General features: G+C 68.5%; 59 protein-coding genes and 1 tRNA gene (1 of these 60 cut by a window edge). 25 read left to right on the top strand and 35 right to left on the bottom strand.

Annotated features, from left to right (window positions below):
• Positions 1-355: 355 nt before the first annotated feature.
• Genes AVJ23_RS17835 through AVJ23_RS17820 form a run of 4 tightly spaced genes read right to left on the bottom strand, consistent with a single transcriptional unit; the run spans position 356 to position 1,388 of the window.
• Positions 356-583, bottom strand: coding sequence for a hypothetical protein (locus AVJ23_RS17835; protein WP_058863574.1), 228 nt, complete (start codon positions 581-583; stop codon positions 356-358).
• 44 nt (positions 584-627) lie between these two features.
• Positions 628-855 (bottom strand): hypothetical protein, encoded by a 228-nt coding sequence (locus tag AVJ23_RS17830; RefSeq protein ID WP_058863573.1) that lies wholly within the window; start codon positions 853-855, stop codon positions 628-630.
• Between the two features lie 32 nt (positions 856-887).
• Entirely contained in the window at positions 888-1,115 is a 228-nt protein-coding gene (locus tag AVJ23_RS17825) for a hypothetical protein (RefSeq protein ID WP_058863572.1), read from the bottom strand.
• 45 nt (positions 1,116-1,160) lie between these two features.
• Entirely contained in the window at positions 1,161-1,388 is a 228-nt protein-coding gene (locus AVJ23_RS17820) for a hypothetical protein (RefSeq protein WP_058863571.1), read from the bottom strand.
• 467 nt (positions 1,389-1,855) lie between these two features.
• Here AVJ23_RS17820 and AVJ23_RS17815 point away from each other — a divergent pair.
• Positions 1,856-1,931, top strand: a tRNA-Trp gene (locus AVJ23_RS17815).
• Positions 1,932-2,399: 468 nt separating this feature from the next.
• On the opposite strand, the gene rlmN is transcribed toward AVJ23_RS17815, so the two are convergent.
• From rlmN to AVJ23_RS17795, 4 genes are all read right to left on the bottom strand, one after another.
• The gene (rlmN, locus tag AVJ23_RS17810) at positions 2,400-3,584 is read right to left on the bottom strand and encodes a dual-specificity RNA methyltransferase RlmN (protein WP_058863570.1); all 1,185 of its coding nucleotides are present in this window, start codon (positions 3,582-3,584) and stop codon (positions 2,400-2,402) included.
• A 117-nt stretch (positions 3,585-3,701) separates the two neighbouring features.
• Entirely contained in the window at positions 3,702-4,232 is a 531-nt protein-coding gene (locus AVJ23_RS17805) for an invasion associated locus B family protein (protein ID WP_058863569.1), read from the bottom strand.
• A gap of 240 nt (positions 4,233-4,472) precedes the next feature.
• Positions 4,473-5,342 (bottom strand): phosphoserine phosphatase SerB, encoded by an 870-nt coding sequence (gene serB, locus AVJ23_RS17800; protein WP_058863568.1) that lies wholly within the window; start codon positions 5,340-5,342, stop codon positions 4,473-4,475.
• 134 nt (positions 5,343-5,476) lie between these two features.
• Positions 5,477-7,138, bottom strand: coding sequence for a Y-family DNA polymerase (locus AVJ23_RS17795; protein ID WP_058863567.1), 1,662 nt, complete (start codon positions 7,136-7,138; stop codon positions 5,477-5,479).
• 133 nt (positions 7,139-7,271) lie between these two features.
• On the opposite strand from AVJ23_RS17795, the gene AVJ23_RS17790 reads away from it, so the two are divergent.
• Complete coding sequence (locus AVJ23_RS17790) at positions 7,272-7,712, top strand: c-type cytochrome (RefSeq protein ID WP_058863566.1); 441 nt, start codon at positions 7,272-7,274, stop codon at positions 7,710-7,712.
• Positions 7,713-7,766: 54 nt separating this feature from the next.
• A complete protein-coding gene (locus AVJ23_RS17785) occupies positions 7,767-8,555 on the top strand; it encodes a glutathione S-transferase family protein (protein WP_084794719.1) in 789 nt (262 codons plus the stop codon).
• A gap of 10 nt (positions 8,556-8,565) precedes the next feature.
• Here the strand turns inward: AVJ23_RS17785 and AVJ23_RS17780 are convergent, their stop codons facing one another.
• On the bottom strand, positions 8,566-9,474 hold the full coding sequence (locus AVJ23_RS17780) for a hypothetical protein (protein WP_058863565.1): 909 nt from the start codon (positions 9,472-9,474) through the stop codon (positions 8,566-8,568).
• 278 nt (positions 9,475-9,752) lie between these two features.
• On the opposite strand from AVJ23_RS17780, the gene AVJ23_RS17775 reads away from it, so the two are divergent.
• The 3 genes from AVJ23_RS17775 to AVJ23_RS17765 all read left to right on the top strand — a co-directional run bounded on the left by AVJ23_RS17775 (position 9,753) and on the right by AVJ23_RS17765 (position 12,169).
• Positions 9,753-10,865, top strand: a complete 1,113-nt coding sequence (locus AVJ23_RS17775) for an S-(hydroxymethyl)glutathione dehydrogenase/class III alcohol dehydrogenase (protein WP_058863564.1) — start codon at positions 9,753-9,755, stop codon at positions 10,863-10,865.
• A gap of 48 nt (positions 10,866-10,913) precedes the next feature.
• A complete protein-coding gene (locus tag AVJ23_RS17770; RefSeq protein WP_058863563.1) occupies positions 10,914-11,399 on the top strand; it encodes a GNAT family N-acetyltransferase in 486 nt (161 codons plus the stop codon).
• A 65-nt stretch (positions 11,400-11,464) separates the two neighbouring features.
• Complete coding sequence (locus tag AVJ23_RS17765) at positions 11,465-12,169, top strand: NYN domain-containing protein (protein ID WP_058863562.1); 705 nt, start codon at positions 11,465-11,467, stop codon at positions 12,167-12,169.
• Positions 12,170-12,176: 7 nt separating this feature from the next.
• Here AVJ23_RS17765 and AVJ23_RS17760 read toward each other — a convergent pair whose 3' ends face one another.
• The 4 genes from AVJ23_RS17760 to AVJ23_RS17745 all read right to left on the bottom strand — a co-directional run bounded on the left by AVJ23_RS17760 (position 12,177) and on the right by AVJ23_RS17745 (position 15,908).
• Positions 12,177-12,500, bottom strand: a complete 324-nt coding sequence (locus tag AVJ23_RS17760) for a DUF8846 family protein (RefSeq protein ID WP_058863561.1) — start codon at positions 12,498-12,500, stop codon at positions 12,177-12,179.
• 31 nt (positions 12,501-12,531) lie between these two features.
• Complete coding sequence (locus AVJ23_RS17755; protein ID WP_058863560.1) at positions 12,532-13,578, bottom strand: sodium:calcium antiporter; 1,047 nt, start codon at positions 13,576-13,578, stop codon at positions 12,532-12,534.
• Positions 13,579-13,703: 125 nt separating this feature from the next.
• Positions 13,704-14,531 carry a 2,3,4,5-tetrahydropyridine-2,6-dicarboxylate N-succinyltransferase gene (dapD, locus tag AVJ23_RS17750; protein WP_058863559.1) on the bottom strand — a complete coding sequence of 276 codons (828 nt, stop codon included), beginning with the start codon at positions 14,529-14,531 and terminating at the stop codon, positions 13,704-13,706.
• Positions 14,532-14,954: 423 nt separating this feature from the next.
• Entirely contained in the window at positions 14,955-15,908 is a 954-nt protein-coding gene (locus tag AVJ23_RS17745; RefSeq protein WP_058863558.1) for a threonine/serine dehydratase, read from the bottom strand.
• A gap of 72 nt (positions 15,909-15,980) precedes the next feature.
• On the opposite strand from AVJ23_RS17745, the gene AVJ23_RS17740 reads away from it, so the two are divergent.
• Positions 15,981-16,823, top strand: a complete 843-nt coding sequence (locus tag AVJ23_RS17740; RefSeq protein ID WP_058863557.1) for an LOG family protein — start codon at positions 15,981-15,983, stop codon at positions 16,821-16,823.
• A 126-nt stretch (positions 16,824-16,949) separates the two neighbouring features.
• On the opposite strand, the gene AVJ23_RS17735 is transcribed toward AVJ23_RS17740, so the two are convergent.
• Entirely contained in the window at positions 16,950-18,815 is a 1,866-nt protein-coding gene (locus AVJ23_RS17735; RefSeq protein ID WP_058863556.1) for a polysaccharide biosynthesis protein, read from the bottom strand.
• A gap of 419 nt (positions 18,816-19,234) precedes the next feature.
• Here AVJ23_RS17735 and AVJ23_RS17730 point away from each other — a divergent pair, with 419 nt between their 5' ends.
• The 3 genes from AVJ23_RS17730 (at position 19,235) to AVJ23_RS17725 (ending at position 21,382) form a co-directional block, all read left to right on the top strand.
• Positions 19,235-20,257 carry an aspartate-semialdehyde dehydrogenase gene (locus tag AVJ23_RS17730; protein WP_058863555.1) on the top strand — a complete coding sequence of 341 codons (1,023 nt, stop codon included), beginning with the start codon at positions 19,235-19,237 and terminating at the stop codon, positions 20,255-20,257.
• 218 nt (positions 20,258-20,475) lie between these two features.
• Complete coding sequence (locus tag AVJ23_RS22890) at positions 20,476-20,628, top strand: hypothetical protein (RefSeq protein ID WP_157772703.1); 153 nt, start codon at positions 20,476-20,478, stop codon at positions 20,626-20,628.
• Positions 20,629-21,094: 466 nt separating this feature from the next.
• Positions 21,095-21,382, top strand: coding sequence for a hypothetical protein (locus AVJ23_RS17725; protein WP_058863554.1), 288 nt, complete (start codon positions 21,095-21,097; stop codon positions 21,380-21,382).
• Between the two features lie 14 nt (positions 21,383-21,396).
• Here the strand turns inward: AVJ23_RS17725 and AVJ23_RS17720 are convergent, their stop codons facing one another.
• On the bottom strand, positions 21,397-22,038 hold the full coding sequence (locus tag AVJ23_RS17720; protein WP_058863553.1) for a carbonic anhydrase: 642 nt from the start codon (positions 22,036-22,038) through the stop codon (positions 21,397-21,399).
• Positions 22,039-22,182: 144 nt separating this feature from the next.
• Here AVJ23_RS17720 and AVJ23_RS17715 point away from each other — a divergent pair, with 144 nt between their 5' ends.
• The 4 genes from AVJ23_RS17715 to speB all read left to right on the top strand — a co-directional run bounded on the left by AVJ23_RS17715 (position 22,183) and on the right by speB (position 25,855).
• Positions 22,183-22,563 carry a hypothetical protein gene (locus AVJ23_RS17715; protein ID WP_240484708.1) on the top strand — a complete coding sequence of 127 codons (381 nt, stop codon included), beginning with the start codon at positions 22,183-22,185 and terminating at the stop codon, positions 22,561-22,563.
• Positions 22,564-22,624: 61 nt separating this feature from the next.
• The gene (locus tag AVJ23_RS17710; protein ID WP_058863551.1) at positions 22,625-23,998 is read left to right on the top strand and encodes a leucyl aminopeptidase family protein; all 1,374 of its coding nucleotides are present in this window, start codon (positions 22,625-22,627) and stop codon (positions 23,996-23,998) included.
• Positions 23,998-24,846, top strand: a complete 849-nt coding sequence (locus AVJ23_RS17705; RefSeq protein ID WP_058863550.1) for a C40 family peptidase — start codon at positions 23,998-24,000, stop codon at positions 24,844-24,846. The genes AVJ23_RS17710 and AVJ23_RS17705 overlap by 1 nt, the downstream gene beginning before the upstream one ends.
• 55 nt (positions 24,847-24,901) lie before the next feature.
• Positions 24,902-25,855: an agmatinase gene (gene speB / locus AVJ23_RS17700; RefSeq protein WP_058863549.1), complete on the top strand. Its 954-nt coding sequence runs from the start codon at positions 24,902-24,904 to the stop codon at positions 25,853-25,855.
• A 140-nt stretch (positions 25,856-25,995) separates the two neighbouring features.
• Here the strand turns inward: speB and AVJ23_RS17695 are convergent, their stop codons facing one another.
• Entirely contained in the window at positions 25,996-26,337 is a 342-nt protein-coding gene (locus tag AVJ23_RS17695; protein WP_058863548.1) for a DUF2794 domain-containing protein, read from the bottom strand.
• A gap of 250 nt (positions 26,338-26,587) precedes the next feature.
• On the opposite strand from AVJ23_RS17695, the gene AVJ23_RS17690 reads away from it, so the two are divergent.
• The 4 genes from AVJ23_RS17690 to AVJ23_RS17675 all read left to right on the top strand — a co-directional run bounded on the left by AVJ23_RS17690 (position 26,588) and on the right by AVJ23_RS17675 (position 31,438).
• Complete coding sequence (locus AVJ23_RS17690; RefSeq protein WP_058863547.1) at positions 26,588-27,742, top strand: phosphoserine transaminase; 1,155 nt, start codon at positions 26,588-26,590, stop codon at positions 27,740-27,742.
• A gap of 104 nt (positions 27,743-27,846) precedes the next feature.
• On the top strand, positions 27,847-29,445 hold the full coding sequence (serA, locus tag AVJ23_RS17685) for a phosphoglycerate dehydrogenase (protein WP_058863546.1): 1,599 nt from the start codon (positions 27,847-27,849) through the stop codon (positions 29,443-29,445).
• A gap of 185 nt (positions 29,446-29,630) precedes the next feature.
• On the top strand, positions 29,631-30,653 hold the full coding sequence (locus AVJ23_RS17680; RefSeq protein WP_058863545.1) for a PLAT/LH2 domain-containing protein: 1,023 nt from the start codon (positions 29,631-29,633) through the stop codon (positions 30,651-30,653).
• Between the two features lie 62 nt (positions 30,654-30,715).
• Positions 30,716-31,438 carry a metallophosphoesterase family protein gene (locus AVJ23_RS17675; protein WP_058863544.1) on the top strand — a complete coding sequence of 241 codons (723 nt, stop codon included), beginning with the start codon at positions 30,716-30,718 and terminating at the stop codon, positions 31,436-31,438.
• On the opposite strand, the gene AVJ23_RS17670 is transcribed toward AVJ23_RS17675, so the two are convergent.
• Complete coding sequence (locus AVJ23_RS17670; protein WP_058863543.1) at positions 31,433-33,184, bottom strand: SulP family inorganic anion transporter; 1,752 nt, start codon at positions 33,182-33,184, stop codon at positions 31,433-31,435. The genes AVJ23_RS17675 and AVJ23_RS17670 overlap by 6 nt on opposite strands.
• 139 nt (positions 33,185-33,323) lie before the next feature.
• Entirely contained in the window at positions 33,324-34,997 is a 1,674-nt protein-coding gene (locus tag AVJ23_RS17665; protein WP_058863542.1) for a bifunctional protein tyrosine phosphatase family protein/NAD(P)/FAD-dependent oxidoreductase, read from the bottom strand.
• Positions 34,998-35,179: 182 nt separating this feature from the next.
• On the opposite strand from AVJ23_RS17665, the gene AVJ23_RS17660 reads away from it, so the two are divergent.
• Both AVJ23_RS17660 and AVJ23_RS17655 read left to right on the top strand, forming a co-directional pair.
• Complete coding sequence (locus AVJ23_RS17660) at positions 35,180-35,998, top strand: peptidoglycan recognition protein family protein (RefSeq protein ID WP_058863541.1); 819 nt, start codon at positions 35,180-35,182, stop codon at positions 35,996-35,998.
• Between the two features lie 195 nt (positions 35,999-36,193).
• Positions 36,194-37,507 (top strand): sensor histidine kinase, encoded by a 1,314-nt coding sequence (locus tag AVJ23_RS17655; RefSeq protein WP_058863540.1) that lies wholly within the window; start codon positions 36,194-36,196, stop codon positions 37,505-37,507.
• A gap of 73 nt (positions 37,508-37,580) precedes the next feature.
• Here AVJ23_RS17655 and rpmE read toward each other — a convergent pair whose 3' ends face one another.
• The 15 genes from rpmE to ffh all read right to left on the bottom strand — a co-directional run bounded on the left by rpmE (position 37,581) and on the right by ffh (position 47,357).
• On the bottom strand, positions 37,581-37,802 hold the full coding sequence (rpmE, locus tag AVJ23_RS17650) for a 50S ribosomal protein L31 (RefSeq protein WP_058863539.1): 222 nt from the start codon (positions 37,800-37,802) through the stop codon (positions 37,581-37,583).
• The gene (gene rplS, locus AVJ23_RS17645) at positions 37,799-38,206 is read right to left on the bottom strand and encodes a 50S ribosomal protein L19 (RefSeq protein ID WP_058863538.1); all 408 of its coding nucleotides are present in this window, start codon (positions 38,204-38,206) and stop codon (positions 37,799-37,801) included. The genes rpmE and rplS overlap by 4 nt, the downstream gene beginning before the upstream one ends.
• Positions 38,207-38,428: 222 nt before the next feature.
• Positions 38,429-38,767 carry a hypothetical protein gene (locus tag AVJ23_RS17640; protein WP_058863537.1) on the bottom strand — a complete coding sequence of 113 codons (339 nt, stop codon included), beginning with the start codon at positions 38,765-38,767 and terminating at the stop codon, positions 38,429-38,431.
• Between the two features lie 54 nt (positions 38,768-38,821).
• Positions 38,822-39,625 carry a tRNA (guanosine(37)-N1)-methyltransferase TrmD gene (gene trmD / locus AVJ23_RS17635; protein WP_058863536.1) on the bottom strand — a complete coding sequence of 268 codons (804 nt, stop codon included), beginning with the start codon at positions 39,623-39,625 and terminating at the stop codon, positions 38,822-38,824.
• A 32-nt stretch (positions 39,626-39,657) separates the two neighbouring features.
• Positions 39,658-40,752, bottom strand: a complete 1,095-nt coding sequence (locus AVJ23_RS17630) for a hypothetical protein (RefSeq protein ID WP_058863535.1) — start codon at positions 40,750-40,752, stop codon at positions 39,658-39,660.
• A gap of 223 nt (positions 40,753-40,975) precedes the next feature.
• Positions 40,976-41,482, bottom strand: coding sequence for a ribosome maturation factor RimM (gene rimM, locus AVJ23_RS17625; protein WP_058863534.1), 507 nt, complete (start codon positions 41,480-41,482; stop codon positions 40,976-40,978).
• A gap of 149 nt (positions 41,483-41,631) precedes the next feature.
• On the bottom strand, positions 41,632-41,994 hold the full coding sequence (rpsP, locus tag AVJ23_RS17620) for a 30S ribosomal protein S16 (RefSeq protein WP_058863533.1): 363 nt from the start codon (positions 41,992-41,994) through the stop codon (positions 41,632-41,634).
• 201 nt (positions 41,995-42,195) lie between these two features.
• A complete protein-coding gene (locus AVJ23_RS17615) occupies positions 42,196-42,492 on the bottom strand; it encodes a chorismate mutase (RefSeq protein ID WP_058863532.1) in 297 nt (98 codons plus the stop codon).
• Positions 42,489-43,001, bottom strand: a complete 513-nt coding sequence (locus AVJ23_RS17610) for a GNAT family N-acetyltransferase (RefSeq protein WP_058863531.1) — start codon at positions 42,999-43,001, stop codon at positions 42,489-42,491. The genes AVJ23_RS17615 and AVJ23_RS17610 overlap by 4 nt, the downstream gene beginning before the upstream one ends.
• A complete protein-coding gene (locus AVJ23_RS17605; protein WP_058863530.1) occupies positions 42,994-43,596 on the bottom strand; it encodes a GNAT family N-acetyltransferase in 603 nt (200 codons plus the stop codon). The genes AVJ23_RS17610 and AVJ23_RS17605 overlap by 8 nt, the downstream gene beginning before the upstream one ends.
• Positions 43,596-44,180 carry a GNAT family N-acetyltransferase gene (locus tag AVJ23_RS17600; RefSeq protein WP_058863529.1) on the bottom strand — a complete coding sequence of 195 codons (585 nt, stop codon included), beginning with the start codon at positions 44,178-44,180 and terminating at the stop codon, positions 43,596-43,598. The genes AVJ23_RS17605 and AVJ23_RS17600 overlap by 1 nt, the downstream gene beginning before the upstream one ends.
• Complete coding sequence (locus AVJ23_RS17595; RefSeq protein WP_058863528.1) at positions 44,177-44,686, bottom strand: GNAT family N-acetyltransferase; 510 nt, start codon at positions 44,684-44,686, stop codon at positions 44,177-44,179. Before AVJ23_RS17595 ends, AVJ23_RS17600 begins: the two co-directional genes overlap by 4 nt.
• The gene (locus tag AVJ23_RS17590; RefSeq protein ID WP_240484706.1) at positions 44,683-45,252 is read right to left on the bottom strand and encodes a GNAT family N-acetyltransferase; all 570 of its coding nucleotides are present in this window, start codon (positions 45,250-45,252) and stop codon (positions 44,683-44,685) included. The genes AVJ23_RS17595 and AVJ23_RS17590 overlap by 4 nt, the downstream gene beginning before the upstream one ends.
• Positions 45,249-45,785: a GNAT family N-acetyltransferase gene (locus AVJ23_RS17585; protein ID WP_058863526.1), complete on the bottom strand. Its 537-nt coding sequence runs from the start codon at positions 45,783-45,785 to the stop codon at positions 45,249-45,251. The genes AVJ23_RS17590 and AVJ23_RS17585 overlap by 4 nt, the downstream gene beginning before the upstream one ends.
• A gap of 69 nt (positions 45,786-45,854) precedes the next feature.
• Positions 45,855-47,357, bottom strand: coding sequence for a signal recognition particle protein (gene ffh, locus AVJ23_RS17580; protein ID WP_058863525.1), 1,503 nt, complete (start codon positions 47,355-47,357; stop codon positions 45,855-45,857).
• Between the two features lie 337 nt (positions 47,358-47,694).
• On the opposite strand from ffh, the gene AVJ23_RS17575 reads away from it, so the two are divergent.
• A complete protein-coding gene (locus AVJ23_RS17575; RefSeq protein ID WP_058863524.1) occupies positions 47,695-48,882 on the top strand; it encodes a hypothetical protein in 1,188 nt (395 codons plus the stop codon).
• Positions 48,883-48,953: 71 nt separating this feature from the next.
• Here the strand turns inward: AVJ23_RS17575 and AVJ23_RS17570 are convergent, their stop codons facing one another.
• Positions 48,954-49,535 (bottom strand): FMN-dependent NADH-azoreductase, encoded by a 582-nt coding sequence (locus AVJ23_RS17570; RefSeq protein ID WP_058863523.1) that lies wholly within the window; start codon positions 49,533-49,535, stop codon positions 48,954-48,956.
• Positions 49,536-49,685: 150 nt separating this feature from the next.
• Between AVJ23_RS17570 and AVJ23_RS17565 the strand changes: the two genes are divergently transcribed.
• The gene (locus AVJ23_RS17565; protein ID WP_058863522.1) at positions 49,686-50,564 is read left to right on the top strand and encodes a LysR family transcriptional regulator; all 879 of its coding nucleotides are present in this window, start codon (positions 49,686-49,688) and stop codon (positions 50,562-50,564) included.
• Positions 50,564-51,520: a DMT family transporter gene (locus AVJ23_RS17560; protein ID WP_367576935.1), complete on the top strand. Its 957-nt coding sequence runs from the start codon at positions 50,564-50,566 to the stop codon at positions 51,518-51,520. Before AVJ23_RS17565 ends, AVJ23_RS17560 begins: the two co-directional genes overlap by 1 nt.
• On the opposite strand, the gene AVJ23_RS17555 is transcribed toward AVJ23_RS17560, so the two are convergent.
• Positions 51,456-51,794 carry an ArsR/SmtB family transcription factor gene (locus AVJ23_RS17555; protein ID WP_058863521.1) on the bottom strand — a complete coding sequence of 113 codons (339 nt, stop codon included), beginning with the start codon at positions 51,792-51,794 and terminating at the stop codon, positions 51,456-51,458. The two genes, AVJ23_RS17560 and AVJ23_RS17555, sit on opposite strands and share 65 nt — an antisense overlap.
• Positions 51,795-52,045: 251 nt before the next feature.
• Here AVJ23_RS17555 and AVJ23_RS17550 point away from each other — a divergent pair, with 251 nt between their 5' ends.
• Both AVJ23_RS17550 and AVJ23_RS17545 read left to right on the top strand, forming a co-directional pair.
• Positions 52,046-52,393, top strand: coding sequence for an AtpZ/AtpI family protein (locus AVJ23_RS17550; protein ID WP_058863520.1), 348 nt, complete (start codon positions 52,046-52,048; stop codon positions 52,391-52,393).
• Positions 52,383-52,968, top strand: partial view of a F0F1 ATP synthase subunit A gene (locus AVJ23_RS17545; RefSeq protein ID WP_058863519.1) — the 5' portion only. Its footprint extends 179 nt past the window's final position; the window shows 586 of its 765 coding nt (coding positions 1-586); it begins with the start codon at positions 52,383-52,385; its stop codon lies beyond the right edge, outside the window. Before AVJ23_RS17550 ends, AVJ23_RS17545 begins: the two co-directional genes overlap by 11 nt.

The following is a 52,968-nucleotide window of genomic DNA, read 5'->3' as shown; positions in this document are numbered from 1 at the left end:
GGGCGTCGTCTCGAAGATCATCGAGTAATCGCGACCCCCGGGCGCCCAAGCGGCGCCCGGACCACGCAAACACAGGATGGGTGCCCGCACCCATCCTTTTTTTGTGCCTTGCTGGCCGAAGGGGCTGGCGCGTGTCCCCCGACAGGTGCGAGATCGCAGAGCGCCAACGTCGCGGGCGGTATGGCTGTGCCCGGCAGTCTGTTGGGGTGGGGCAGGCCAGAGAAAACCCGCGTTTCGCCGGAGGCGAAAGGCGGGTCGTCAGGGTCGAAATCGGAAAATCAATGGCGCGGCCCTGTGCAGCCGCAAAGATGCCCACGCGCCCGGGAGACGGCGCGCGGGCATGGGGGCAACATCATCAGTTCACGATGTTACGGATCTTGGTGCGCTTCTCGCTCTCGGTGTCGCCGCCATGGATGATCGACTGCAGCGCTGCGACCTGGGCTGAGCTGAGGCCGTCGAGATCGGCGCCGGGCGCATAGGTCTGCACTTCGTGGCGGACGGCGTCGGTGGTGTTGACCATGGCCTGAGCGGTGCCGGCAAAGGCGGCGGAGGCGACGAGGGCGGCTGCGATGATGCGGTTCATGTTGGTCTCCTTTGGTGTCTGTGTGAGGGGGCTGGCGCGAGCGCTCAGTTCACGATGTTGCGGATCTTGGTGCGCTTCTCGCTCTCGGTGTCGCCGCCATGAATGATCGACTGCAGTGCTGCGACCTGGGCCGAGCTGAGGCCGTCGAGATCGGCGCCGGGCGCGTAGGTCTGCACTTCGTGGCGGACGGCGTCGGTGGTGTTGACCATGGCCTGTGCGGTGCCGACGAAGGCGGCGGAGGCGACGAGGGCGGCTGCGATGATGCGGTTCATGTTGGTCTCCTTTGGGATCTGTGTGAGGGGGCTCAGTTCACGATGTTGCGGATCTTGGTGCGCTTTTCGCTCTCGGTGTCGCCGCCATGGATGATCGACTGCAGCGCTGCGACCTGGGCCGAGCTAAGGCCGTCGAGATCGGCGCCCGGCGCATAGGTCTGCACTTCGTGGCGGACGGCGTCGGTGGTGTTGACCATGGCCTGAGCGGTGCCTGCGAAGGCGGCGGAGGCGAAGAGGGCGGCTGCGATGATGCGGTTCATGTTGGTCTCCTTTGGGATCTGTGTGAGGGGGGCTGGCGCGAGCGCTCAGTTCACGATGTTGCGGATCTTGGTGCGCTTTTCGCTCTCGGTGTCGCCGCCATGGATGATCGACTGCAGCGCTGCGACCTGGGCCGAGCTGAGGCCGTCGAGATCGGCGCCGGGCGCATAGGTCTGCACTTCGTGGCGGACGGCGTCGATGGTGTTGACCATGGCCTGAGCGGTGCCGGCGAAGGCGGCGGAGGCGACGAGGGCGGCTGCGATGATGCGGTTCATGTTGGTCTCCTTTCGATGTGGGACCCCGGCGGAATGCCGGGGCAGGGAAGTGTGCGGGACGGTGTGTCCGTCCGGTGCAAACACATTTGGGAGCCACCCCGGGAAATGGAATTCACGAAAATCTCGCACCTTGCTCACACCGATTTGTGCTTGATTTTGCTGCGTTTTCACCGGGTGTTGTGCATGGATGCACAGAGTTGGTTCGGGTCAGGTTTTGTGGGCCATAGCGCCCTGACAGCCCCTCGGGCGCGCGTGTCGGAAAGGTGCGTTCGGGCGGCATTGCAGCGTGAGACACAAGGTCGTGACCGCGAATTTTCCCCGCGCGCCGCCGCGATGTTTCATCCGGCGCGCCACCGCGTGAGCCACTGCGAGCAGGTCGTGACAGGAAATCGTCCTGACCTGTCGGCAAGTTGCCCGGAGGGTCTTGATTTCGGCTGCAGCTTGGCGTACCCCACGACACGGCCTGAAGGGGTATAGCTCAGCTGGTAGAGCGACGGTCTCCAAAACCGTAGGTCGCGGGTTCGAACCCTGCTGCCCCTGCCAATTCTCTAGACAGTGTCACGACAGGTTGTGCCCGCTCGAACTATGGCGCGGTAGGCGTGCGTGGGGGGTCGAGTGGTAGAAGCCCAGCTGGCTGTGCGGTCAGGCGCCAAGACAGATCCGGCGCGTGGCGAAGCGGATTGCGCAGGGTTTGTAGCTTGGCGTGACGCGCCCGGACCGCGCCTCTGTCCTGCGTCTCCTGTGGATCAGTCAGGGAACCGCTCAGGCTGAAGGTACATGCGTCGTGGCGCCCGAAGCCGTTCCTGCCAACTGCCTAAGTACTGCTCTGAGGGACGCGTGTGTCGCGCGCTGGGGTCCTGTCCAGCCTCAAGGACCCTGCACATGCATTGGCAAGCCTGCTGACACGCGGACGAGTCAACGCCGACAGCAAAGGCCGCCAATGCAGTCAACGCACAAGAAAGAGGGCCAGGGCGTCGCGCCGCAGCTGCGCCAACCCAATGTGACGCCCACTCAGCCCTGACCGGCCTCTGCGGCGATCTGGGCGCGGCTCTTGCGCGCGCGTTCGGTGGCGGATTTGAGCTGGCCGCAGGCGGCCATGATGTCCTCGCCGCGCGGGGTGCGGATGGGCGAGGCGTAGCCGGCCTTGTAGACGATATCGGCAAAGCGCTCGATCCGGGCCCAGTCGGAGCGCTCGTAGGGTGCGCCGGGCCATTCGTTGAACGGGATCAGGTTGATCTTGGCGGGGATGCCCGAGATCAGCTTGACCAGCCGCCGTGCATCGGCATCGCTGTCATTCACGTCCTTCAGCATCACGTATTCGAAGGTGATGCGCTCGGAATTGGACAGGCGCGGGTACTCGCGCAGCGCATCCAGCAGCGTGGCGATGTTCCAGCGCTTGTTGATCGGCACCAGCCTGTCGCGCACCTCGTCGGTGGTAGCGTGGAAGCTGACCGCCATCAGGCAGCCGATCTCCTCGGCGCAGCGCGCGATCTCGGGCACCACGCCCGAGGTCGACAGGGTGATGCGGCGGCGCGACAGGGCGATGCCCTCGCCGTCCATGGCGATCTTCATCGCGTCGCGCACGTTGTCGAAATTGTAGAGCGGCTCGCCCATGCCCATCAGAACGATGTTCGACAGAAGGCGCGGGCCCGACTCGCCCGTCCCGGTGCCGGGGGCGGGCCATTCCTCGAGATCGTCGCGCGCCAGCATGATCTGGCCCACGATCTCGCCCGCGGTCAGGTTGCGCACAAGCTTCTGCGTACCGGTATGGCAGAAGGAACAGGTCAGCGTGCAGCCCACCTGGCTCGAGATGCACAGCGTGCCGCGATCGGCCTCGGGGATGTAGACCACCTCGACCTCGTGCCCGCCGGCAATCCGCACGAGATACTTGCGCGTCCCGTCGGCCGAGACCTGGCGCGAGACCATTTCGGGCAGCGCGATGGTGAAATGCTCGGCCAGCAGCGCGCGATAGGCCTTGGACAGGTTGGTCATGGCGTCGAACTCGCGCACGCCCCAGTGGTAGATCCACTGCCAGACCTGGTTGACCCGCATCTTGACCTGCTTTTCGGGCGTGCCGGCCTGCAGCAGCGCGTCGCGCAGCTGGTCGCGCGTCAACCCGACAAGGTTGACCGGCCCCTCGGGCCGTTTCCGGGGCAGGGTCAGCACATCTTGCGTGATCGGCGCGGTCGCGGTCATGAGAGGGCATCCTTGTCGAAGAAGGCTGCTGGATACAGGATTCGCAGGCAAAATTTAAGGGCCGATCTGCATCGGCCCTCGTGGCGGTGTCGGACGGCGCAGAGGCCCCGGCGCGGCTCAGCTGCTGCAGCGACGCTCGGCATCCTCGAAGGCGGCGGTGAAGCCCAGAAGCGAGAACGTGTCCTGGGTCTTGGTGCCGCGGCTCGACATGGCAGTGACCACGGCATCGGCGCCGCGCTTCATCGCGGTGATGAGCTTGGTGTCATCCTGCGGCGTGGCGGGCCAGGCCCATTCTCCCTCGGTATAGAGCTCGAACTCGGTGCCGCCGATATTGACGTTCACGGTCGAGCCATTGGCGAACGGGTAGCCGCCGGTGAATGCGACCTGGCCCTGCACCTCGGCGCCCGGGCGGAAGAACACCATCAGCAGGATCTCGCCCCGGGTCACGGCCACGACGCGGCCATCCTTGGTGTTCACGCTTTCCTGATAGGTGGTGACGGCCCAGCATTCCTTGGGGCTGTTGCCCTCGAACACGGACCAGTCGGTCATCGAATCGACGCGGTTCTCGCTGCTTTCCTGCGCGCCGGCGATTCCGGCCGCGAGGGCCAGCATGCCCGCACCGATCCACCGCCCCAGACCTGACTTCATACCTGCAGCCTCCAGCTGTTCAGCCTCATTGCCACGCGGCGCCGGGGCCTGTCCCGATCCTTGGCGTCACGCATGGGCATTTACTCTCGACGGCGGGACAATAGCCTGAAAAATCGACCGCGTGAAAGCCCCGTTGGCAGATAATCGCCGAGAGTTGAGCGGCCTGCCCCGCCCGGCGCCACCCCGTTCAGCAGCCCGACGCCGCGCGCCTTGCCTGCGATCGCCCGCGGGACGGCCGGCCTATGGTGTCGCGAAATCCGGACGGGCGTAGCCCTGCAGGAACAGAAGCGCGGTCAGGTCGCCATGGTTGACCCGCACCGCGCACTGCGCCTGCACCGAGGGCTTGGCATGCAGCGCCACGCCAAGGCCTGCACGGCCCAGCATGCCCAGGTCATTGGCCCCGTCGCCCACGGCCAGCACGTCCCCGGGCTCCAGGCCCAGGCGGGTCGTGATCTCCTCCAGCGCCTGCACCTTGGCCGCGCGGCCAAGGATCGGCCGGGCGACGGTGCCGGTCAGCTTGCCGTCCTCGGCCTGCAGCGTGTTGGCGCGGTGCTCGTCAAAGCCCAGCCGGGCCGCGATGCGGGCGGTGAAGGCGGTGAACCCGCCCGAGACCAGTGCGCAATGGGCGCCCTGCGCGCGCATCGTGGCCAGCAGCGCGGGCCCGCCGGGCATCAGGGTGATGCGGGTGGCGATCACCTCGTCGATCACCGTCTCGGTCAGGTCCCGCAGCAGCGCCACCCGCTCGACCAGCGCGCCCTCGAAATCCAGCTCGCCATTCATCGCGCGGGCGGTGATGTCGCGCACATGCGCCCCCACCCCGGCCGCCTCGGCCAGCTCGTCGATGCATTCCTGCTGGATCATGGTGCTGTCCATGTCGGCCAGCAGCATGCGCTTGCGCCGCCCCTCGGCCGGCAGCAGGTTGAGATCGACCTGGCCCGAGACCTCGGCCCGCACCGCGTCGAAATTCGACGGCCGGGCGGGCAGCGGGAACTCGGCCGCCTCGTCCGGGGAGAGCCAGTCGACCGCACCGCCGCCGAACGCGTTGCGCAGGCTGTCGACAAGCGCCGGGTCCAGCGCCCCGGGTGCGGCGATGAGCGATGCGATGACCATGGAGCCTCTCCCGTGCAACCTTGCGCCGGCTTCTGGCACGGGGGCGCGCGCTTGGCCAGAGGGCCAAATTTCGTCGACGAAATTTGCAAGATTTTTCCTTAAAAATCTTGTTCGCCCCGTGGCCGCGGGGACGCTCAGGCAAAGGCGCCGTGGCAGAACCAGCCCGGGGAGAGCGCCGCGCCATGGGCGTAGAACAGCCACAGCCGGTCGCCCCGCGTGGTCTCCAGCCGCCAATAGTCGCGCGCGCCGGACCGCCAGGCGGGCTCGTCCAGCCACCATTCCGGCGCAATCCGCTCGGGCCCCTCGGCGCCGCTGCGTTCCCAGTCGCGGCCGCGCCAGCGGAAGCGCTCGGGCGGGTCCGGGCTGTCGGGCGCGGTGACCGGCTCCGGCGGCCAGAGCGTCAGCGGGCGCGGCGCGGCCGGCACCGGCCAGTCCCGCGCGGGCCCCGCCCAGGCCGCGGCCAGCACCTGCGCGCCCTTCTCGGGCAGGTGGCTGGACCCGGGATGGCGCCTTGTGATCGCCTCCATGCCCAGCCGCGCACCCAGCCGGCCGATCAGGTCGTCCAGCCCGGCATCGCCGCCCAGCTTCTGCCGCCCCTGCTCGGCCGCCTCGAGATGCCCGGCCACGGTGCGGGCATGCAGCGCCTCGTGGCGCACCGCCTCCAGCCGCAGCATGTCGAAACCCGGCCCCGCCTCCAGCGCCGGGATCTTCAGCCGCACCAGCGGCATCAGCCGGTGCGGATCGTCGCTGGCCACCGCGGTCAGCACCGTCTCCCATTGCATGGCGTGATCGGCGCGATGCGCCTCCAGCCGCAGCGCCCGCGCCCCGCGCCCACGCGCGCGCAGCCGTGCGCAGAGCCGCTCCAGCAGACGCGAGACCGCCTCGGCCACGTCCTCTTCCAGCCCGATCGGGTCGGGGAAGGAGATGCGGATGGCAAAGCGCTCGGGCGGGGCGGCGGGCGAGACCGGCTCGGGCGCCGCCCCCAGCGCCTGGTCCAGCCGATCGACCAGGCCCCGGCCGAAGCGCCGGGCCAGCCCGGCGCGCGGCTGGCCCAGCAGGTCGCCGACCCGCCGCAGGCCCAGCCGGGTCAGCTGCTCGACCACCGTGGGCTCGAGGCGCAGCGCGGCCACCGGCAGGGGCGAGAGCGCCCCCCATGTCTTGCCCGGTGCGGCGATGGCGCCCTCGGGCAGCGGGCCCTGCGGCCCGGTCGGGGCCGCCCCGCCGCGTTCCCAGTGCCGGCGCTTGCCGGCGCGGGCGCGGGTGGCGCGCGCCTCCTGGTCGATGGCATCGCCCGAGCGCCCGCCCGCCCCCTCGGCCGCCTGCGCGGTGAAGCGCGCCAGCGCCCAGGCCGCACCCAGCGTGTCGGCGATGCCGGCCTGCACCGTCAGGCCGAGGTCGGCGCAATCCTGCGTCACCTGCGCGCAAAGCGCCGCCTCGCCACCGAAGAGATGCGCGCAGCCCGTCAGGTCGATCACCAGCGCGTCGGGCGGCTGGGCCGAGACCCAAGGCGAGAACTTGCCCGCCCATCGGTGCAGCGCGCCGAGAAAGGCGGCCTCCTGCCGGGGATCGGCGGCGCGCGCCACCAGCGCGGCGCACATGGCATGGGCATCGCGCAGCGGCTGGCCGCGATAGAGCCCGGCCTGCGTGGCCTCGGCCGACAGCGCGGCCAGCCGCCGGGCCGGCCCGTCCTCCTGCACCGAGACCACCGGCCGCCCGGCCAGATGCGGTTCGGCCCGGATCAGCCGTTCGGCGCCGAGGCGGGGAAACCAGAGCGAGAGGATTCGACGATTGGACATTGGGGCAGCAGCGTTGTTCCTGCTTTGTTCTAGTTGCTGCATCCGCCGGAGTCGAGTCCGGGGCTGGCCTGTCGCGCAGGGACCGTCTAGCCTGCCCCCACCCCGTCCCCCCTGTTCCGAGGAGATCCCGCCCATGCCCTTGCGCCGTCTGCCCGTGCTTCTGCTCTCGATCTGTGCCGCCGGCGCGGTGCTGGCCCATGGCGGGGTGCAGAACCCGGCCGTGAAGGCGCGGATGGACCTGATGGTCGAGGTCAAGGACGCGATGGCGGTGCTGGGCAACATGGCGCGCGGCCGCACGGGGTTCGACCCGGTGGCGGCCGAGGCGGCCCGCACCGCGCTGGTCGGCCATGCCGCGGAGATCCCGGCCCGGTTCGAAGCGCCCGAGACCGATCCCAAGACCGAGGCGCTGCCCGCGATCTGGACCGACTGGCCGCGATTCGTTGCCACGGCAGAACAGATGGGCACGGCCGCCGCCGCGCTGGACACGGGCAGCCTCGACACGCTGCGCGCCGGGCTGGGGCCGCTGGGCCAGAGCTGCTCGGCCTGCCACGAACGCTTCCGCAAGGCCGATTGACGGCGGGGCCGGATCGGCGCACCGTCCTGCCATGCCCGTGCAGGAGGACCGCCCGTGACCCCCGTCATCCATCACATCCCCGTCTGCCCGTTCTCGCAACGGCTCGAGATCCTGCTGGCGCTCAAGGGCCTGTCCGATGCCGTGCGCTTCCGCGTGGTCGACATCACCCGGCCGCGCGATCCCGAGCTGCTGCGCAAGACCCGCGGCACCACGGCCCTGCCGGTGCTGGAGACCGCCGAGGGCCGCGTGCTGAAGGAAAGCCTGGTCATCCTGCGCTATCTCGACGAACAGCTGGGCGCGCCCGTCCGGCGCAGCGACCCGTTCGAGCATGCCGTCGAGAGCATGCTGATCGCGCAGGAAGGGCCCTTCACCGCCGCGGGCTACCGGATGGTGATGAACCAGGACCCTGACGCGCGTCCCGCCCACGTGGACAAGCTGAACGGGCTCTACCGGCAGCTCGACGATTTCCTGCAGCACCACGCGCCCGAGGGGCCCTTCCTGTTCGACCGCTTCGGGCTGGCCGAGGCGGTGTTCACGCCGCTCTTCATGCGCTTCCGGTTCCTCGACTATTACGAGGGCTACGCCCTGCCCGAGGAGCCGGACTATGCCCGCGTCCGGCGCTGGCGCGATGCCTGCCTGGCGCATCCTGCCGCGCAGCAGGTCAGCGAGGAGGAGATCGTCAAGCTCTACTACGACTACGCGCTCGGTGCCGGAAACGGCGCCCTGCCCGAAGGGCGCCGCGTGTCGAGCTTTGCCTTCACGCCGCATTGGCGCGACCGCCCCTGGCCGCCGCGCGACAAGTACGGGCCGCCGGCCAGCGATGCCGCACTGGGGCTGGTCTGAGGGTTACCCGTCAGGCGACCTCCAGGTCCTCCTCCGACGCGGTTTCTTCCTCGACGGTCTCGGTCTCCTCGCCGGTCTCCTCCAGGCTCAGCGCGGCCATGAGTTCCGCGCCCTCCTGCGCAGGTTCCAGCGCCCCGGCCTCGATCGCCTCGTCATAGGCGGCCAGCACCTCTTCCGAGCTCTGGAAGCCGTCCTCGGGCGCGTCGATGCTGAAGATCTCGACCGGGTAGCCGTCGGGGTGGAACTCGTAGAACTTGATCGTCTGGAGCGAGGCGACGTCGTAGCCATCCACATCGTTCTCGTAGAAGGACAGGTAGTTCTCGAAGGTCGGCTCCTGCCCCTCGGGAAGCGACAGTTCGTATCCTTCGCGCGGCTCACCGACAATGGCGACCCCGTCAATCACGCCGCCAGCCTCGTCCAGCTGCGTGCCGAAGAGGACCTTCTCGAGCAGCGGCTCCTCGGGGTCCTCCGGCTCTTCGGGATCCTCCGGTTCTTCAGGATCGTCCGAGACGGCCTTGATCGACCCTTCTTCCGTCGTGGTCGACGTGGCGCGGATCCCGAGCACGTCGATATCATCAAGCGCCACCCCTTCCAGCGAAACGGTCAGGGTGTCGCCGGCCTCGACATAGGTTTCCTTGTCGGTGCCGTCCGGCCCGAGGCCGGGATCGCTCTTTTCCACCGCCGTGCCATCCCACTGGATCTTCTCGCCGTCGAGCCGGGCCCCGTTCATGTTGAGCGGTCCGCCCAGCGAGGCACTTGGCCCGGAAAACTCGTCATCCCCGAAATAGACGGCATTCACGTCCATCGCCCCTTCGAGAACCTCGATATCGCCCATGACGACCCCGTTCTCCTCGTAGAGAGAGACCGTATATGACAGCCCCTCCACCTCGTAGGTGAAGACCTTGGAATAGTCCGGCATGTGATGTCCCCTTCGATCTGCGTGTCCTGCCCCGTCCCGCGCCGGCATCCGAGCCGTTCGCAGGGTCACCCTGGGTAAACTGCCACATCGCGGCCCGATTTCCGACATGATTGCAGCCGTTTTGCCGGAAACACTGCGTTTCGGAACGTCTGCGCGGCAAGTTGGGACACGGCCCCGTCCGCGCATGGCCCGCGACCGGAACGTCGCTCTCCGGGGCTTGCGAGCGGGTGCTGCATGCCGCAGTGTTGGGCAAACGGCTTTCGACGAAGGGACATGACATGCGGACGCGGGCGGCAGTGGCGCTGGAGGCGGGCAAGCCTCTGGAAATCATGGAAGTGAATCTCGACGGCCCCCGCGAGGGCGAGGTGCTGGTCGAGATCAAGGCGACGGGCATCTGCCACACCGACGAGTTCACCCTGTCGGGCGCCGATCCCGAGGGGCTGTTCCCGGCGATCCTGGGCCATGAGGGCGCCGGCGTGGTGGTCGAGGTGGGCCCCGGCGTGACCAGCCTGAAGCCCGGCGATCACGTGATCCCGCTCTACACGCCCGAATGCCGCGAATGCGAATACTGCCTGAACCCCAAGACCAATCTCTGCCAGGCGATCCGCACCACCCAGGGCCAGGGGCTGATGCCCGACGGCACCTCGCGCTTCTCGATGCCCGACGGCACGCCGATCCTGCATTACATGGGCTGCTCGACCTTCGCCAACCACACGGTCCTGCCCGAGATCGCGCTGGCCAAGATCCATCCCGACGCGCCCTTCGACAAGGTCTGCTATATCGGCTGCGGCGTCACCACCGGCATCGGCGCGGTGATCAACACCGCCAAGGTCGAGATCGGCAGCCGCGCCATCGTCTTCGGGCTGGGCGGCATCGGGCTCAACGTGATCCAGGGCCTGCGGCTGGCCGGCGCCGACCAGATCGTGGGCGTCGACCTGAACCCCGCCAAGCGCGAGATGGCCGAGCGGTTCGGCATGACGGATTTCGTCAATCCCGACGAGGTCGAGGGCGACCTGGTCCCCCATCTGGTCGAGCTGACCGGCGGCGGTGGCGATTACACCTTCGACGCCACCGGCAACGTGCAGGTCATGCGCGCGGCGCTGGAATCGGCGCACAAGGGCTGGGGCGAGTCGATCATCATCGGCGTGGCGCCGGCGGGGGCCGAGATCTCGACCCGGCCGTTCCAGCTGGTCACCGGGCGGGTCTGGCGCGGCACGGCCTTCGGCGGCGCGCGCGGCCGCACCGACGTGCCGAAGATCGTCGACTGGTATATGGACGGCAAGATCGAGATCGACCCGATGATCACCCACACGTTGAGCCTCGACGAGATCAACAAGGGCTTCGACCTGATGCACGCGGGCGAGTCGATCCGCGCCGTCGTGGTCTACTGATCCAGAGGGTCGGGGCGACCCCGCCCCGCCGCGTCCAGGGCTGACAGAATGCTGATCCGCGACTACGACCCCGCCGATGCCTCGGCGGTCACCGGGATGATCCTGCCCGTCTTCCGGTCGGGCGACAGCTATGCGATCGACCCCGACATCCCGGCCGAGGCCGCGCTGGCCTACTGGACCGGGCCCGAGCGAAGGGTCTTCGTGGTCGAGGATGCAGGTACCCTGCTGGGCACCTATTACATGGTGCGCAACCAGAAGGGCGGCGGCAGCCATGTGTGCAATTGCGGCTACATCACCGCCGAGGCGGCGCGCGGGCGTGGCGTGGCACGCGCCATGCTGGCCCATTCGCTGGCGGTCGCCCCGGGCTTCGGCTTTGCCGCCATGCAGTTCAACTTCGTCCTCGCCACCAACACCCGCGCCATCGACACCTGGCAGCGCGCGGGCTTCCGGACGGTGGGGCGGCTGCCGCGGGCCTTCCGCCATCCGCGCGAGGGGTTGATCGACGCGCTGGTCATGTTCCGCGAGCTGACCTGACGTGAGGCCCCTCGCATCCCGGCGGCCAAGGCGCTAGGGTGGCGCCGCTGGCAACCGGGGGTTCCATGGCCGATACCAAGCTTCTCGCCGTCCTGATCGACGCCGACAACACGTCGCCGAAATACACCAAGGCGATCTTCGACGAGATCGCCATTCTGGGCGAGGCCAGCGTGCGGCGCTGCTATGGCGACTTCTCCTCGCAGCAGATGGCGGGCTGGTCCAAGGTGCAGGCCGATTTCGGGCTGGTGCCGCTGCACTCGCCAGCCAACACGGTGGGCAAGAACGCCTCGGATATCAGCCTGGTGATCGACGCGATGGACCTGATGCTGACCGGCCGTTTCGACGGCTTCGTGCTGGTCAGCTCGGACAGCGATTTCACCCGCCTGGCCAGCCGGATCCGGGAACAGGGGCTCGATGTCTACGGCATGGGCATGGAAAAGACACCCGACGCCTTCCGCAAGGCCTGCAAGCGCTTCATCTTCCTGGAAAACCTCGACGGCGCGCCGGAAAAGGGCGCCACGGCCAAGCCCAAGAAGGATCGCGACATGACCGAGGCGCGCGACCTGATCTTCAAGGCGATGGACGCGATCGAGCAGGATGACGACTGGTACCGGCTGGGCGATATCGGCCAGGTCATCACCGCCGCCAATCCCGATTTCGACACCCGCACCTATGGCAAGCGCAAGCTCTCCGACCTCGTGGGTGAACTCAAGGTCTTCGAGACCAAGCGCGCCGCCAACAACCAGCTTCTGGTCCGCCGGGTGGATTGAGCGGCGCTCAATCGTGAAAGGGCGTCACCTGTGCCACGATCACCGCGTTCTCGGCCAGGGCGCGGTCCATCAGGGCAGCTTCCTCGGCGTCGATCTCGTGGCCCTGCGCCTCGCGCTCGGCGCGGGTGCCATAACCGGTCACGTCCAGCGGCGCCATCTCGGCCTGCTTGAGGATCGCCACCGTCTCGCGCACGGCCTCGGCCTCGTCCACACCCGAGGCGTAGCACATGAGCGCCGCGCCGGTCGCGCCGTCGGGCAGCCCGTCGCCGGACCTGCGGCCGACCTCGACCAGCAGCGTGTAGACATCCTGTTTCGATCTGGGTTTTGCCATGCCGCCCCTGTCGCCGTCCGCGTCCCCGCTGTCAAGAGCCCGTGCCGCCGCGCAGCCAGACCTCGACACAAACCGCCACCGCGTAGACCGCCATTATCAGCATGGATTCCACCCCGATCCGGGCCGGCCCCTCGCGCTGGCGCAGGATCAGCCCGGCCAGCAGGATCACCGTCATCAACATCCCCGTGGCCAGCCAGAACAGGTCGTTGGCGCTGGCCGCGTGATAGATCGAGCCGTCCCGATAGGCCACGTCCGAGAAGACAAGGAACAGCGTGTCGAAGGTGTTGCCGCCGATGATGCCGCCCACCGCCAGTTGCAGCGCGCCGCGCTTGACCGCGGTCAGCGTGGTGACCAGCTCGGGCAGCGAGGTCACGACCGCCGTACCCAGCGCGCCGACAAGGCTCGAGGACAGACCGAACCGGTCGATGAAGACGGCGCCGGCCTGGCTGATGATCCAGCCCGAGACGCCCATCACCGCCACCAGCGCGGCGAAGAGCGTCACCTGCTTGCCCACCGGCTTGCCGGCCTCGCTGGCATCCTCGGGCTCGTCGCGGCGCGTGGCCGAGGTGCGCACCGGGCGCCACATCGGGTCGTCACGCATCTTGGCGACCATCTGCACGCCGCCCACATAGGCCAGCGCCATCACGACCGAGGCCGGGTGCACCCCCCAGACCGCCACGTCGGGCCCGGCCATGGCGGCGACGGGCAGGCTCAGGAAGCCGATCAGCAGCACAGTCTGCAGCAGGTTGGCGGGCTCGGCGGCCGCGTGTTCGAGGTTGGGGCCGCGGTAGAACAGATCCGCCAGCGCCAGGAACAGCGTCTGCGCGGCAATGCCGCCCACCGCGTTCGAGACCGCGAAACTCGCATCGCCCGACGAGGCGGCAGTGACCGAGACGACGATCCCCGACAGCGAGGTCGCCCCGCCTAGAACGATGCCGCCGGCCATCGCCTCGCCGATCCGGGTGCGGTCAGCGATCACGTCGGCCAGGGCGGTAGCGCGGATCGAGGCAAGGATCACGGCCAGCCCGGCCGGGCCCGAGACGGCGATCAGCCACAAGGTGGAGAGATCGGCCAGCACGGCTCAGCCCCCCGCCTGTGCCGGGGACCGGGTGTTCGATACAGGATTGCGGCGCGGCACGGCGGTCCCCCTTGTCTGTTGTGTCAAGACAGGGGGAACGCGGGGCCGCCGCGCCGGTTCCGCGTTCAGTCGCGCAGCAACTCGTTGATGCCGGTCTTGGAGCGGGTGCGCGCATCCACGCGCTTGACGATCACCGCGCAATAGAGGTTCACCCCGCCCGAGGAGGGCATGGAGCCCGCCACCACGACCGAGTAGGGCGGCACCTCGCCGTAGAAGACCTCGCCGCTCTCGCGGTCGACGATCTTGGTGGACTGGCCGATGAAGACCCCCATGCCGAGGACCGAGCCCTCGCGCACGATGCAGCCCTCGACGACCTCCGAGCGCGCGCCGATGAAACAGTTGTCCTCGATGATCGTCGGGCCGGCCTGCATCGGCTCCAGCACACCGCCGATGCCGACGCCGCCCGACAGGTGCACGCCCTTGCCGATCTGCGCGCAGGATCCCACCGTGGCCCAGGTGTCCACCATGGTGCCCTCGTCCACATAGGCGCCAAGATTGACGAAGGAGGGCATCAGCACCACGCCCGGCGCGATATAGGCGGATTTGCGCACCACGCAGTTGGGCACGGCACGGAAGCCCGCGGCCGTCCACTCCGCGTCGCCCCACCCCTTGAACTTGCTGTCGACCTTGTCCCACCAGCCCGAGCCCTGCGGCCCGCCATCCTGCAGCGCCATGTCCTTGATGCGGAAACCCAGCAGCACGGCCTTCTTGGCCCACTGGTTCACGTGCCAGTCGCCGTTCTCTTGCCGCTCGGCGACGCGCAGCTGGCCGCTGTCGAGCGCATTCAGCGTGTCTTCGATGGCCTCGCGGGTCTCGCCCCCGGTGCTCGAGGTGATGGTGTCGCGCGCCTCCCAGGCGGCTTCGATGGCAGCTTCAAGCTGGGCGTTGGACATGGGCCTCTCCTCGTGTCTCGCGTCGCCGCCCGCTATAGCCGCGGGACCGCCGCGCGACAATGCCCGCCTTGACGCCGCCGCGACACCCGCTCTGTCCCCTGTCAGCAACCACGCTTGCCAGCGGGCCCCTTCGGTAAGGCCGGGCGCGCCCGCGAGTGTCCTGAAGGCAGGACCCGACGACGTCCCGAAGCTCCACGCACCGCGACACCAGCCCCCGCCAGTCCCGGGCTCTGACATCCACCCATTCAGCTTTCCCCAAAGACGCCCGCCGGCAGGACCGAACGCAGCCGTCAGCGTCTCACCCCGCATGCAAGGCCCGCATATCGTCTGATGCACACCAGCCCATGGCCAGACACGCCTTCTTTCATCTTTCCGAAAATACTCCCGCCGGAGGCGTCCCGCCGACAGGGCCGGGCGCGCCGGTCAGCGGCTCTTCTCCTCGCCCGGGCCCCCCATGGCGACCTGCATCGGGTCGGGCGAGACATTGCCGCCGCAGAGCAGCACCGCCACGCGCTCATCCGGGGCGGGGACATAGGCGCCCCATTGCAGCGCGGCCAGCGCGCAGGCGCCGGCGGGTTCGACCAGCAGGCGGTGCGCCTGCCACAGACGCTTCTGCGCCTCGAGGATCGCGCCGTCGGGCACCTTGACCACCTCGGTGCCCTGCGCGCGGGCGAGGTCGAAGCAGATCTGCCCGATGCGCCGCGCGCCCAACGCGTTGGCTGCCACGCCCGAGACCGCCACGTCGACCGGCGCGCCGGCCTCCAGGGCGGCGTCCAGCGTGTTGCAGGCCATGGGCTCGACCGCGACGACCTTGCGGCGCCCCTCCAGCCAGCCCAGCGCGCCGGCGACCAGCCCGCCGCCGCCCACGGCGATCAGCACCGTGTCGGCCTCCAGCCCCTGCGCCTCCCAGTCGCGCATCACCGTGCCCTGTCCGGCCACCGTCTGCGGCGCGTCATAGGCATGAACCTGCATGGCGCCCTGTTCCTCCTCGTAGCGCTTGGCCATCGAGAGCGCGTCGGCATATTCGCCGGGCACCACGGTCAGGTCGGCGCCGGTGCGCTCGATCAGGGCGATCTTGGAGGGGCCGGCAATCTCGGGGACGTAGATCCGCGCCCGGTAACCCAGCTTGCGCGCGGCATAGGCCACCGCCGCGCCGTGATTGCCGCCCGAGGCCGCGACCACGCCGCCCTCGGGCACCTCGACTGATTGCAGCGTGTTGAAGGCGCCGCGAGCCTTGAAGCTGCCGGTATGCTGCAGCTGTTCCAGCTTCAGCGCCACGGGGCGGTCCCAGAGCACGTCGCTCTGCAGCACCGGCGTGTCCACCACGTGGCCGGCGATGCGCCCGGCCGCCGCCTCGATCTCTGCCGTCCAGTCCATCCCGTCTCTCCCTCGCTGGCCCTTTCGGTCGCGACGCTATAGTCCTGACACGGTGGTAACAAGGAGTGGCCGATGACCGAGGACCGCCGCAGCCCGTTCCGGGACGCGCAACTGGACCGCGAGACCGCGGCGCATATACCGGATACGCCGCAGACGCGCTCGCCCAGCTACCGGCTGGCCTTCGCGGACAGCGATTTCCTGCTGCGCGACGAGATGCGCCCGGTGCGCTTGCAGCTGGAGTTGCAGAAAGTCGAGATGCTGCTCGACCAGTACGGGATCGACAGCACCGTGGTGCTGTTCGGCGGGGCCCGCATCCCGGCCCCGTCCGAACGCCATACCGCGCGCACCGAAACCCTGGCCGAGCTGTCGCATTTCTACGACGAGGCGCGCGATTTCGCCCGGCTGGTGACGCGCAAGTCCAAGGCCACGGGCAACCGCGAACGCGTCATCGTGACCGGCGGTGGCCCCGGCGTGATGGAGGCGGGCAACCGCGGCGCCGCGGACGAAGGCGGCGTGTCGGTGGGGCTGAACATCGTGCTGCCGCACGAGCAGGCGCCGAACCCCTACGTGACGCCGGATCTTGCCTTCAACTTCCACTATTTCGCGATCCGCAAGATGCATTTCCTGGTGCGCGCCTGTGCGATCTGCGTCTTCCCCGGCGGGTTCGGCACGCTGGACGAGCTGTTCGAGACGCTGACCCTGATCCAGACCGGCCGCATGCGCCGCGTGCCCTTCCTGCTCTTCGGGCGCGCCTTCTGGGAGCGGATCATCAACTGGGAGGCGCTGTCGGAGGCCGGCACGATCAGCGCCGACGATCTCGACCTGTTCCGTTTCGTCGAGACGGCCGAGGAGGCGCTGGAGATCATCGAGACCTGGGATGCGGCGCCGCCCCGGGCGGAGATCCCCGACCGCTGAGCGGTGCGGGATGGCAGGCGTCGAGGGGCTCTGCCCCGCGCCTGCGGCGCCCCCGGAGTATTTCGGGAAAGATGAAAGGGCAGGGGGCGCGCGGTCCGGCGGCTACCGGTCCGGCGAGTCGGCGGTTCAGCCCTCGGCGACCTCGTCGAGCTCGGCGCGCTCGACCCAGCGGCCGATGACCAGCCGTGCGGCCTCTTCGTCGCGTGCCTCGATCGCCTGGCGCAGGTCCTTCAGCGCGGTCGCCATCTCGAATTCCGAGAGGTAGCTTTCCTGCGCGCGCAGGATCTTGGTGTGCGGCGTGGTGAGCATGTCGGCCGAGATCAGCAGCTCTTCCTGCAGTTTCTCGCCCGGGCGCAGGCCGGTCACCTGGATCTCGATATCGCCATTGGGGTTGGCCTCGTCGCGCACGCTGTAGCCGGCGCCCTCGATCATCTGGCGGGCCAGCTTGCGGATCGGCACCGGCTCGCCCATGTCGAGCACGAAGACATCGCCCCCGCGCGAGAAGGAGCCGGCCAGCAGCACCAGCCGCGCGGCTTCCGAGATGGTCATGAAATAGCGCGTGACCTTGGGGTCGGTCAGGGTGACCGGGCCGCCGCGGGCGATCTGTTCCTCGAAGAGCGGGATCACCGAGCCCGAGGAGCCCAGCACGTTGCCGAAGCGCACCATCGAGAAGCGTGTGCCCAGCGAGCGCGTGGCGAGATCCTGCACCACCAGTTCGGCCAGCCGCTTGGAGGCGCCCATGACATTGGTCGGCCGCACCGCCTTGTCGGTCGAGACGAGGATGAAGCGCTCGACCCCGGCATCGCGCGAAGCCTCGGCCATGATCCTGGTGCCGAGCACGTTGTTGCGCAGCCCAGAGATCACGTTGCGCTCGACCATGGGAAGGTGCTTGTAGGCGGCCGCGTGCAGGACCACCTCGACCCCGTAATCATGCAGCGTGTCGCGCATCAATTGCTCGTTCAGGACCGAGCCGAGCACCGGCACGATCTGCATGCCCTGGGCGAGGTCGCGTAGCTCCTTCTCGATATTGTAGAGCGCGTGTTCGGAGTGATCGACCAGCACAACGCAGTCGGGCTTGCAGGCGATCAGCTGGCGGCAGAGCTCGGACCCGATGGACCCGCCGGCCCCGGTCACGAGGATGCGCCGCCCGGAATAGGCATGGCTCACGCCGGGCAGTTCCTTCTCCAGCCGGTTGCGCCCCAGCAGGTCGTCGAGCGAGACCGGCGAGACCCGCCGGCGCAGCTCGCCCTTGCCGACCAGCTCGGCGAAGGAGGGCAGGGCATGCACCTCGCAGCCGATATTGCGCAGCCGGTGGGCGATGCGCGCCTGGGCGGGCTGGCTGATCGAGGGCATCGCCAGCACCACGCGGTCGATCGCCTTGCCGACGACAAGGTCCTCGATATTGGTGGCAGCATGCACCCGCAGGCCCAGAACCACCTGGCTCTGCAGTGTGGGGTTGTCGTCGACGAAGGCCACCGGGTGAATCGCGTTGTCATGGCGCAGCGCGGCGACCAGCTGCTGGCCGGTCTGGCCGGCGCCGTAGACCAGCACCCGCATGCGGTTCTCGCCGCGGCGGTACACGCCGAGCGTCACCTGACGCAGCAAGATCCGCCAGGTTGCACAACTTACGAGCAGCAGCAGCGTGAAAATGAAATAGGCACCCGTGGGCAATCCTCCGCCAAGCAGCATATCAAGCGCGAAGCCCAGAACCCCGATCGCCACGGCGAAGCCGGCCGTGCGCACGATACCACGCGTCTCGTAAGCGTTGAGCTTGATCCGCGGCAGCCCCAGCCACCAGCCGATCCCGTACCCGGCCACCGCCAGGATCAGCAGGATCGGCGCAAGGCCGCGCAGCAGGTCCGGGCTGGGCGAGACCGAGGCCTGCAGCAAAACCGCCGCAAGCAAAGATACGGGGATCATCAGGAGGTCGAGTGCGGAGAAGATGAGCTGTTTCTGTGCCCGAGACAACCTCGTGACGATCGCGTAGAACATCTCTCACTTCCCTTCGGCCCGTGGATGGGCTCAAAATTGCAGTTGCACGGCGTGTTCGGGGCTGTCGCAATTCGACATGGCAGTCCGGCCCTGCACCGCGTCTTCCGTTCGGCAATGCTGCGCTCTTCATAGAACTCCGCTCAATTATCAGGCAAGTACGGAATTTCTGCACCTGCGAATAGCGGCGGGAATCCACCCATTCATGGCAGGATTGTCAGGGGGCTGCCCGAAAATGCTGCACCTGTCGCGATTGCAAGCAGAATTGCGCGCCTGCCCCGGTCGAATCGCACCGCGAATCGCCCGGGGTTGCACGGCGCCCTCGGAAACGGGCCTTTCGCCCACCGGCTTGCTGGGCTATGCAGCGCGCCAATTGCGCCGCCCCATGCCGGGTGCGGCGTGCTAACCCAATGGAGGACCATATGGGCTATAAAGTCGTCGTCGCCGGGGCCACGGGGAACGTGGGCCGCGAAATGCTGAACATCCTCTCGGAGCGGGGCTTCCCCGTCGACGAGATCGCCGTGCTGGCCTCGCGCAAGTCGCTGGGCACCGAGGTGACCTTCGGTGACAAGACGCTCAAGACCCAGGATCTCGCCACCTTCGACTTTGCCGGCTGGGACATCGCGCTCTTTGCCGTGGGCTCCGGCCCGACCAAGGAATTCGCGCCCAAGGCCGCCGCGGCGGGCTGCATCGTGATCGACAACTCGTCGCTCTACCGCTACGACCCCGACGTGCCGCTGGTCGTGCCCGAGGTCAATGCCGATGCCGTTCTGGGCTATGCCAAGAAGAACATCATCGCCAATCCGAACTGCTCGACCGCGCAGATGGTGGTGGCGCTGAAGCCGCTGCATGACCGCGCCCGCATCAAGCGCGTCGTCGTGTCGACCTACCAGTCGGTCTCGGGCGCGGGCAAGGAAGGCATGGACGAGCTCTGGGACCAGACCAAGGCGGTCTACAACCCGGTGGACGAGGTGCCGCCGAAGAAGTTCCAGAAGCAGATCGCCTTCAACGTGATCCCGCATATCGACGTCTTCCTCGAGGACGGCTCCACCAAGGAAGAGTGGAAGATGGTTGCCGAGACCAAGAAGATCGTCGATCCCTCGATCAAGGTCACCGCGACCTGCGTGCGGGTGCCGGTCTTTGTCGGCCATGCCGAATCCATCAATATCGAGACCGAGGACCATCTCGACGAGGCGGAGGCCCGTGACATCCTGCGCGAGGCGCCGGGCCTCATGGTCGTCGACAAGCGCGAGGATGGCGGCTACGTCACGCCGGTCGAATGTGTGGGCGATTTCGCCACCTTCATCAGCCGCATCCGGCAGGACCCGACCATCGACAACGGCCTGAACCTGTGGTGCGTCTCGGACAACCTGCGCAAGGGTGCGGCGCTGAACGCCGTGCAGATCGCCGAGGCGGTGGGCCAGAAGGTGCTCAAGAAGGGCTGAGCCGTCTGGCACGGACGAGGACCCGATCGGGCCCGCATCCCGCCGGATGCGGGCCTTTCTTCTGCCCGGTCATCGCCCGCATTGCCCCGGTCATGTGCCACGGCCCCGAAAACGCGCCCGAATTTCCTTGGCGCCGCCCCGGTGCTGCCATCCCGGCCGGGCTTGATGCAGGGCGAGGCAGGTCCCCGGGGCAACCGGGGCACAACAAGGAGAGAGCCATGTCCGACCTATCGCCGCCCGAGACCCTGATCACCGTCGTCCGCGCCCGGCGCCTGCGCGCGCTCAGCGCGCTGGACGGCAAGCGGCGCAGCCGCCCGGCCCGGCAGCGCCTGTTCTCGCGCGCCGAGAGCGCTACCGCCATCGCCGCCTGATCCACGCCGCGCGGGGCCCTGCAACATCGGGGCCTCGCGCAGCCGCGCAAGCTGGCGCCGTGCATGGTCGGGAAACGGCCGGCCGAACCGGGCCTGCAACCCGTCCGGACAGGTCCCCAGATCCTGCAGCCGGCACAGCACGGCGCCGCCCTGCCTCGCGGCCACCGCCAGTGCCCCGTCGCGCAGCGTCAGCCGATATCCCTTGATCAGCAGCCGTCCCTGCAGTTCCGGCCAGCTGCCCGCCTGCCGCAGGTCCCCCGCCAGCCGCTCTGCCAGAGCGGTCATGCCGGGATCACGGCCCGGCCCGTCCTGCTTGCCCATGTCGACATCCCCGGTTACGACCGGCCCATCCTGGCGCACGGAGGGTTAAGGAAGTCTTGCAACACCCGTGGAGAAATGTCCGGATCGGCCCCAATTTCGCCCAGTTGCCCGGGCAGGCTGGACCGGCAGTGCAAGGAGCCCACCCATGATACGACATTCCGAATTCCACAACCGCGACGCCACCCCGGTGGATTGTGAAACCATGTCGCTTTTGCGGATCTTCCTCGCGCCGATCCTCGAGACCGCGCGCGACTGGGACGAGATCGTCATCCGCTTCCGCCAGAAAGGCTATGGCATCGGGTTGCGCCGCGGCCGACTGGTGATCCTGAACGAGGCCGGCCGCCCGCTTTGCTTCGGCAGCAGCCTCGGCGTACCGCTGGCCGCGCTGATGGCCCGGCTGGGACCGCCGCTGCACGCCATGCCGCGGATCTGATCCCCGGAGGACTCTCAGATCGGCACGAACCCGTCGCTGGCCGGGTCGTAGCAGCTCAGCCCGCCCTCGCCGATATCGGTCCAGAGCCCGTGCAGTGACAGCCGGCCGCCCTCGACCGCCTCGCGCACGAAGGGGAAGGTCATCAGGTTGTTCAGCGAGACCTTCACCGCCTCCTTCTCCAGCGCGCGCGGCTTGTCCTCGGCCTCCTTGACGGCTTCGTAGCCCGGTCGCAGGATGTCCATCCAGCGCCCCACGAAGCTCGAGGATTCCTCCAGCGCCGGCGCACGCCCCTCGCACATGTCCAGGCAGCCCTGCACGCCGCCGCATTGCGAATGGCCCAGCACCACCAGATGCGCCACCTTCAGCGCCGTCACCGCGTATTCCACCGCCGCGCTGGTGCCGTGCTGGTTGCCGTCGGGCTCGTAGGGCGGCACGAGGTTGGCGATGTTGCGGTGGATGAAGAACTCGCCCTGGTCGGCGCCGAAGATCGAGGTCACGTGCACCCGCGAATCGCAGCACGAGATCACCATGGCCCGCGGCCGCTGGCCTTCATCCGCCAGCCGCCGGTACCAGGCGCGGTTCTCGGCATAGGTCGTGGCCTTCCAGCCATGGTAGCGCTGGACCAGGAAGGCGGGCAGGGGGCGGGCGAAGTCCATCTGGGTCTCCTGGTGGCGATCACGAACGAGTTATTCGGCTTTCTATTGAATTGCGCGCGGAAAGCCACCCCGGACCTAACGAATTGGGAACCTCGCCCTGCCATGCTGCGGCCACCGTGGGGGCACGGATATGAGGGGTGAGTTGTGAAAGAGGTGACGTACCTCGCGCCGGTCGAACGGCCTCGGATGGACAGGGACCAGATCGAGGCGCTGTGCACCGATCTCGGGCCGCATGCGGCCGAGGACGTGGTCTGCCGCGCGATGGAGGAACTGGCACACAGGCTGTGCCTGATCGAGGAAAAGGCCCGGCGCGGCACGCGCGAGGAGCTGTACAAGAACCTGCGCGTCCTGGCGGCGATCGCCGACCAGATTGGCTTGGCCAGCCTCAGCCACGTGGCGCATGACGTGATGGCCTGTATCGAACTGGGCGACCTCGTGGCCGAGGCCGCGACCCTGGCGCGGCTGGCGCGCACCGGGGAACGCTCGCTGATCGACATATGGGAGACCGACGCCTTTTCCATCTAGGGGCCTTGCGGCCGGGACAGCGGGCGTTAGGCTGGCGGCACCGTCAGAGACAGGAGCCGCCATGCCGCCCAGATTTGCCGAGGCCACGGCCGACGCCATGCCCCTTCACGTGATCGACAGCGCGGGCTGCGCCGATTGGCTGGCCTGCCGCCCCGAGGCCGAGCGCGCCTGGGCCGAGGCCTGCGGCTTCACCGGGGCGCTGGGCTCGGCGCTGATGCTGCCCGGTCCCGATGGCCGCCCGGTCGGGGCGGTGGCGGGCCATGGCGATGCGGCCGCCCGGGCGCGCACGCGTTTTCCGCTGGCCGCCGCGCTGCCGGGTCTCGCGCCGGGGACCTATGCGCTCACCGCGCCGCTGCCCGAGACCGAGTGCCTCGGCTGGCTCCTGGCCAATTACCGCTTCGACCGCTACCGCGCCGGTGACGCGCCCGCGCGCCATCTCGTTGCGCCCGAGGGGGTGGACGCCCCGCGGATCGAGGCGCTGGCCGCGGCGGAATGCCTGACCCGCGACCTCGTCAACATCCCCGCCGCCGACATGGGCCCCGAGGCGCTCGAGACCGCTGCCCGCGTGCTCGCACAGGAATTCGGCGCCGGGATCACCGTCACCACCGGCGACGCGCTGCTGGAGCAGGACTTCCCGATGATCCACGCGGTGGGCCGGGCCGCCGCGCAGGCGCCGCGCCTGATCGACATGCGCTGGGGCGATCGCGGCCCGACCCTGACGCTGGTCGGCAAGGGGGTCTGCTTCGACACGGGCGGGCTCAACCTCAAGCCGGGCGCCTCGATGGGGCTGATGAAGAAGGACATGGGCGGCGCGGCGAACACGCTGGGCCTTGCCCGCGCGATCATGGCGCTGGACCTGCCGCTGCGCCTGCGCCTGCTGATCCCCGCGGTCGAGAACAGCGTCGCCGGCAACAGCTTCCGCCCCGGCGACATCCTGACCTCGCGCAAGGGGCTGACGGTCGAGATCAACAACACCGATGCCGAGGGCCGGCTGGTCCTGGCCGATGCGCTCTGCCTCGGCGACGAGGAAGATCCCGACCTGATGATCTCCATGGCCACGCTGACCGGCGCGGCCCGGGTCGCCGTGGGCCCCGATCTCGCGCCCTTCTACACCGATGACGACGCGCTGGCGCAGGCACTGGCGCAGGGCGGCGCGGCACAGGCCGATCCCGTCTGGCGCATGCCCTTCCACGCGCCTTACGAGGCGATGATCGAACCGGGCATCGCCGATCTCGACAATGCGCCCTCGGGCGGCTTCGCGGGCTCGATCACCGCGGCACTCTTCCTGCGCCGCTTCACATCGCCGGGGCGGCGCTACGCGCATTTCGACATCTACGCCTGGCAGCCCAAGCCCGAACCCGGCCGCCCCAAGGGTGGGCTGGGGCAGGGGCCGCGCGCCATCCTCGCCGCGCTGCCGCAGGTGCTGGACCTCTGATGGATCGCCGGCTGACCCCCTGCAATGGCCGCGTCGCCGATCCCGCGCTGAAAGGGCAGGTGCAGGCCGAGCGCTTCACCGAGGGGCGGCAGCACCGCGTCGCCGCCGCTGTCGCCGATCTCTGCGCCGCGCCGGGTGGCAAGCTCGACCGGCAGCTGCTGCATGGCGCCCTCGTCACGGTCTACGAGATCCACGAGGGCTGGGCCTTCCTGCGGGCCGAGGCCGACGGCTATGTCGGCCATCTCCGCTCCGAACAGCTGGAGGCGGGTCCGCCGGCGCCCGTCACCCATCGCGTGGCCAGCCGCGCCACCCATGCCTATACCGCGCCCGACATCAAGGCGCCGCGCGCCAGCTGGCTCAGCCTCGGCAGCCTGCTGGAGCTGCGCGACACCGAAGGCCGCTTCGCCAAGACCGCCCGCGGCTTCGTGCCCCTCTCGCATCTCGCACCGCTCGACACGCCCGAGCGCGATCCGGTCACGGTGGCGGAGCGGCTGCTCGGTACCCCCTATCTCTGGGGCGGCAACTCGGCCCAGGGCATCGACTGCTCGGGCCTCGTGCAGGCCGGGCTCGCCGCCTGCGGCATCGACTGCCCCGGCGACAGCGACCTGCAGCAGGCCGCGCTCCCGGCCGCGCCCGAGGGCGCAGAGCCCCGGCGCGGCGACCTGCTCTTCTGGAAGGGCCACGTGGCCTGGGTCGCCGGACCCGATCGGCTGCTGCATGCCAACGCCCATGACATGGCCGTCGCCTACGAGCCGCTGGGCTCGGCCATCGCCCGCATCAAGGGCCAGGGCGACGGCCCGGTCACCGGCCACGCCCGCCCGATCCACGCGCCCCTTTCATCTTTCTGAAAATACTCGCTGCCCCACGTGCCGCAGCGCGCCCCCGTTCGAGGAAAGGCCCGACATGACCACCGATCCGTTTTTCCACCCGGTCTCGGGCTTCGATCTGCCGCGCTTTGCCGGCGTGCCCACCTTCATGCGCCTGCCGCATATCCCGCCCGAGCATCCGCGCTTCGCCGAGTTGCAGATCGGGCTGGTGGGCGTGCCGTGGGATTCGGGCACGACCAACCGACCGGGCCCGCGCCACGGGCCACGCCAGCTGCGCGATGCCTCCACCATGATCCGGGCGCAGCACCCGGTCAGCGGGCTGCGGCCCTTCGAGACCGCCAATTGCGCCGATCTCGGCGATGTGGGGCCCAACCCGGCCGATATCCCCGACTCGATGGACCGGATCACCGCCTTCTACGAGCGGCTGGTCGGCGCGGGCATCCGGCCGCTGACGGCGGGCGGGGATCACCTCACCTCACTGCCAGTGCTGCGCGCGCTGGCGCGCGAGCGCCCGCTGGGCATGGTGCATTTCGACAGCCATACCGATCTCTACCACGCCTATTTCGGCGGCACGATGTACACGCATGGCACGCCCTTCCGCCGCGCCGTGGAAGAGGGGCTGCTCGATCCGAAACGCGTGGTCCAGATCGGCATCCGCGGCACCATGTATGATGCCGAGGACCGCGACTTCGCCGCCAGCGCCGGCATCCGCATCATCCCGATCGAGGAATGTATGGAGCGTGGCTGGGCCGAGGTCATGGCGGAGGCGCGCCGGATCGTCGGCACCGGCCCGACCTATGTCAGCTACGACATCGACTTCGTGGACCCGACATTCGCCCCGGGCACCGGCACGCCCGAGGTGGGCGGCCCGAACAGCTTCGAGGCGCTGCAGGTCTGCCGCGCGCTCTCCGGCCTCGACATCGTGGGCGCCGACCTGGTCGAGGTCTCGCCCCCTTTCGATGCGTCGGGCGGCACGGCCTTTCTGGGCGCCTCGATCCTGTTCGAACTGCTCTGCGCCATGCTGGATTAGGGGCGTCCGTTTCGACGGAGACACGTTCCAAAACGGACAAAACGCCCAAGTCTCGCGCGGCCCTCTCAAAGGGCGGAAGGGCCTTGCAAGGCCCTTCAAGGCGTTTGCAAACGCCTTCCGCCCGTGGCGCCGTGTCGCGTCTACTCCACCGCCCGGATCAGCTTGCGCTCGAGAACCCGCAGGACGGTGCGCAGGTCATGACCGCGCTTCAGGATCTGCCCGTCCATGCCGATCACCGCGTATTCGCCCTGACGGTTGCGCAGCTTCGGGCGCTTCTCGATCCGGTAGAGAGGGTGTTCCGCGGAGCGCCGGAAGACCGAGAAGATGGCCACGTCCCGCAGCGAGGAGATGCCGTAATCGCGCCATTCACCCGCGGCGACCATGCGGCCGTAGAGCGCGAGGATCACGTTCAGCTCCTTGCGCTGGAAGGCGGTGACGTCCTGGGCGGGGCCGGGCTGGGAAAGCGGCGTGAAGCTGTTCATGCCCTCAGAGTTGCGCCAAAAGCGCGACAGATCAAGCGCTTTGCCCGATTGCGCCGCCCTGCGCCCGTCCCGAGACCGGCGCGCGGGCCCGGTTGCAGGTTTCCGATCGGCGACGCCGTTCCCCGCCTTCCCCGCGAAAACGACGCTTTCGGCCACGCTTCCGACTTGCCGGGCGGGGCGGGGCAGAGTACCTCCATCCGCGGGACACCCTTCCCCAACGAAGGGCATCTATCTGGAAGGTTAGGCAGACATGGCTGACAATGCTCCGGTCACGCGGCCGGCGAACCCGCGTTTTTCCTCCGGCCCCTGTGCCAAGATCCCCACATTCGAGCTGTCGAAGCTGTCCGACGCCGCGCTCGGCCGGTCGCACCGCGCCAAGATCGGCAAGGAGAAGCTGAAGGCCGCCATCGAGGAGACCCGCGCTCTGCTGGGCATCCCGGCCGAGTACCGGATCGGCATCGTGCCGGCTTCGGATACTGGCGCGGTCGAGATGGCCATGTGGTCGCTGCTGGGCGCGCGCCCCGCCACCATGGTGGCCTGGGAAAGCTTCGGCGCAGGCTGGGTGACCGACGTGGTCAAGCAGCTGAAGATCGAGGCCGAGGTCAGGACCGCCGAGTATGGCGAGATCGTCGACATGGCGGCGCTCGATTATGACACCGACGTCGTCTTCACCTGGAACGGCACGACCTCGGGCGTGCGCGTGCCGTCGGGCGACGTGATCCCGGCGGATCGTGGCGGGCTGACCATCTGCGATGCCACCTCTGCCGCCTTCGCGCAGGACCTGCCCTGGGACAAGCTCGACGTGACCACCTTCTCCTGGCAGAAGGTGCTGGGCGGCGAGGCCGCGCATGGCATGCTGATCCTCGGCCCCCGCGCCGTCGAGCGTCTGGAAAGCTACACCCCCGCATGGCCGCTGCCCAAGATCTTCCGCCTGACCAAGGGTGGCAAGCTGATCGAGGGCATCTTCGAGGGCGCTACGATCAACACGCCGTCGATGCTGGCCGTCGAGGATTACCTCGTGGCGCTGGACTGGGCGCGTTCGGTCGGTGGGCTGTCCGGCCTGATGGCGCGGGCCGATGCCAATGCGAAGGCGATCTGGGATTTCTGCGAGCGCCGCGACTGGATCGACAATCTTGCCACCGATCCCGCGACGCGCTCCAACACCTCGGTCTGCCTGAAATTCACCGATCCGCGCATCGCCGACCCGGCGGCCTTTGCCAAGTCGGTGCAGAAACGGCTGGAGGCCGAAGGCGTGGCGCTGGATGTGGGCGCCTATCGCGACGCACCGGCCGGGCTGCGCATCTGGTGCGGCGGCACGGTCGAGACCTCGGATATCGAGGCGATGCTGCCCTGGCTCGACTGGGCGTTCCACGCCGAGATCGACGCACAGGCCGCGGCCGCGTGAGTTCCCGAGTGGGCCCCGGGCCCACCCTGCACATTTCCCAGAACGTGTTTCGCATCGCGGGTCCGTGACCCGGCATGCGACCTATATCCAGAGGATCCCAGACCATGGCCCCCAAGGTACTCGTCTCCGACAAGCTCTCCGAAACCGCCGTCCAGATCTTTCGCGATCGCGGCATCGACGTGGATTTCATGCCCGAGCTGGGCAAGGACAAGGACAAGCTGGCCGAGGTGATCGGCCATTATGACGGCCTTGCCATCCGCTCGGCCACCAAGGTCACGCCGACCATCCTAGAGGCCGCGACCAACCTCAAGGTGATCGGCCGCGCCGGCATCGGCACCGACAATATCGACAAGGACGCCGCCTCCAAGAAGGGCGTGATCGTCATGAACACCCCCTTCGGCAACATGATCACCACGGCCGAGCATGCCATCGCCATGATGTTCGCCTGCGCCCGCCAGATCCCCGAGGCCAGCGCCTCGACCCATGCCGGCAAGTGGGAGAAGTCGCGCTTCATGGGGGTCGAGCTGACCGGGAAGACGCTGGGCGTGATCGGTGCCGGCAATATCGGCGGCATCGTCTGCGACCGCGCGCGCGGGCTGCGCATGAAGGTCATCGCCTATGACCCCTTCCTGTCGGAGGAGAAGGCCGAGAAGATGCAGGTCGAGAAGATCGAGAACCTCGACGACCTGCTGAAGCGCGCCGACTTCATCACCCTGCACGTGCCGCTGACCGACCAGACGCGCAATATCCTGTCGCGCGAGGCGCTGGAGAAGACCAAGAAGGGCGTGCGCATCATCAATTGCGCGCGCGGCGGGTTGGTGGACGAACAGGCGCTGGCCGACCTGCTGCAATCGGGTCACGTGGCCGGCGCGGCCTTCGACGTCTTCGCCGAGGAGCCGGCCAAGGAGAACCCGCTCTTCAACCTGCCCAACGTGGTCTGCACCCCGCATCTGGGCGCCGCGACCACCGAGGCGCAGGAAAACGTCGCCCTGCAGGTGGCCGAGCAGATGGCCGATTACCTGCTGACCGGCGCCGTCGAGAACGCGCTGAACATGCCCTCGGTCACCGCCGAGGAGGCCAAGGTCATGGGCCCCTGGATCAAGCTGGCCGATCACCTGGGCAATTTCATCGGCCAGATGACCGACGAGCCGATCGAGGCGATCAACATCCTCTATGACGGCTACGCGGCCGAGATGAACCTCGAGGCGCTGAACTGCTCGCTGATCGCCGGCATCATGAAGTCGATCAACCCCGACGTGAACATGGTCTCGGCCCCGCTGATCGCGAAGGATCGCGGCATCCAGATCTCGACCACGAACCAGGCGCAGTCCGGCATCTTCGAGGGCTACGTGAAGGTCACCGTGGTCACGCCGCGCCGCGAGCGGTCGATCGCGGGCACGGTCTTCAGCGATGGCAAGCCGCGCTTCATCCAGATCAAGGGCATCAACATCGATGCCGAGATCGGCCGCCACATGGTCTACACCACCAACGAGGACGTGCCCGGCATCATCGGCGCGCTTGGCAACACGATGGGCAAGCACGGCGTGAACATCGCGAACTTCACCCTCGGCCGGAAGGCTGCGCAGGGCGAGGCCATCGCGCTGCTCTATGTCGATGAGCCGATCCCGGCCAACGCGATCGACGATCTGAAAAGCACCGGCCTGTTCCAGCAGATCAAGCCGCTGGCCTTCGACGTGGCCTGATCCGGGGCCGGTCCCGGAGACCTGACAGACCAGGTGGCGCGCATCCTTGAGCGGGATGCGCGCCACGGTTGAACGGCCGGCAAGCCAGCCGTTTCGCTGGATTCTTTGTGTTATGTTGAATTGGCGTCCTGACCGTAGAATGTAGAGCGGTCAAGGAGCCGCGTCATTTCCAAAGGATTGCCAAGATGTTCTTGCTGACAGATCCGCGCCGCGCGGCGCGTGCTTTCATGGTTGCAGCGGTTTCCACGCTTGGTGTTTCGGCGCAGGCTGCCGTCCTGACCGAATTCTGCATTCGAACCAGCGATTTCGACGTCGCCGGCACAGATGACGACCTCTATGTCACGCTGGTCGGCGTGTCCGGCGAGGAAACCCGCGAATTCCGTATCGACAATCCCGGCGTGAACGATCTCGAACGCGCGCGGTGGACCTGCTTTGCCGCGCCGGACAATATCGGGCGGGGGGCGATCCAGGACGTGGGGTTCCACGTCATGGCCAAGCTGCGCTTTTCGGGCGGCGACGATTACTGCATGCGCCAGATGTACACTCGGCGCTGGCGCGACAGTGTAACCAGCGATCTCAGCACACTGATCTCGACCAGCCAGTTCTGGGACCCGGCGGTGGACAAGCGGGTCTGTTTCGGTGACACGCCGTCGCTCGGCTCGGTCTGGAAAAAGACTTTCGACACGCGGTCGCGCCCGCCGGCGGGCGAAAGCCTGAAGGTCAGCGGCAACTGGTTCCTCGTCGACCAGCATGCCGGGCCCAAGCAGACCTTCAACCTGACCGAGTCGCTGTCCACGGCGCGCGGCGTCACCGAGACACGCGCCTGGTCGCTGGCGATCGAGCGCGGCTTCGAGGTGGAAACCAACCTGGGCGGCGGGTCGGCCACCAATTCTCTCAAGATCACAGCGACCCACGAGGAAAGCACCGCGATCAGCCGCACCTCGCAACGGACCGAGGCGCGCAGTTTTACCAAGGATTGCTACTCGACCGACGGGCAGGCCGCCAACCTCGCCATGTGGCAATGGACGGTGGGCATCCCCAGCCGGTTCGGTGGCGAGAGCCGCATGCAGACCTCGGCCACGGTCTGCACGGTCAATGCCGCCGCAGCCGGGCCGCGCTGCCGGCCGGGCTGTTTCGACCTGAACGCCGACCCCTCGGGCGCGACTTGCCTGCAAAACTCTGCCGCCTGTCGCATCATGTTGCCCTGACCCGGGCCCTGCGATCCCAAGGTCATCTGGCCGCCGGGCGCCGGCCGTGCTAAGCGGCCGGCATGACAGAGCGCATCTACGCCATCGGCGACATCCACGGACAGAAGGCCATGCTCGACGGGGCGCTGGCGCGGATCGAGGCGGATGGCGGGGCCGGGGCCCGCACCGTCTTTCTGGGCGATTACGTGGATCGCGGGCCCGACAGCCGCGGCGTCATCGACACGTTTCTGCGCGGCCGCGATGCGGGGCGCGACTGGGTCTTCGTCAAGGGCAACCATGACCGCATGTTCGAGCGGTTCCTCGACAGCGGTGAACGGCATGACGACCGGATCAAGTCGGGCAAGTCCTGGGTCACGCCCAACCTTGGCGGCGAGGAGACGCTGGCCTCTTACGGGGTGCCGGGGGCGGCCACGATGGAGCCCGAGGCGCTGCTGCAGGCGGTGGAGCGTGCCGTGCCGGACAGCCACCGGGCCTTCCTGAAAGACCTCGCGCTCTACCACGAGCAGGGGGATTTTCTCTTCGTGCATGCCGGCATTCGCCCGGGCCTGCCGCTGAAATGGCAGCAGGAGGACGACCTGCTGTGGATCCGCGACGAGTTCCTGTCGGACGGCCGCGATTTCGGCCATTTCGTCGTGCATGGCCATACGCCGGTCGAGGGGCCGGACCTGCGGTCCAACCGGCTGAACCTCGACACCGGCGCGGGCTATGGCCGCCCGCTTTCCGTGGCGGTGTTCGAGGGCGGCCGGATCGCGCAGCTGACCGAGACCGGCCGCCAGCCGCTATGACGCGGCACGCACCGGCGTGCCCGTCAGCTTCTTCCACGCGTCATACTGCGCCAGGAAGACCTCGCCGGTCAGCTCGTCCAGGAAATGCGACCGTTTCAGCCGGTCCATCACCGGGCCCTTGACCTCGGAGAGGTGCAGCGAGATCTCCATGTCGCCCAGCCGCCGGTTCAGTTCTTCCAGCGTCTCCAGCGCGCTCATGTCGACCTCGTTCACCGCGGGGAACATCAGCACCACATGCTTCAGCGGCTGTTCGCAGGCGACCCGGTTCAGCACGTAATCCTCCAGGAACCGCGCATTGGCGAAATAGAGGCTCTCATCGACGCGCAGGGTGACGATGTCGGGCCGCGTCTCGACCTTGTGGCGCAGAATGTTGCGGAAATGCTGGGTGCCGGGCACCAGCCCCACCTCGGCCACGTGGGGGCGCGAGGTCTTGTAGAGGTGCAGCCCGATCGAGATGATGACGCCCGCGCTGACCCCCGTCTCGACGCCGAAGCCCAGCGTCAGCAGGATCGTCGCGGCCACGGCGGTGAAATCCACCCGCGAATAGGTCCAGCTCTTCTTCAGGATCGAGAAATCGACAAGGCTCAGCACCGCGACGATGATCGTGGCCGCCAGCGTGGCCTTGGGCAGGAAGTAGAGCAGCGGCGTCAGCAGCAGCGCGGCCAGCAGGATGCCCACGGCGGTGAAGGCACCGGCCGCGGGCGTCTCGGCGCCGGCGTCGAAATTCACCACCGAGCGGGCAAAGCCGCCGGTCACCGGGTAGCCGCCCGACACCGCGGCGGCCACGTTCGAGGCGCCCAGACCGATCAGCTCCTGGTCGGGAACGATGCGCTGGCGCTTCTTGGCGGCCAGTGTCTGCGCGACCGAGACGGATTCCACGAAGCCGATGATCGAGATCAGCAGCGCCGAAAGGAACAGCTGGTTCCACAGCGCCGGCGACAGGCTGGGCAGGGTCAGGGGCGGCAGGCCGGTGGGCACCTCGCCCACGATGGCGACTCCGCGCGCGTTCAGTCCGAAGGCCCAGGTGACCAGGATGGTCACGGCGACGGCGGCGACCGGGCCGGCCTTGGCGGCGATATCGGCCAGCCGCGGCTTGAGCCCTGCATTGATCAGGAGCGGCTTCAACCCCTTGCGGACCCAGAACAGGAAGGCGGTGGCGCTGACGCCGATCACCAGCGTGTAGAGGTTGGTCTCGCCCTGATGCGCCACCAGTGACCCGACCAGCCCCACCAGGTTGTGGCCATGCGCCTCGACGCCGAGGATATGCTTGAGCTGCGAGGTCGCGATCAGCACGCCCGAGGCGGTGATGAAGCCCGCGATCACCGGGTGGCTGAGGAAATTCGCCAGAAAGCCCAGCCGCAGCACCCCCATCACCAGCAGGATCGCGCCCGAGAGGAAGGCCAGCGTGCCCGCGGCCAGCGCGATCTGCACCGGGTCGCTCAGGCCGAGGTTGCCGATCGCGGCCGCGGTCATCAGCGACACCACCGCCACCGGGCCCACGGCCAGTGCGCGCGAAGTGCCGAAGATCGTGTAGGCCACCAGCGGCAGGATCGAGGCATAAAGCCCCATCTCGGCCGGCAGTCCGGCCAGCAGCGCGTAGGCCAGCGATTGCGGGATCAGCATGATCGTCACGATCACCGCCGCCACGATGTCCGAGGTTGCACTCTCGCGGTCGTAGCGTCGCCCCCAGTCGAGGATCGGCAGGTAGCGCGTGAAATGGCGGGCCGTCAGGCGGGGAGGCGTCATGGCTGGTCCTTGCTCGGGTCCGGGCAGCTTGGCGCACCGGAATCGTCTGTGTCGAGCGACATATATATTCCACTAATGGAATTTGAAAGGGGGTGCGGCGATCCTGTCGGGCCCCGGTCAGTGCCGGGGCCCGGGGGGCCTACTTGGCGGACACGGTCTCGGGCTTGGCCAGCCATTCCTTGCCGCGCAGCATGGCCTTCCAGTAGACCGGCGGCAGGATCTGCTCCTTCAGCAGCCAGGCCGCGCGGGTGGGCTTGGTCCCGTCGATCAGCCATTTCGGGAAAGAGGGCAGCAGCGCCCCGCCATAGCCGAACTCGGCCAGCACGATCTTGCCCTTCTCGACGGTCAGCGGGCAGGAGCCATAGCCGTTATACGAGGCCCGCGGCGATCCGCCGGCGAAATCCGCGGCGATGTTCTCGGCCACGACGGGGGCCTGCATCCGCGCCGCCGCGGCGGTCTTGGCATTTGGCGCGTTCATCACGTCACCCAGGCTCCAGACATTCTCGTAGGTCTTGTGGCGTAGCGTGTTCTGGTCGACATCGACCCAGCCCGCCGCGTCGGCCAGGGGCGAGACACGCACGAAATCTGGCGCGGTCTGGGGCGGGCAGACATGGAGCATGTCGAACTCCACCGTGACCTCCTGCGGCGTCTCGTCGGGGCGCGCAACCTTGAAGGTCGCCTTGCGCGCCGGCCCGTCCACCGCCACGAGATTGTGGAAGAAGTTCAGCGAGGCGCCGTATTTCTGCATGTAGGAGTCCAGCGCCGGCACGTAGTCCTTGACGCCGAACAGCACGCCGCCGGCGTTCATGAACTGGATGTCCACATGCCCCAGCACGCCGTTGCGGAACCAGTGATCGCCCGACAGGTAGAGCGCCTTCTGTGGCGCGCCGGCGCATTTGATCGGCATGGGCGGCTGGGTGAAGACCGCGCGGCCCTCCTTGAGCCCGCGGACCAGCTCCCACGTGTAGGGCGCCAGGTCGAAGCGGTAATTCGAGGTCACGCCGTTCTTGCCCAGCGTCTCGACCAGCCCGTCGACCTTGTGCCAGTCTAGCTTGAGCCCCGGGCAGACCACCAGCCGGTCGTATTTCACCACCCGGCAGCCATCCAGCACCACGGCATTGTTCTGCGGCTCGAAGGCGGCGACGGCGGACTTGATCCAGTGCACGCCGCGCGGGATCAGGCTGGCCATGGTGCGCGCGGTGCTCTGCGCCTCGAACACACCGCCGCCGACCATGGTCCAGCCGGGCTGGTAGTAGTGGATGTCGGCAGGGTCGAGGATGGCGATCTGCGCATTGGGCAGGCGCGCGCGCAAGCTCGAGGCCACCGCGATGCCCGCCGCGCCGCCGCCCACGATGACGATGTCGAATCGCGCATCGCCGGTATCGGTCGGGGTCTTGCCGCCATTCACGATGCGCCGCACCACGCCGGCCATGTCATAGCCCGCGCCTTTCGTCTTCTCGAGGATCTCGGCCGGGGCAAGATCGGCCGCGCGCGACAGCGACCACAGGGTGGCCGACCGGGTGCCCGTGCGGCAATAGGCCAGCACCGGGCCGGGCAGGGCACGCATCGCCTGCCCGAAATCGGCGGCCGCCGCGTCCGTGACCTTGCCGCTGTCCACCGGCAGGTAGCGGGTCTCCAGCCCCGCGGCGCGGGCGGCCTCTGCGATCTCGTCGAAGCCGGGCTGGTCCACCCCCTCGCCATCGGGCCGGTTGCAGATGATCGCGCGGAAGCCCGCCTCGGCGATGGCGGGGATGTCGCCCGCCGTGATCTGCGGCGAGACGGTGATGTCGTCGGTGATTTTGCGGAATTCCAAGATGCGCTCCTCCGGCAGCGGGACTCGTGTCTTGGTGCCTTTATGCATTCATGAATAAGAATGTGATATGGGCCAGAGGGTCGCAGGCCCGGCGCCGCTCCGCCGGCGGGCGGGAAACCCTGCGCGGCGGGGCCGTGTCCATGCTAGGCTGGGGTGATCCCACAGCGCGACCGGAGCCCGACATGCCCGCCCTGATCCGTCTTTGCCTGTTGCTGCTGGCCGGCGCCACCACCCTGTCGGCCGAGCCGGCGCCGCTGAGCATCGAGGGCGAGATCGTGCCCGCCCTGTCCGGGATCGAGCAGGCCACGCTGGACACCTATCGCCACGCCCGCATCACGCATATCACCTTCCACCACGAAGGCTTTGCCGGCACCGATGCCGATCTCTTCGCCCGGGCCAGCGCCGCGCGGGCACGCCAGAGCATCGCGCAGCGTGTCCGCAACATCCACCATGACCACGCGCACAATGCCGGGCTGGGCATGATCGCCTATCACTACGCCGTGGACCCGGCCGGTCAGATCGCCAAGGGTCGGCCCGTGCGCTACAAGCCGGCCACGAGATCCACCCTGCGCGGTTCGTCCCGGCGCGCGGATTTCGACGGGCATTTCGCCGTCGTGGCGCTGGGCGATTTCAACCACCAGCATCTGACCGAGGCGGCGCGCGCCTCTTACGTGCGGGTCATGTCCGAGGCGCAGCGCGCCTATCGCGTGCCCACGGCCAATATCCTGCCGCACCTGCACCACGCGCAGACCAGCTGCCCCGGCACTCATATCATGGACGAGATCGACAGCCTGCTGCGCCGCGTGACGACCCGCTCTCTGCAGGCCGAGCTGGTAGCGCGCGGCTGCGGGACACCAGCCCTGTCCGGCACCTGGGATGCGCCGAGTGCGGCGGCCTTCGAACGGCTGGTCGCGGCACATGGCGCCATGCTGGCCAGCCACGCGCCCGGCGATGCGGTGCTGCAGCAGATGCTGCACGACCCCGCCCTGGCCTGCGACTGAGGCCCTCACACGCTATCGGTGAACGCCCGCCAGCCCGGCGCCGCAAAGCGAGAACAGTTTCTCGGGCAGCGAAGTTGACATATAAATCAGGGGACGCCCACCGGTCCGCAACGACCGCGGCTTTGCAGTAACAAGTGTCTCGTTCGAAATGGTTAATGATCACGCAACGCGCTTTGTGGCCGCAAGGGGCACGGCATGCTGATCCAGCGCGACAAGGAAATGAGCCGGCTCTACGAGGTGGAGTATGGCGACCGGCGCGAGGTCTGGTTTCGTCTCCTGGGCGTGGGCGGCGGCGGGCTCCTGCTCTATGGCTACACGGGCTGGGTGGCGGCCCTGCTGTGGTCGGGGATCTACCTCGTGGCGCAGGCGGCGCTCTACCTCTACCTCTCGCGCGAGCGGCTGATCGTCACCGGGCGGCATGTGACCATCGCGGGGGCGCTCTTCCTCGTGGTGCTGGCAAGCTTCCTGTGGATGCCGGTGCATCTGGCCACCGAATCCGACATCGCGCTGGCCTTTGCCGGCAGCGTGCTGCTGGCCGCGGTCATGGCCTTCCTCGTGCGTCGGGCGGATACGCTGGCCTGGATGGTCGGGGGCGAGATCGCCTGCATCGCGGCCGCCATCGCCTGGATCGCGCAGGCGCGAATCAAGGTCTCGGACGGGTCGCTGGCCATCGTGGGCGCGTTGATCGTGGGCACGGCCGCGGTGATCTACGTGGCGCAGGCGATCCTGAGCGCGCGCGCCTCGCGGCTGCGTGCCGAAGAGGCAGCCGAGCAGGCCGCGCAGCAGCAGAAGATGGCGGCGATCGGTCGGCTGGCCGGCGGCGTGGCACATGATTTCAACAACTACCTTGCCGCAATCATCGGCCACCTTGAACTGAGCCGGGTGGTCGAGACCGATCACGAGCGGGACGAGGCGCTGGACGCCGCCCATGCCGCTGCCAAACGCGCCGAGCGTGTTGTGCGGCAATTGCTGATCTACGCCCGCCGGGCGCCGGTCCATCCCAGCCGGGTCGATATCGGCGAGGCGGTGCGCGAGGCGGTGCCGCTAGCCGATTGCCTGCTGGAGGACACGGTCACCTGCACGCTCGACCTGCCGCAGGCGCCGCAGCATGTGCGCGTCGACCGGGGGCAACTGGTGGCCGCGCTGATCAACCTGCTGGGCAACGCGGCCGACGCGATGCCGGGCGGCGGGCAGATCACGGTACAGGTCCGGGCCGAGACGCTGGCCGCGCCGCAAGCGCTCTGGGACGGCGCCACGCTTGCACCGGGGCGCTATGTCGGGATCGAGATCCGCGATACCGGGCGCGGCATCCCCGAGCCGCTGCTGCAGAAGGTGATCGAGCCCTTCTTCACGACCAAGCCCCCGGGCCACGGCACCGGGCTGGGCCTGCCCATGGTGATCGGCTTCGCGCGGGCCTGCGCCGGGGGCGTGACCATCCGGACAGGCCCCGACGGCACCGCGGTGCGCCTGTTGCTGCCGGAGGACGAGGGCGGCGGCGCGGCCGGTTGACAGCCCAGACCCCGAAACGCGAAACGCCGCCCGACAAGGGGCGGCGTTCTGAAATCCGTCACAGGCGCGTGGCTCAGAAGCCGAGGCCTTCGTATTTCTTCTTGAACTTCGACACGCGGCCGCCCTGGTCCATCAGGCGCGACGAGCCGCCGGTCCAGGCCGGGTGCACGGTGGGGTCGATGTCCAGCGTCAGCGTGTCGCCTTCCTTGCCCCAGGTGGTGCGGGTCTGGAACTCGGTCCCGTCGGTCATCTTGACGGTGACGAGGTGATATTCGGGATGGATGCCCTTTTTCATGTCGCGCTTCCCTGAACCGGTTTCTTGCCGTCACCCTTGAGCGGCTTGTAGGTGGTGTCCTCGGCGATACGGGCCGACTTGCCGCGGCGCGAACGCAGGTAGTACAGCTTGGCGCGGCGCACGCGGCCCCGGCGCACGACGGTGATGCTCTCGATATTGGTCGAGTAGAGCGGGAAGACACGTTCCACGCCTTCACCGAAGGAAATCTTGCGGACCGTGAAGCTGCCGGCAATGCCCGCGCCGTTCTTGCGGCTGATGCAGACACCTTCGTAGTTCTGCACACGGGTGCGGGTGCCCTCGGTCACCTTGTAGCCGACGCGCACGGTGTCGCCGGCCTTGAAATCGGGAATGTCCTTCCCGAGCGAGGCGATCTGTTCCGCCTCGAGTTCTGCGATCAGGTCCATGTGACCTACTCCTATTTGCCATCGCGGTTTGCCCGCGGAGATGTCAGGCCAGAGCTGCCCGCGGCTTGCGCCGCCCGGCAGATACGCCAGCTGTTCTTTGTTGCGGGATGCCCCCGGCGGTCCGGCGGCCTCCACATATCACAAGGCTCCGAGTCGCCCCGAAGCCTTGAGATGGCGCTGTGTACAGCCGGGGCGCCGCGCAGGCAAGCCCGAAGGCGCGGCTCAGCGCGTGCCGCATCGCTCCAGCAGCACCCCGTTCAGGGTCAGCGCGGTCATGTTCACGCTCAGCACCGCGACGCGGTCCGGCTGGCCCTGAATGTTCTGCAGGATCGTCAGGCATTCGGCGAGTGGCCCGTCGCTCTCGATCTCCAGCAGGCGGTCCACGCCATCGGCCCGCAGCATCAGGCGCAGCAGGCCGGGATCTTCGTTCGCGTGCGGCACCAGCTCGACACTGCGCAGCGCATCCCCCGGAATGCGGTATTCATGCGTAATCTCCAGCGCGGCCGTGGGCGTGGCAAGCAGGCAGGCCGCGATGGCGGCAAGATGGGGACGGGCTGGCATCTGGGCGCTCCTCGCGGGGTCTGGCCGCAGTATGCGCGGGCCGGCGCGTCCTGCCTAGCCCTTGTCGGTGCGGTCGCGATGCGCGGCCCAAAGATCGGGGCGGCGCGCCTCGGTCAGCGCCTCGGACTGCGCGCGGCGCCATTTCGCGATCGCGCCGTGATTGCCCGACAGCAGCACATCGGGGATCGCGTGGCCATTCCATTCGGCCGGTCGGGTGTATTGCGGATGCTCCAGCAGCCCCTCGGCAAAGCTCTCCTCCTCGGCCGAGCTGGCATTGCCCAGCACCCCGGGCAAGAGCCGGATCGTGGCGTCCAGCATCGCCTGCGCGGCCAGCTCGCCCCCGGTCAGCACGAAATCCCCGAGCGAGACCTCGCGCACCCGGAAATGGTCCAGCACCCGCTGGTCGAGCCCTTCGAAACGGCCGCAGATCAGCGTGGCGCCGGGCGCGCGGGCAAGGTCGCGCGCCATGGGCTGGGAAAACGGCGTGCCGCGCGGCGACAGGTAGATCAGCGGCGCGGCAGGCGGCATGGTGCGCCGGGCCTGCTCGATGGCGGCGCCCATCACGTCGGCGCGCAGCACCATGCCCGCGCCACCTCCGGCGGGCGTGTCATCGACATTGCGGTGCTTGCCGATGCCGAACTCGCGCAGCCCGACCGTCTGCAACTGCCACAGCCCGTCCTTCAACGCCTTGCCGGTCAGGGACAGGCCCAGGATGCCGGGGAAGGCCTCGGGGAAGAGGGTGATGACCTGCGCGCGCCAGGCCCGCGCCAGCTCTGGCGCCGGGTCCATCAGGCTGCGCGGCTGCAGCGAGGGGCGGATCGTCTTGCGTCCGTGCGATTTGGGGGTCTGGTCTGACATGCGCGGGGGCCCGTTGCGGTTCAGGCCCCCTCCTAGTCGTCCCGGCGCGGCGCGGCAAGCGGCCCGGCCTCGGCCGGCACGGGCAGGTCGACGAAATCGGTCAGGCGCGGGGCGGCGGTCAGCCGGCCGGTGGTCAGGTTCCAGAACTCGCGCGGGCGCGCCGGCCGCCCGTCGAAGCCAAGGAAGGCGCCATGGGGGTCGGCCACCCGCTTGCGCCCGGTGGCCTCGGCCACGCGGGTCAGCGCCTCGGACAGGGCGGCCTCGCCGCGCGCGGCGGGCAGGGCGATCTCCTGTCGGCGGCGGCAGCGATCGTTCCAGCGCCGGATCACCGCCTCGACCAAGCGGATGGTTTCCATGTCGCGTTGCCGGAGCGCGCGGTCCAGCACGCCGTCCCGCGCCACGCGGTAGAAGTAGAGCGCCACCGTCGCGCGGTCGCAGCTTTCCTCCTGCAGGCACCATGTGATTGCGGCGCGCTGGTCGGGATCGGTCAGGTCGCCCTGTCCGACCACGTAATGCCACAAATCGGGATCGGGGGCAGAGAGCGCGCGCAGCGCCGCGGGCAGCGATCCGGGCTCCGCGCCGCGCATCTGTTGTTGCCACAGCGCCTGCGTGGCGAGATAGGCATCGTGTTTGCGGTCAAAGACCTCGCGGGTCGCGGCGATGGCCTCGATCTCCTGCCGCACGTCCAGCACCAGTTCCGGCCGTCGGAACAGCTGGGCCAGCCGGCCTGCCTCGCCCGGTTCGGCGGTGAGCACCTGTCGGAACAGGTAGAGTTCGCGCACCGAAACCTCGTCGAGCGCCTCAGGGTCGGGCTTGGCGCAGCGGGCCAGCACGCCGGACAGGGCCTGGCCGACCGCGCGTTCGGGCCGCGTCGGAAAGACCGCATCCTCGGGCAGGACCGGCTCGGTCACGGCGAGGGTCAGCTCGGCGCGCATCTGCTCGACCGTGGGCAAGCCGTCAAGCGCGTGGCGCGGCAGCTTGCGCCGCAGCAGCGTGCGGCGCGACGGCCCGCCACGCGCGCGGCTGACCCGGATCGAGGTCACCAACGCATAGAGCGCGCCCAGCCCGCCCAGTGCCAGCCCGGCAACCGAGGCGGGCAGCACGGAGACAGCCAGGGCCGGGCTCAACGCCAACCCTGTTAGCAACACGCGATACACCATGCCGTCCACGACTCACCCCCCCGAGGTTCATTCGAATGAGGCTAAAAATGGATAAAGATTGTGGCGATTTAGCGGTTCAAATCGGGACCGTAAGAGAACACCGTGGCGCGCATTCGGCCAATGTTCGGCAGTCTAGCAAGACCGTTTCGTCAGGGGAAACGCCGATGGCGCTGTCGTTGCGTCAGGCGACTCAGTCCAGCAGCCCCTCTGGGGGATCGGCGACCAGCCGGCCGGCTTCCAGGTCGACGGTCGGCACGATGTCGCGGGTGAAGGGCAGCAGCACGGTCCGGCTCTGCCCGGCGATGCGCAGCTCCAGCAGGTCGGTCGCGCCGTGGTTGAACACGGCCTTGACCTCGCCCAGCGTCTTGCCGCCGGTGTCCAGCACGCTGAGCCCGATCAAGTCGGCATGGTAGAACTCGTCATCCGGCAGGCCCGGCAGGCGGTTGCGCGGCGCATAGAGCCGCACGCCACGCAGCGCGTCGGCCTCTTCCTTGGTCTCGACGCCCGACAGGCGGGCGGCAAAACCGTTCTTGATCTCGCGCGAGATCTCGACCTCGAACTGGCGGGCGCCGTCCTCGGTCGACAGCGGGGCGTAATCGGCGATCGCCCCGGGGTCCGAGGTAAAGCTCTTCAGCCGCACCTCGCCATGGACGCCGAACGCGCCTGCCACGGCGCCGACGCAGATTGTCTCCTCCATCGTGCCCTCCTGTGGTCGGGGTCGCCCGGGTGGTCCTGCAGGGACCAGTATTCCACGCCACGCGGGGATCGGGAATGCATCCCGTGGCGCGGCGCGCAGAAAAAACCCCGACGCCAGGGTGGGCCTGGCGCCGGGGGAAAGGGGCACGCTTACTCGGCGTCGGCCCCTTCGGCTGCGGCCGCCTTGGCGGCTTTCTCCTCGGCGCGCTCCTTGGCCTTCTTGCCCGGCTCGGCCTTCTTCATGTTGGCGCGTTCCTTCTTGTTCAGAACGCCGGCCGCCTCGAGGAAGCGCGAGATGCGGTCGGTCGGCTGCGCGCCCTGGTCCATCCAGTACTGCACGCGCTCCATGTCCATCTTGACGCGCTCTTCGCTGTCCTTGGGCAGGAGCGGGTTGTAGGTGCCCAGCTTCTCGATGAAGCGGCCGTCGCGCGGCATGCGGCTGTCGGCCGCCACGATGCGGTAGAAGGGGCGCTTTTTCGAGCCGCCGCGGGCGAGTCGGATCTTGATAGCCATGTCTGGTGTCTCCTTGTGATGGCGTCGGGACGGAAGGGGGCGGGTCTGCCGCCGGTCGCTTCCGCCGGGGAAAAGGCCGGGGGGAGCCGGCCGGTCAGAACGACGGCGATCCCGGCCGCCGGGCCGGTCTCCGCCGTTGCAGTCGGGGCACGGTGCCGGCGGCGGGCCGGCGCGTGCGGTGAAGGGGGCGGGCAGCGGCGCTCATGCCTTGTGCTGCCGGTGATGGCGGATCACCTCCTCGATGATGAAGGTGAGAAAGCGCTTGGCGAATTCGGGGTCGAGATCGGCATCCAGCGACAGCCGCTTGAGCCGCTCGATCTGGCGGTCCTCGCGCGCGGGATCCGAGGGCGGCAGGTCATGCGCGGCCTTCAGCACGCCCACGGCTTGGGTGTGCTTGAAGCGTTCGGCCAGCGTGTAGACCAGGATCGCGTCCAGCCGGTCGATGCTGTCGCGATGCTCCTTCAGAAGCTCTGCGGCGCGCGCGGTGTCATCTGTCATGTCGTCTCTCCGGAAGGGCGCGGGTGTACAAAAGTCAGGCTGAGCGGGTCATGCGCCGCGCGGCCCGGCTCGGGCGTGGCGCCAAGGCGCTCGGCCAGCCGGATCGAGGGCGCGTTCTGCGCGTCGACATAGCTGACCAGCCGGCGCGGATTCAGGTTCGCCCAGCCCCAGTGCAGCGCGGCGCGGGCGGCCTCGAGCGCCAGCCCGCGGCCCGAGAAGGGCGCGTAGATCGTCCAGCCCAGCTCCATGTCGGCCTGGTAGGGCGGGTGGTGCAGCCCGGCATAGCCGGCGGGGCGGCCGTCGACCTCGACGGTCCACCAGCCGAAGCCCTTCAGCGCCCAGTGACCGGCCACGGCGGCAAATCGCTTCCACGTGCCCTTGGGCCCCAACGGCCCGCCGACAAAACCGGCCCGGTCCGAGGCATAGAACGCCGCGTAGGCCGGGAAATCGGTCTCGCACAGCGCCCGCAGCCGCAGCCGCGCGGTGGTGATGACGGGGATCTCAGTCAATGGCGAAGCCTTTCGGCTTGAACAGCGGATCCTGGTAATGCGCGATCTCCATTGCGATGCCATGGCCCAGCTGGCCCTGCAGGTCGGCCGGCGCGGGATGGCGATAGACCGCATCCGTGCCGTCGATCGAGGGCGCCGCGTGATCCTTGGTGCAGCCCAGCCGCTCGGCGAGGCGGATCGAGTCGAGGTTCTTGGGGTCGATATAGCTGACCGCCCCGTCCCAGCCCTGCTCTTCATAGAAGAAACGCCGCACGCGGTCGGTGGCCTCAAGCGCATAGCCCTTGCCGGCGCGGTCGGGCCAGATGATCCAGGCGATCTCGCGCTCGGGCCACTTGGCCGGGAACCAGCCGCCGGCCATGCCGACGGTCTCTTCGGTGTCCTTCAGATGCACCATCCACATGCCGAAGCCGCGGATCTCCCAATGGCCGATCTCGGCGGCATAGAGCATCCATGTCTCGTAGGCGTTGAGCGGACCGCCCATGAAGCGCGACCGGTAGGAGGCGAAGGTCGCCTTGAAATCCGGGTAATCCGCGGGGGCGGGGGCGCGCAGGACCAGCCGCCGGGTCTGCAGGACGGGAATGTCGCGATGGCCCATCAGGCGGTCTCCTTCACGTGCCGGAAAACGAGGGTCCCGGGCGCGTCCAGCGCGGCCTCGGCGGCGCTGTCGCGCGTGGCGCCGAGGCGCTCCATCAGGCGGATGCAGCGGTCATTGTCCTCCGCCACGAAAGAGGCGACGTTGTCCCAGTCGAGCGCTTCGAAGGCATGGGCGCGCACGGCGCGCAGCGCCTCCTCGGCATAGCCCTGCCCCTCGGCCGCTGCGGTCAGGAAGATGCCCAGCTCGGGCTCGGGGTCGTCATATTCGAAGCCCAGCGTCACGAAGCCCGCCGAGGGTGCGGTCTGCGCATCGATCGTCCACAGCCCGTGGCCGTGCAGCATCCATTGCGCGGTATACTGCGTGAACTCGCCCCAGGCCTCGGCCCGGGTGAAGGGCCCGCCCATGAAGATCGCCCGGTCCGTGGTCATGATCTCGGCGAAGGCGGCGAAATCGTAGATCCGCGGGCCGCGCAGCTGCAGCCGGCGGGTGTCGAGCACCGGCACGCGGCCACCCAGCCGCGCGGCGGTCCGGGCGGCGGGGCCCGGACGGTGGCGTTCCACGGGGGCGATGGCGGGTGTGCTCATCCCTGGCCCTCCTCGTGGCGCCAGACCTGCGCCTCGTGGCCCAGAAGCACGGTGTCGCGCTCGTATCGCGCGCCCATCCGCTCGGCCACCCGGCGCGAGCGCGTGTTCTCGGCATGGATATAGGAGATCAGCGGCCCAAGCCCATGCGCCGCCGCCGCCCAGTCGCGCGCGGCGATGGCGGCCTCGGTGGCATAGCCGAACCCCTCGTAGCCGTCGAAGAGCTGCCAGCCCAGCTCGGGCTCGTCCCACATGATGTGGTTGATGATGCCGACCCGGCCCAGCCGCGTGCCATCGGGCCGGCAGACGGTGAACATGCCGTAGCCGCGCAGGCACCAATGCCCCATCACGCCCAGGAAGCCGCGCCAGGCGTGGAACTGGTCGTCGCTGGTCCCGCCGGTGAAACGCGCGCGGGGCGAGGCGACATAGGCCGCGACCGCGTCGAAATCATCCTCCTGCGGGGGGCGCAGGATCAGCCGGTCGGTGGTGAGCGTGACATCGGGGATCATGCCAGCACCTCGGCCGGGCCGGGGTGACGCCACAGCTCGTCCTCGCCCATGTTGGTGTTCAGGTAGGTGCGCTCATAGCGGGCGCCCAGCCGCTCGGCCAGGCGCTTGGACCGTGCGTTGCCGGGCACGATGTTCGAGGTCAGCGTGGTCAGCCCGAGATCTGCATAGGCCCAGAGCCGGGCGCGGGATGCGGCCTCGAAGGCGATGCCGCGCCCCTCGAACCCGTCGAACACCACCCAGCCCAGCTCGGGCTCGGGCCATGTCTCGGGGAACCAGATGCCCGAGATCCCGGCGGCGGCGCCGCTGGCGCGGTCCTCGACCACGAAATAGCCGAAGCCGTGGATGTGCCAGTGCCCGACCAGCAGCGCGAACCAGCGCCAGGCCTCGCCACGTTCGGGAATGTGGCCGAACCCCTCGGCGCGCTCGGCATCCATCAGGAAGTCGATCACCGGCGCGGCGTCGCGGCGTTCGGGGCCGCGCAGGATCAGCCGCTCGGTCTCGAGCCGCGGCGCCCGGGTCAGGCTGTCGGCCCCGGCCATCAGGGGGTTGTCAGGCGATCGGCTCATGCATAGGCCTCCGGGCTGCCATCGGCATCGGGCCGGTGGCGGTAGACCAGCGTCTCGGCCGGGGTTTCGCCGTCAGGCCGGGGGGCGTCGGGGTCGTGCTGCGCGCCCAGCCGTTCGGCCAGCGCGATGGAGCGCGTGTTCCCGGGATGGATGTAGCTGACCAGCGTGTCGATCGGCAGCGCGCCCCAGGCCCAGTGCAGCGCCGCGGTGGCCGCCTCCTGCGCGTAGCCCTGCCCCTCGTGCCCGTCGAAGACTATCCAGCCGATCTCGAGCTCGGGGAAATGCGGCGGCTGGCCGATGGCGACCTGTCCGATGAAGGTGCCGTCCTTCAGATCGACGCCCCAGCCGCCATGGCCCATCAGGTCCCAGCTGCCGACCTCGGAGGCGAAGCCGTACCAGAGCTGGCTGCGGGTCGCGGGGGCCGAGACATACCCCGCCCGGTCGCCCTGGAAAAAGGTCCAGAACGTGTCCATGTCCGAGCGGAGATGGGGGCGCAGCGTGAGGCGCGGGGTATGCAGGATCGGTGCGGGCATCGTGTCAGGGCAAGCGGTGCGCGGGCCTTTCTGGCAGCATGAGTATTTTCGGAAAGATGAAAGGGCGGGTCATTTCTTCTTGCCGAACCCCGACAGGCCCGGCGGCAGGGCCGCGCCGCCGCCCATGCCCGGCAGGCCGCCCTTGCCGCCCATCTGCTTGGCTGCGGCCTCGAGCGCCTTGGGATCCATCTGGCCGGCCATCTCGGGCGGCAGGCCCCCCTTGCCGAACATGCCGCGCATGGCCTGTTTCATCATGCCGCCTTTGCCCATCTTGCCCATCTTCTTCATCATGTCGGACATCTGGCGCTGCATCTTGAGCAGCTTGTTGAGGTCCGAGACCTCGAGCCCGGCGCCCCTGGCGATGCGCTTCTTGCGGCTGGCCTGCAGGATCTGCGGGTTGGCGCGCTCGGTCTTGGTCATGGACTGGATCAGCGCGATCTGCTGGCGCAGCATGCCGTCATCGATGCCGGCCTCGCCGACCTGCTTGGCCATCTTCCCCATGCCGGGCATCATCTGCATCATGCCCTCCATGCCGCCCATCTTCATCATCTGCTCGAGCTGCATCTTGAGGTCGTTCATGTTGAACTGACCCTTCTGGAAGCGCTTCATCATGCGCTCGGCCTGTTCGGCCTCGAGCGTGGCCTGCGCCTTTTCCACCAGCGCGACGATGTCGCCCATGCCGAGGATGCGGCCGGCGACGCGGTCGGGCTCGAAGGTCTCGAGCGCGTCCATCTTCTCGCCCAGGCCCACGAACTTGATCGGCTTGCCGGTGATCGCGCGCATGGACAGGGCGGCGCCGCCGCGCCCGTCGCCATCCATCCGGGTCAGCACGACGCCCGAGATGCCGATGCGGTTGTCGAAATTCTCGGCCGTGTGGACCGCGTCCTGGCCGGTCAGGCCGTCGACCACGAGGATCGTCTCGCGCGGGTTGGCGACATCGCGCACCGCCTCGACCTGGGCCATCAGCTCTTCGTCGATGGAGAGCCGCCCGGCCGTGTCCAGCATGTAGACGTCGTAGCCGCCGAGCCCCGCCTGCGTCTTGGCGCGTTTCGCGATGGCGACCGGGTCCTCTCCCTTGACGATGGGCAGCGTGTCGACGCCGATCTGCTGGCCGAGAATGGCCAGCTGCTCCATCGCCGCCGGGCGGTTGACGTCAAGCGAGGCCATCAGGACCTTCTTGCCGTCACGTTCCCTGAGACGCTTGGCCAGCTTGGCGGTGGTGGTCGTCTTGCCGCCGCCCTGCAGGCCGACCATCAGGATCGGCGCGGGCGGGTTGTCGATCTTGAGCTTGCCGGGATCGCCATCCTCGCCGGCGAGCACGGCGATCAGCTCGTCATGGACGATCTTGACCACCTGCTGGCCCGGGGTGACCGACTTGGTCACCGCGGCGCCGGTGGCCTTCTTCTTGACCGCCTTGATGAACTGCCGCGCCACGGGCAGCGAGACATCGGCCTCGAGCAGGGCGACGCGGACCTCGCGCAGGGCGGTGCGCACGTCCTCTTCGGAGAGCGCGCCCTGCTTGGTCAGCCGGTCGAACACGCCGCCGAGGCGTTCGGAGAGATTTTCGAACATGAGGGGGGTCCCTCCTTCTTCTCTGTCATCTGCCCCGAAGGTAAGGGGGCGGCCGGTCCGACTCAATTGCACAAGGGGCACAGCGGAAACGCCCCCGTGGGCGCAACGCGCTGACGGAGGGCGATCCCGGGCAATGCCCAAGGGACCGGAAGGCCATCGGTCTTCCGGAGATGCTGAGGCGGTAGCGCATCGCGGCCCGGCTGTCAATCGCGGGCGGCGGTGGTTAGAGTTTTAGGCGTTTTGGTCGAGGCTTTGGCAATCAATGGTTGAGTAGCGGTGCGAAGCCTGTCAGCCTCGTGTTGACGCAGCGGCATGCGGGCAGCAGGAGGGATGCGACATGCGCAGTATCGGGAATTGGCCGCTGGTGGCAGCGGGGCTGCTGCTGTCGGCCCCGCCGGCGCTGGCAGAGGAGGCGCGCGAGGCCTGCATGGGGGAAGGCGCCTGGTCCTATATGCATGAGCCGCTTTTCGCGTCGGTCTGCGCCGAGATGGCCTTCGGCGACAGCCTGCGGGATCGCCAGCGCTTCGCGTGGATGCTGTTTGCCCGTGTGAATTTTCCGATCTCCGATCCCGCTGGCGGCTTCTCGGGCAGCGGCCAGGTGCCCAACTGGATGGCCTGGCCCACCGATCCCGACACGTTCGACACGGCGCGGCCCTTCGAGTTCGGTGCGGGCCCGCGCGCGGCGCTGCGCCCCTCGGTCGAGAAGAAGGACCTGAAGGCCGGGCGAATCACGACGGCCGATCCCGATGGCGCCAACGAGGAGGTGGTGCGCAACCGGATCAGCTATGACTACCTGGTCGAGAACGGGCTGACCACGCGGCGCGGCATCGCGCATTTCTTCGACAGCCATGACGCGGTCGACATGCCGGTCGGGTCGATCGAGCTGAAGGCCAGCTGGTTGCAGGTGACCGAGGGCAGCCCGGCGCCAGAGGGCGCGCTGACCTACCGGTTCGAGGGCGGCACCTATTGGTGGCGGGGGCTGCACATCATGGCGAAGATCCGGTCGCTGGAGGTGCCGGGCGACATCTTCTACAGCGAGGCGCCCAGCTGGTTCTGGGCGACCTTCGAGTTCACCGACAATCCCGGGGCGCGCCATGTGCGCGACAGCCTGATTACCCAGCGCGCGCCGCTGCCGCAGGCAGAGATCGCGGCGATCCTCGAGGCGGGCGGTGTCGCGGGGATGGGGCTGGAGGCCTATGCGCCCAACGGCACGCAGATCCGCTTCACCGCGGGCGGTACTGGTGCGGAGCCGGTGATCCTGGGCCATACCGACATGGAGGATTTTGCGGGCGGGCCGAACACGGCGCAGCCGGCCTACTGGACCACGTTCCAGTCGAGCTGCCATGCCTGCCACGCGACGGCGGCCTACAACCCCGAGACGCGGGCCTTCTTCCCCTTCTCGGTCCCGACGGGGGCGCTGGATCCCGGCTACAACAAGCCCGATGCCAAGGGCGTGGTGCAGTACCTTGGACAGGGCTACAGGCCGCTCGATTTCATGTGGCCCATCGCCTTCCAGACGAAATAGGCGAAGGGATCGGGCCCGCCGGTGGGGACGCCTCCGGCGGGAGTATTTCGGGAAAGATGAAAAGGGGCGCCTCAGGCGGCCAGTTCCTCGATATCGGTGGCGGCGCGGGCGAAGGAGGCCTCGGCATCGACCATCTGCCGGTCGGAGCGGACGACCTGCACGTCGGTGATGCCGACGAAGCCCAGCACGTGGCGCAGGTAGGGCGTGGCGAAGTCGATGGCGCTGTCCACCTCGGTCCCGCCCGAGGCCACGGCGAGGATGGCGCGCTTGCCTGTCAGCAGGCCTTCGGGGCCGGCTTCGGTGTAGCGGAAGGTCACGCGGGCGCGGGCGATCATGTCGATCCAGGCCTTGAGCGCGGAGGGCACGCCGAAATTGTAGATCGGCACGGCGATCAGGATCGTGTCGGCGGCCTGAAGCTCGGCGATCAGCTCGTCGGACAGCGCGAGCTTGGCGCGCTGCGCCTCGGTGCGGTCCGCGGCCTCGGTGAAATTGGCGGCGATCCAGTCGGAATCGATCATCGGCAGCCCCTGCGACAGGTCGCGGGTGACCACGGTCTCGGGCGCGAGACGCTCGGCCACGCGATCGGCGATCTGGCGGGTGGTGGAGCCCTCGGTGCGGGCAGAGGCGTCGATGCGCAGCAGGGTGCGGGTCATGATGGGTCCTTTCGTGACATGGGGCCCGGTGGCGGGGTCTTGCGCCGGCCGGGCAGTGTGGCCTGTGACAGCCCCTAGATTGGCCCTTGCATAATCGAACGCAACTCTGCCAAATGCGCGGGTGATGTGGAAAATCGCACAAGGGTTCAGATGGAAAACTGGGACGAGATCCGCACGGCCTACCAGGTGGCCCGGCTGGGCACGGTGAGCGGGGCGGCCGAGGCGCTGGGCGTGCACCATGCCACCGTGATCCGCCATATCGACGCGCTGGAGGGCAAGCTGGGCGTCAAGCTGTTCCAGCGCCATGCGCGTGGCTATACCTCTACCGAGGCGGGGCAGGACCTGCTGCGCGTGGCGCAGACCACCGATGACCAGTTCCAGCAGCTGGAGAGCCGCATCCGTGGCCGGGGCAGCGATGTCTCGGGCGAGCTGGTGGTGACCTCGCTGATGGCCTTCGCGCGGTTCATGGTGCCGGCGCTGACGGCCTTTCGCGCGCAATACCCCGACGTGATCGTGCGCTACCTGACCGGGGACCGGCTGTTCCGGCTGGAATATGGCGAGGCGCATGTCGCGCTGCGGGCCGGGGCGGCGCCGGAAGAGCCCGACAACGTGGTGCAGCCCTTCTCGCGCCAGCAGATCGGCATGTTCGCCAGCTCGGCTTATGTCGAGCGCATGGGTCTGCCCGAGGATTGGGAGGCGCTGACCGAGCACCAGTTCGTCGCGCATGACGATCCCGAAAGCCGCGCGCCCTTCTATCGCTGGCTGAACGCGCAGGTGCCCTTTGACCGGGTGGTGTTCCGCAGCACCGACACGCAGGTCATGCAGCAGGCCGTTCTGGCGGGGGCGGGGATCGGTTTCCTGCCCGTGGCCGAGGCCGAGACCCATCCCGATCTGGTCCCCGTACTGGAGCCGCTGGACAGCTGGCGCTCGCCGCTCTGGCTGGTGACCCATGTGGACCTGCACCGGACGGCCAAGGTGCAGGCCTTCCTGAAGCATCTCAAGGCCTACGCGGACGACGCCTCGGCATGATGTCCGAGGCGCAGCGCGGGCACCTGGCCATGCTGACCTTTTCGGCGGTGGTCGCCTGGTCCTATTCGCTGGGCGGGCTGGTCGCGCCGCTGATCGATCCCGGTGCGCTGACCGCGCTGCGCTTCGTCATGGCGGCGGCGGTGCTCTGGGCGCTGGCCGCGGTCCGCCCGGTGCCGCGCCGGGTCCTGGCCGCGCCGTGGCGCTACGCGCTGCTGGCGGGGCTCTATGCCGTCTATTTCATCCTGATGTTCGAGGGGCTGAAGACGGCCGACCCGGTCAACATGTCGGCGGTTTTCACCTCGAACCCGGCGCTGGCGGCGCTGTTCGGCTGGCTGCTGATGCGGCAGGTCACGACGGGGCGCATGGCGCTGGCGATCTCGATCGGGCTGGCCGGTGCGCTCTGGGTGATCTTCCGCGCCGACTGGCAGGCCTTTCTGGCGTTCCGGGTGGGGCGGGGCGAGGCGATCTTCTTCCTCGGCTGCGTGGGGCACGGGCTGTACGCGCCGCTTTTGCGCCGCCTGAACCAGGGCGAGCCGGCCGTGCCCTTCAGTGCCATGGTGCTGAGCGCGGGCGCGCTGATCACCGGGATCTGGTCGGTCCCGGCGATCATGGCCACCGATTGGGCAGCATTGCCCCCGCTGGTCTGGGGTGTGGCGGTCTACCTGGCGCTGCCGGCGACGGCGTTCAGCTTCTTGCTGGTACGCTACGCGACGCTGCGCCTGCCGGCGGCCAAGGTGATGGCCTATACCTACCTTGTGCCCAGCTGGGTCATCCTGTGGGAGATGGTGCTGGGCCATGACCTGCCGCCGGGGCTCGTGCTGCCGGGGATCGGCCTGACCGTGCTGTCGCTGGTGCTGCTGCTGAAGGACGAGGTCGCGCCGGAGGGCGCGGTCAGCCGCGATCCGGCCCCTCGGGCAGTTCCTGGGCCAGGAAACGCTCGAACGCGTCGAGATTGACCGGTTCGAACTGGCCGAACCCCTGCATCCAGACCGAGGCCTCGCGCAGCGCGTCGGGCTCCAGCTTGCACCACTTGACCCGCCCGTGCCGATCCTGGCTGATCAGCCCGGCGCGGGTCAGGATCGCGAGATGCTTGGAGATCGCGGCTAGCGACATCTCGAAGGGCTCGGCCACGTCGCTGACCGCCATGTCATCCTCCAGCAGCATCGACAGGATGCGGCGCCGCGTGGGATCGGCCAGGGCGGCAAAGACGGTGTCGAGACGGTCGCTCATGCCCTTCCAGTGGGGGCTGCCCGGCCATGCGTCAAGGGCGTGCCGCGCAAGATCAACCACGGGGTTGAATATGCCGCAAGGCGGCAGGGCAGGGGGTGTCGGCCTGCGGCAGAATGGTCGGCCTTTTGCGCGTCGATATTTTATTAATTCAAGTCAGTGACTTGCGGACCTCCATCGCCATCCAAAGCCGTTGTTGACTCGGCTGCGCCTTGCGCATAGCACATGGCTCGACCTCCGAAGGAGCCTGTTGCGTGAGCGACCCCGATCCGAAGCGGCAGCTGCAAGACCTGGACGCGAAGCTGACGGCGCTTAAAGCCGCCAAGCGGACCGACAAGGCCCACCAGGAGGAGCACTATTCCCAGGCCCAGGTGGCCTGGCGGATGGTCACGGAAATGGTCGCCGGCCTCGGGGTCGGCTTCGGCATCGGGTACGGGCTGGACGTGCTGCTGGGCACGGCGCCGTTCCTCATGGTGCTGTTCACATTGCTGGGCACCGCGGCGGGCATCAACGTGATGTTGCGCACCGCCAAGGAGCTGCAGGGAAAGACGCAAACGCCGCCGGACGCGGGCGGACACGAGGGGAACAAAGATGGCGACTGAGACGCAAGGCGCAGATCATGGCGATGGCGGGCTGGTCTTTCACCCGATGGACCAGTTCATCGTCAAGCCGCTCTTCGGGGACGGCGCGGTGGGCATGTTCACGATCACCAACGTGACGCTCTGGCTGTTCATCTCGATCCTCGCGATCATCGGCCTGATGGTGCTGGGCACCTCGCGCCGCGCCATCGTGCCCTCGCGCAGCCAGTCGGTGGCCGAACTGGCCTACGGCTTCGTGCACAAGATGGTCGAGGATGTGACCGGCAAGGACGGGCTGAAGTACTTCCCCTACATCATGACGCTGTTCATGTTCATCGTCTTCGCCAACTTCCTCGGCCTGATCCCGATGAGCTTCACCACCACCTCGCATTTCGCGGTGACCGTGGTGCTGGCGCTGGCGGTCTTCATCACCGTGACCGTTCTGGGCTTCGTCAAGAACGGCGCGGCCTTCCTCGAGCTCTTCTGGGTGTCGAGCGCGCCGCTCGCGCTGCGCCCCATCCTGGCGGTGATCGAGGTGATTTCCTACTTCGTCCGGCCGGTCAGCCACTCCATCCGTCTTGCCGGCAACCTGATGGCAG

This window comes from Pseudoponticoccus marisrubri (assembly GCF_001482405.1).
Classification (GTDB): domain Bacteria; phylum Pseudomonadota; class Alphaproteobacteria; order Rhodobacterales; family Rhodobacteraceae; genus Pseudoponticoccus; species Pseudoponticoccus marisrubri.
The sequence above is the reverse complement of the archived record's forward strand: the minus strand, read 5'-3'. Positions and strand labels throughout refer to the sequence as shown.

Excerpts from the sequence above, each read along its gene's own strand:
- AVJ23_RS17640 (WP_058863537.1), bottom strand. The coding sequence starts at position 38,767 with ATGCCAGCCCGTCCCCATCTTGCCGCCATCGCGGCCTGCCTGCTTGCC.
- AVJ23_RS22890 (WP_157772703.1), top strand. The coding sequence starts at position 20,476 with ATGTCCGACCTATCGCCGCCCGAGACCCTGATCACCGTCGTCCGCGCC.
- AVJ23_RS17780 (WP_058863565.1), bottom strand. The coding sequence starts at position 9,474 with ATGCCGGACTATTCCAAGGTCTTCACCTACGAGGTGGAGGGGCTGTCA.
- AVJ23_RS17585 (WP_058863526.1), bottom strand. The coding sequence starts at position 45,785 with ATGCCCGCACCGATCCTGCATACCCCGCGCCTCACGCTGCGCCCCCAT.
- AVJ23_RS17760 (WP_058863561.1), bottom strand. The coding sequence starts at position 12,500 with ATGGCAAAACCCAGATCGAAACAGGATGTCTACACGCTGCTGGTCGAG.
- AVJ23_RS17770 (WP_058863563.1), top strand. The coding sequence starts at position 10,914 with ATGCTGATCCGCGACTACGACCCCGCCGATGCCTCGGCGGTCACCGGG.
- AVJ23_RS17825 (WP_058863572.1), bottom strand. The coding sequence starts at position 1,115 with ATGAACCGCATCATCGCAGCCGCCCTCTTCGCCTCCGCCGCCTTCGCA.
- AVJ23_RS17600 (WP_058863529.1), bottom strand. The coding sequence starts at position 44,180 with ATGAGCACACCCGCCATCGCCCCCGTGGAACGCCACCGTCCGGGCCCC.
- AVJ23_RS17590 (WP_240484706.1), bottom strand. The coding sequence starts at position 45,252 with ATGAGCCGATCGCCTGACAACCCCCTGATGGCCGGGGCCGACAGCCTG.
- speB (WP_058863549.1), top strand. The coding sequence starts at position 24,902 with ATGACCACCGATCCGTTTTTCCACCCGGTCTCGGGCTTCGATCTGCCG.
- AVJ23_RS17690 (WP_058863547.1), top strand. The coding sequence starts at position 26,588 with ATGGCTGACAATGCTCCGGTCACGCGGCCGGCGAACCCGCGTTTTTCC.
- serB (WP_058863568.1), bottom strand. The coding sequence starts at position 5,342 with ATGGTCATCGCATCGCTCATCGCCGCACCCGGGGCGCTGGACCCGGCG.
- rimM (WP_058863534.1), bottom strand. The coding sequence starts at position 41,482 with ATGGAGGAGACAATCTGCGTCGGCGCCGTGGCAGGCGCGTTCGGCGTC.
- AVJ23_RS17720 (WP_058863553.1), bottom strand. The coding sequence starts at position 22,038 with ATGGACTTCGCCCGCCCCCTGCCCGCCTTCCTGGTCCAGCGCTACCAT.
- AVJ23_RS17595 (WP_058863528.1), bottom strand. The coding sequence starts at position 44,686 with ATGATCCCCGATGTCACGCTCACCACCGACCGGCTGATCCTGCGCCCC.
- AVJ23_RS17565 (WP_058863522.1), top strand. The coding sequence starts at position 49,686 with ATGGAAAACTGGGACGAGATCCGCACGGCCTACCAGGTGGCCCGGCTG.
- trmD (WP_058863536.1), bottom strand. The coding sequence starts at position 39,625 with ATGTCAGACCAGACCCCCAAATCGCACGGACGCAAGACGATCCGCCCC.
- AVJ23_RS17805 (WP_058863569.1), bottom strand. The coding sequence starts at position 4,232 with ATGAAGTCAGGTCTGGGGCGGTGGATCGGTGCGGGCATGCTGGCCCTC.
- AVJ23_RS17830 (WP_058863573.1), bottom strand. The coding sequence starts at position 855 with ATGAACCGCATCATCGCAGCCGCCCTCGTCGCCTCCGCCGCCTTCGTC.
- serA (WP_058863546.1), top strand. The coding sequence starts at position 27,847 with ATGGCCCCCAAGGTACTCGTCTCCGACAAGCTCTCCGAAACCGCCGTC.
- AVJ23_RS17660 (WP_058863541.1), top strand. The coding sequence starts at position 35,180 with ATGCCCGCCCTGATCCGTCTTTGCCTGTTGCTGCTGGCCGGCGCCACC.
- AVJ23_RS17820 (WP_058863571.1), bottom strand. The coding sequence starts at position 1,388 with ATGAACCGCATCATCGCAGCCGCCCTCGTCGCCTCCGCCGCCTTCGCC.
- AVJ23_RS17695 (WP_058863548.1), bottom strand. The coding sequence starts at position 26,337 with ATGAACAGCTTCACGCCGCTTTCCCAGCCCGGCCCCGCCCAGGACGTC.
- AVJ23_RS17655 (WP_058863540.1), top strand. The coding sequence starts at position 36,194 with ATGCTGATCCAGCGCGACAAGGAAATGAGCCGGCTCTACGAGGTGGAG.
- AVJ23_RS17555 (WP_058863521.1), bottom strand. The coding sequence starts at position 51,794 with ATGAGCGACCGTCTCGACACCGTCTTTGCCGCCCTGGCCGATCCCACG.
- AVJ23_RS17675 (WP_058863544.1), top strand. The coding sequence starts at position 30,716 with ATGACAGAGCGCATCTACGCCATCGGCGACATCCACGGACAGAAGGCC.
- ffh (WP_058863525.1), bottom strand. The coding sequence starts at position 47,357 with ATGTTCGAAAATCTCTCCGAACGCCTCGGCGGCGTGTTCGACCGGCTG.
- AVJ23_RS17710 (WP_058863551.1), top strand. The coding sequence starts at position 22,625 with ATGCCGCCCAGATTTGCCGAGGCCACGGCCGACGCCATGCCCCTTCAC.
- AVJ23_RS17725 (WP_058863554.1), top strand. The coding sequence starts at position 21,095 with ATGATACGACATTCCGAATTCCACAACCGCGACGCCACCCCGGTGGAT.
- AVJ23_RS17560 (WP_367576935.1), top strand. The coding sequence starts at position 50,564 with ATGTCCGAGGCGCAGCGCGGGCACCTGGCCATGCTGACCTTTTCGGCG.
- AVJ23_RS17790 (WP_058863566.1), top strand. The coding sequence starts at position 7,272 with ATGCCCTTGCGCCGTCTGCCCGTGCTTCTGCTCTCGATCTGTGCCGCC.
- AVJ23_RS17575 (WP_058863524.1), top strand. The coding sequence starts at position 47,695 with ATGCGCAGTATCGGGAATTGGCCGCTGGTGGCAGCGGGGCTGCTGCTG.
- AVJ23_RS17570 (WP_058863523.1), bottom strand. The coding sequence starts at position 49,535 with ATGACCCGCACCCTGCTGCGCATCGACGCCTCTGCCCGCACCGAGGGC.
- AVJ23_RS17765 (WP_058863562.1), top strand. The coding sequence starts at position 11,465 with ATGGCCGATACCAAGCTTCTCGCCGTCCTGATCGACGCCGACAACACG.
- rpsP (WP_058863533.1), bottom strand. The coding sequence starts at position 41,994 with ATGGCTATCAAGATCCGACTCGCCCGCGGCGGCTCGAAAAAGCGCCCC.
- AVJ23_RS17735 (WP_058863556.1), bottom strand. The coding sequence starts at position 18,815 with ATGTTCTACGCGATCGTCACGAGGTTGTCTCGGGCACAGAAACAGCTC.
- AVJ23_RS17605 (WP_058863530.1), bottom strand. The coding sequence starts at position 43,596 with ATGGGCCATCGCGACATTCCCGTCCTGCAGACCCGGCGGCTGGTCCTG.
- AVJ23_RS17835 (WP_058863574.1), bottom strand. The coding sequence starts at position 583 with ATGAACCGCATCATCGCAGCCGCCCTCGTCGCCTCCGCCGCCTTTGCC.
- AVJ23_RS17795 (WP_058863567.1), bottom strand. The coding sequence starts at position 7,138 with ATGTCCAATCGTCGAATCCTCTCGCTCTGGTTTCCCCGCCTCGGCGCC.
- AVJ23_RS17705 (WP_058863550.1), top strand. The coding sequence starts at position 23,998 with ATGGATCGCCGGCTGACCCCCTGCAATGGCCGCGTCGCCGATCCCGCG.
- AVJ23_RS17680 (WP_058863545.1), top strand. The coding sequence starts at position 29,631 with ATGTTCTTGCTGACAGATCCGCGCCGCGCGGCGCGTGCTTTCATGGTT.
- rplS (WP_058863538.1), bottom strand. The coding sequence starts at position 38,206 with ATGGACCTGATCGCAGAACTCGAGGCGGAACAGATCGCCTCGCTCGGG.
- AVJ23_RS17615 (WP_058863532.1), bottom strand. The coding sequence starts at position 42,492 with ATGACAGATGACACCGCGCGCGCCGCAGAGCTTCTGAAGGAGCATCGC.
- AVJ23_RS17775 (WP_058863564.1), top strand. The coding sequence starts at position 9,753 with ATGCGGACGCGGGCGGCAGTGGCGCTGGAGGCGGGCAAGCCTCTGGAA.
- AVJ23_RS17740 (WP_058863557.1), top strand. The coding sequence starts at position 15,981 with ATGACCGAGGACCGCCGCAGCCCGTTCCGGGACGCGCAACTGGACCGC.
- AVJ23_RS17670 (WP_058863543.1), bottom strand. The coding sequence starts at position 33,184 with ATGACGCCTCCCCGCCTGACGGCCCGCCATTTCACGCGCTACCTGCCG.
- rpmE (WP_058863539.1), bottom strand. The coding sequence starts at position 37,802 with ATGAAAAAGGGCATCCATCCCGAATATCACCTCGTCACCGTCAAGATG.
- rlmN (WP_058863570.1), bottom strand. The coding sequence starts at position 3,584 with ATGACCGCGACCGCGCCGATCACGCAAGATGTGCTGACCCTGCCCCGG.
- AVJ23_RS17745 (WP_058863558.1), bottom strand. The coding sequence starts at position 15,908 with ATGGACTGGACGGCAGAGATCGAGGCGGCGGCCGGGCGCATCGCCGGC.
- AVJ23_RS17730 (WP_058863555.1), top strand. The coding sequence starts at position 19,235 with ATGGGCTATAAAGTCGTCGTCGCCGGGGCCACGGGGAACGTGGGCCGC.
- dapD (WP_058863559.1), bottom strand. The coding sequence starts at position 14,531 with ATGTCCAACGCCCAGCTTGAAGCTGCCATCGAAGCCGCCTGGGAGGCG.